This window comes from Halomarina pelagica (assembly GCF_024228315.1).
GTDB lineage: Archaea > Halobacteriota > Halobacteria > Halobacteriales > Haloarculaceae > Halomarina > Halomarina pelagica.
On record NZ_CP100454.1, the window covers coordinates 939,924 to 994,846 of the forward strand.

Here is a 54,923-nt window from a genome sequence, read left to right on the forward strand (position 1 = left end):
ACGACTTAGTGCCCGCGACCGTATCGTGTGCCATGGCAGACAGACCACAGTCCGGCGAACTGTTCGGCGTCCCGTACAACTTCGAACGACCGAGCCTCGGTCGGATGCTCTCCGCGTACTGGCGGCCCGACGAGGGGATGCTGGTCGAGAAGCCGTTCGGCATCGGCTACACGCTCAACCTCGCCAACTGGCGGTCGTGGGTCGTCCTCGCCATCGCGGGCGCGCTGCTCTACCAGGAGCGAAGCGGGACGGAGGGCGACGAGTTCGCGGAGGACGAACCCGTCGAGGTCATCGTCGACTGACGCGCCGATCGACGCCTCTTTTCGCCCTCCGGGCGCACCCCCGGTATGCTCAGCTACGTCACGACCAACGAGGGGAAGGTGCGCGAGGCGCGCGAGTACCTCGACGCGGTCGAACCGGTCGAGTTCGACTACACGGAGATCCAGGCCGACGAACTCGGCCCGATCGCGGCCCGCGGCGCGCGCGAGGCACACGCGCACGTCGGCGGTCCCGTCATCGTGGACGACGCCGGGCTGTTCGTCGAGGGGCTCGGCGGCTTCCCCGGGCCGTACTCCGCCTACGTCGAGGAGACGCTGGGGGTCGAGCGCGTCGGCGAACTCGCTCGACGGGCCGGGGCGACGCGGGCGTACTTCCGCTGCGTCATCGCCTACTGCGACGGGGAACCGTTCGAGGCGACCCCCGAGCCGATCGACTACGGCGACCGCCGCGGTCACGACCTCGCGGCCGACGAGCGCGCCACCGCGACGACCGACGACGCCGTCCTGACGGGCGACCTCCCCGTCCGCCTGTTCGAGGGGGCGGTCCCCGGCCGCATCGTCGAACCGCGCGGCGACGGCGGCTTCGGCTACGACCCCATCTTCGAGCACGACGGGAGAACCCTCGCCGAGATGACGACCGTCGAGAAGAACGCCGTCTCCCACCGCGGGCGGGCGTTGGCGAAGTTCGGGGAGTGGTACCGGGAACGGAGCGAAGCGGAGTGATCGGTATCTCGATGGACGAGCGTGAGCGAGTCCATCGGCGGTTCGCTGAGCGGTAGCGAAGCGAACGGCGTGAGCGAGCGGTATCAGACGAGTCACAGCCCACGGGGCGAGCGTTCAACGAAGCCGTGACTACAGCCACTCTATCGTCGTTATCCGCCTCTACCGACGATAGAGGATAATGATTTTAACGGTGGACGACGTACGACCCAGTGACACCCCCGCCTCAAGCGCTCGGGTGGTGCTCAAGAGAAATAGAGATTCGACGCGGTCAGGGCGTCCAACCCTACTGACCGCGTCCCGGGTCTTCTGTCGACCACACGACTCCGAGAGCAATCAGGAGGTACCCTCCTGGTTGTCCGGCAGCAGCGAGCGTCGCGCCCGCCATGATGAGTGCGGTTGACGTGTCTCTCTTCGACACGCGTTTTCGTCCTGGGTTTGCTCCCAGGACGGTCACGGATTCCGGACGTGGATACAAAAACACGAACGGTTCTGTTGGCCGTCGCCAGTACATCCCTCGATCCGCTCGGGGCGAACGGGGTGGATCCGACTCCCTCACCTGTCGGACCGACACGTCCTTTCCCCGCCTGCCCTTCCCCGCTCACGATGCGAGTCCGTCCCGCGACCCCCGACGACGCGCCCGCGATCCTCGACCTCCACGTCGCGTCCATCCGGGCGTTCGGCCCGGCGGCCTACGACGAGCGGCAGGTCGAGGCGTGGGCGACGACGGACGGCCCGCCCGACTACCCGATCGGCGAACCGGGACAGTACCTCGTCGTCGCGGAGCGCGAGGGGGAACTCGCCGGGTTCGGCCACCTGCACGTTCCCGAGGCGGAGGTGCGGGCCGTCTACGTGCACCCCGGACACGCCCGCCGGGGCGTCGGGTCGGCGCTCCTGGGCCGCCTGGAGGCCGAGGCGCGGGGGCGGGGGATCGACGAACTCTCGCTCTCGGCGTCGCGCAACGCCGTCCCCTTCTACGAGGCGCTGGGCTGGGAGCGCGTCCGCGAGGCGAGCCACGAGACGAGCGGCGGCGTCGTCCTCCCGGTGGTCGTCATGCGGCGGTCGCTCGACGGCGAGGTGTGAACGTGAGCGGCGAACCAGATCGGGGCTAGTCGCGCGGGTCGCGGTCCGGCCCCGGGTACGGCTCCTCGAACGCCACCTCGTACATCGTCTCGGGGTCGAACAGCAGCGCGAACGCCCGCGGGTGCTTGACGCTCGTCTCCACACGCGCCCGGATCGCGGTGCCCGCCTTCGCCCCGCCGAGTCGCTCGTCGAACGAGAGCACGTGCGCCGCCTCGCCGCGGTAGGCGGAGGCGAGCGCGGGGTGGTCCTCGGGGGGGTGTTCGACCGGGACGCGCAGCGCGTCGATCCGCTCGCGCCAGTCGCGCGCGAGGTCGGCGTCCGCGAGGCGGGCGATCACCGCCTCGGCGTCGTCGAGCAGGGGGTCGCTGGCGACGAGGTCGACCCACGAGTGCGCCCGGATCAGGTCGAGCGCGTCGCGCGCCGGCCCGCCGACGAGCAGGTCCGCCGCGAGCACGTCCGCGTCCGCGACGACGCGGACGGCGCGCTCACTCGCGTTCATCGTCGTTCCCCGGGGTCGGGGTCGCCCCGGCGGTCCCCGCTGTCCCGATCCCCCTCCCGCCGTCCTGACCGTCCCCCCTTTCGGCGCTCCGTGAGGACGCGCTGCACGTCGTCGAGCGACGCCTCGAGTGCGGCGGCGCGCTCGAACAGTCGATCCCAGGTGTCCATGTGCGGAGGTGGCCGGCGCGGGGAAAAGACCCTGCGGTGTCGGGGTGGGAGTGGGTCAGCCGGCGCGCTCCGCCGGGGCTACGAGGTCGAGGCGGCGGAGGGCGTGCCAGGCGAGCAGGCCGCCGACGAACGCCAGCCCGACGTTCGTCAGCGCGCCCGCGACGCCGACCGCGACGGCGAGCGCGGATCGGTCGGCGAGCGCGACCCGGCCGAGCTGGAGGGCGACGACGCCGAGCACCGCGCCGAGCAGCGCCAGCGGGAACGCCGTCCAGAGGCCGGCGACGAGCGCGGCGGCGAGGTAGAGCCCGCCGAGGACGACGTTCGCGCCGCCGGTGCGCGCGCCGAAGGCGTACTTCCCCGCGAGGCCGCCGCTCCCGTGGCACATCGGCAGGCCGCCGAACGGGACCGAGAGGAGCGTCATCGCGCCCATGTTCGTCGCGAGGTCGTCGGAGGGAACGTCCGCGTCGAAGAGGTCGGAGAACAGGAGCGAGGTGGCGACGGCGGCGTTCCCGACCGTCATGGCGAGCTGCGCGGCGGTCCCGCCCAGTGCGGCCGTCGTCAGGTTCGGGACGCCACCGGGGAAGAGCGCGAGCGCCGGGAGGGTCGGCTCGGGGACGCCGTCGACGCCGACGGCGAGCGCGACGCCCGCGCCGAGCAGCGCGAGTGCCGCCGCCCGCGGCGCGACGAGCGAGACGGCCGCCGCGAGGAGGACGCCCCCGAGCGCGAGCGTCGGCTCGGCGAGCGCGAGGTCGAACGCCCGCTCGATCAGGAGGAGCGCCACGGCGAGCTGGACGCCGCGGACGACCGGCTCGCCGACGAATCGCTCGACGCGGCCGAGCGCCCCGGTCGCCCCGGCGGCCAGGAGGAGGACGCCCGCGAGCAGGCCGGCGGCGAGGAACTCGCCGTACGTCAGCGCGCCCGCGATCGCCAGCCCTGCGAGCGCCTTCATCGGCTCGACGGACATCGGCAGGCCGTAACGAACGCCCCAGACGACCTGGAAGACGCCGAAGGCGACCAGCACGTGGGGGAGCGAGGCGGGCGTCAGCGCGCACAGCGTGACGACGATCGGGAGGACGGTAACCGAATCACCCAACGCGCCGGTGACCTCGTGAAGCGCCAACTCGACGCCGCGGTCCGATCCGTACTCGTCGAAAACGGCCATCAAGTGGCGGTATGGACCCTCGACGTATCACTGTTGTCGGTAATCACGGCCGCTATCGCGAGCGCGGGCGAGTAACCGATCGTCGTTACCCTCGCCGAACGGGACGCGGTGTTCCGCCGGGAAGGAGACGCCGACGGTGCTCCCCGTCGTCGGGGGGTCGGTCGCGTAGGCGGTGACCGGCGTCCCGTCGAGGTCGAGCGAGATTCGGGTCGAGCCGCCCTCGTCGACGGCGCGCGTGACCCGGGCGCGGCCGGCGTCCGCCGCGCCGTCGAGTCGGACGTGTTCGGGGCGGATGGCGAACTCGTCGCAGTCGAGGTCGGGCGCGAGCGCGCCGGGGAGGCAGTTCGCCCCCGTGAACCGGGCGACGAAGGGGTCACGCGGACGTTCGAACACCGCCTCGGGCGTGTCGACCTGGAGCACGTTCCCGTCCGCCATGACGGCTACGCGATCCGCGAGCGCCCGCGCCGTCGTCCGGTCGTGGGTCACGTGGAGGGCGGTGACGTCGGCGAGCACGTCGGCGAGGTCGTCGCGGAGGCGCTCGCGGGTCGGCGCGTCGAGCGCCGAGAGCGGTTCGTCGAGCAGGAGCACCTCGGGTCGGACGGCGAGCGCCCGGGCGAGCGCGACGCGCTGTGACTCCCCGCCCGAGAGCGTCTCCGGGGTTCGGTCGACGAGGTGCGACACGCCGAGGCGGGCGAGCAGTTCGTCGGGGTCGCGCGGGTCGTCGCGGTAGCGCGCGCCGAACGCGACGTTCTCGCGGACGGTCATGTGGGGGAACAGCGCGTAGTCCTGGAAGACGAAGCCGAACTCCCGTCGCTCGGGCGGCGCGTCGATCACGTCGCGGCCGTCGAGTTCGACGCGCCCCGTCGCCGGGTGGAAGCCGGCGACGAGTTCGAGCAGGAGCGTCTTTCCGCTCCCGCTCGGGCCGAGGACGACCAGCGTCTCGCCCGTCTCGACGGTGAGCGCCGCGTCGACGGCGAACGGTTCCGCGCCGGGAGCGGTGAAGGTCGCCGCCACGTCGAACGCGAGCGTCACCGTATCACCCCCGCGGTGGACGCGTCGTACGCGAGCCAGCGCACGAGCAGGAAGATGCCGAGGCTCATCGACAGCAGGACGAAGGCGACGGCGCTGCTCTCGGCGAGCGACCCCGCAGTGAACGTGTTGAAGATGAACACCGGAGCGTGCTGGCCGGTGACCACCTCGCCCGCGGGGGGGTAGAAGAACGAGACGTTGTAGGCGACGACGGCGACGGCCCCGAACTCGGAGACGGCGCGCGCCCAGGCCAGCACGCCGCCGGTGAGGACGCCGCGGGCGGCGAGCGGGAGGCTGACCCGTCGGAACGCCTCGAACTGGCTCGCCCCGTGGACGCGCGCGGCGCGCTCGACGTCGCGCTCGACGTCCTCGAACGCCTCGCGGGCGACGTTCACGGCGAACGGGGCGCTGACGAACGCCATCGCGAGCACCATCCCGACCGTCGTCCCGAGGACGCCCAGTTCGGGAAACGCCGCCCCCCGGCCGAAGCCGAACAGGATGAGGAGCCCCGCGACCGAGTGCGGGACGACCAGCGGCAGGTCGACCAGCCCCTCGACGAGCGGCCGACCGGGGAACCCCCGCGCCAGCAGGTAGGCGAGCGGGACGCCGAAGACGAGCGTGAACAGCGTCGCGAGCAGCGGTCCGTAGACCGTGAGGTAGAGCATCCGGTGGACCTCCGGCGAGCGGAGCGCCTCGGAGACGAGACCGGGGTCCTGCCGGGCGACGAACAGCGCCAGCGGGAGCGCGAGCGCGACGAGCAGGACCGACCCCATCGTCGCCGCGGCGACCCCGGCCCAGCGCCGTTCCGTGGTGCCGACCACGAGCGTGAAGATCACCGGCCCGACGACGAGGATCCAGTAGCTCTCGAGCGCCCACCCGATAGCGCCGACGACGCCGGTGGCGACCGCGGCCGCCGCGACCCCTCTGAGGCCACCGCCGGTCGCCCCGGCGATGGCGGCGGCGCTGCCCATCGCGAACAGGGCGTACAGCGTCGGCTGCTCCGCGACGTAGGCGGCGGCGAACGCGATCACCTGGACGGTCAGGACGGCGAGCACGGCGGACCCGCGACCGAGGTGGCCCGATCCGGTCGCGATCGACCGCCCGACGCGCGTGGAGGTACTCATCCGACGGTGGTATCGTTCATCTCGGTGGTGATAGTTCTCGCGTTACAGTTCGAGCGGGCCGAGCGACTCCTTCGCCTCGGCGTGGCTCATCACTCGCTCGGGGACGTTCGACTCGGCGCTCTTCGGGACGACCGCGGGCGACGTGGGGTCGAACCCGGAGTTCCTCAGGATCTCCTGTCCCGGTTCGGTGACCATGTACTCGACCCACTTCGCCCCGAGGTCGGGTGCCTGGGCCACGCTCGGGACGGTGATGCCGTAGGCGATCGGCGCGCCGGTGTAGGTCGTCCCGCCCGCCTCGACGGTCGCCTTCGCGTAGTGGTCGGCGTACGTCGCGGTCGCCTTCGAGAGGTCGACCGACGGCTGGAGGTCGACCGTGTTCAGGTCGTGGGTCGCCTCGACGGAGGTATACTCCCACGCGTAGTCGAGTTTCCCCGCCTCGAGCTGTCCGATCAGCTCCGTCTCCGTCCCGGCGGGGATCGCGGCCTTCTCGATCAGCTCCTTCGAAGTCGCCTCGTCGTACAGCGTCTCCCCCTGGAACGGGATCGCCCCGAGCTGCATCGCCATGACCGACCGGTAGCCGTTCGGGTCGACCGCGGGGTCGCTGTGCGCGAACCGGACGTCGTCGCGCAGGAGGACCTCCCACCAGTTCTCGCTCGACACCTCGTCGGCACCGACCGAGTCGTCGGTGTAGGCGATCGTCATCGAGTTGGTCGCGAAGACGGCGTACCAGTCGGCGAACTTCGGCAGCATCATGTCGCGGATAAGCCGGAAGTCGGAGACGCCGAGCACGTCGGCTTTCCGCCCCTGCTCGGTGATCTTCTTGGTCGAGCCGACCGATCCCTTCGCCTCGCGGTTGACCTGCACGCCGTACTTCTCCTCGAACTTCGGCTCGGCGGCCGAGAACGGCGGCGCGAGGCTCCCCGCGTGGAAGACCGTCAGCGAATCTGCCCCGGATCCGCCGCCGTCGCCGTCGCCGGCGTCGTTCGTCCCGTTCGTACCGTTCGACCCGTCGTCAGCCCCGTCCGAGGCGTTCCCGCCGGGGGACTCGCCGCCGAGACCGGTACAGCCGGCGAGACCGACCGCCGCGGCCGCGCCGACTCCCGCGAGCACCCGCCGCCGCGTCGTCGACCGCTTCCCTGCCGATGACCGTTCTTCCGCCATGGATACAACGGCGTTGTCTCGTATCCGATATAACGGTTTCCCCGTCGGCGCGCTTTTAATGGCAGCTCGCGCAGTCGGGGTATGGATCCGGGGTTCGACGCGCGCCTGCGCGAGGGGGATGTCGCCTTCGACGCGCGGGACGCGACGCTGTTGCGGGCCATCGACGAGGCGGGGTCGCTCAACGCCGCCGCGTCGACGCTGGGACGATCGTACGCGCGGGCCCACGCCCGACTGACGGACCTCGAGGCGGCATTCGGACCGCTCGTCGAGCGGCAGCGTGGCGGTTCCGGCGGCGGCGGGAGCCGCCTCACCGACGACGCGAAGCGGCTGCTCGCCCGCTTCGACCGCCTCCGGAGCGCCGTCTCCGGTACCGTCGAGGCCGAGGAGACCGTCGTCGCCGGACGGATCGTCGACCGCGAGGGGGAACTCGCGACGGTCGAGACCGCCGCCGGATCGCTCCGCGCGCTCGCGCCCGCCGACGCCGACGCCGTGCAGGTCGGCGTGCGCGCGGACGCCGTGACCCTCCACCCGTCGGAGGGCGCACCCCGGACCGGGGCGACGAGCGCCAGGAACCGCCTGCGGGGGACGGTCGAGGCGGTCGATCGCGGGGTGGCCGTCGCGCGGATCGCGGTCGACGTCGGGACGGACGCGCCGCTCGTCGCCCTCGTCACCGTCGACAGCGTGGAGCGCCTCGGTCTCGCGCCGGGAGCCACCGTGGTCGCGACGTTCAAGGCGACCGCCACCCGGGCCGTTCCCGCCCCGGATGCGTCGGGGGACTGACCGCCGCTCGTCGGCGGAACGTTCCCCTCGTCGAGCGCGCCGGTTCGTCCGAGCGGCGTCGCCAGCGGGACACCCGTGCCTTCCGGGGGCCGTACTGTGGACGGAGGCGATACGTGCTGTCGGTCGAGCCGTCGCGAGGCGTCTCGACCGCCGGGTCGACTCGCTCGAAACCGAGACGGTCGACGCGGTCGGCGTCAGCCCGTCACACGTCCGTCTGACGCGGATTTAAGTCACGATGGGAAGATGGATCCGATGGGCGCGCGCTGCGGTCTCGTCCCCATCCTCCCCACCGCGCGCCCGGCTTTTCACCGGCAACGAGCGGCGACCCTCGGCCTCCCGTCTTTCCGTCTTTCCGTCTCTCGTCTCTCGTCTTCCGTCTCTCGTCTTCCACCGATCGCTCGACGAGCCGTCGGCCTTCGACCGTCGGCTCGATCGTCGACCAGTCATAGGAAGTATCGTAGCCAGCCGGAGGCACGGTGAGCCCCGGCTAGCCGAGGGGATCGATGCTCACGGAGAGAATCGATGACGTACGACGATACTCCCTCTCAGTTCGTCGCGACGGCCTCGCCGGCGAGTCGGGCGCGGATCTCCCCGACCAGTTCCGGCTCGGCGATGAACGCGAGTTCGTCGCCCTCCCGGATCTCCGTCTGGGGGAGCGGGATCGTCATCGGCTCGTTCGAGCGGCCGTGGGCGTAGACGAGCGCCCCGCCGGGCAGGTCGACCTCGACGACGCGCTGGCCGACCACGTCGGAGTCGGGGCCGACGACGACGCTCACGGCGGACAGTCCGGCGGTGAGCGGGCCGAGCGCCTCGAAGTCGCCGCCGAGGAGCGCCGTCTTCGCGCCCGCCGCCCCGAGGCGCTCCGGGTAGATGACCTCGTCCACCTCCGCGGCGTACTTCTCGTAGATGTCGGCGTGGTAGTCGTCGTCGATGCGCATCACGGTTCGGCAGTCGAAGGCGTCGCCGATGACGCACGCGCCGAGGTTGACGCCCAGGTCGCCCGTGAGCCCCGCCAGCGCGTCGGCGTCCTCGACGCCCGCCTCCACCAGCACCGACTCCTCGTCGCCGTCGCCCTCGTAGGACTCGAACCCCGCCCGGCGCGCCCGCTCTACCTTCTCGGGATCGATGTCGACGACCGCGACCTCGTGGCCCTCGGATTGCAGGATGTCCGCGGTGCGAATGCCGACGCGGCCGTAACCCACGATAACGAACTTCATGGCTACTCAATGTCGCACCTGCGATAAAAATGATACCCCGCTCACCGGGTGGCGGGGCGGTTAGTCGTCCGAGTCGTCGCCATCGGAGTCGTCGCTATCGGAGTCGTCGTCTGAATCGTCGCCGTCGGTGTCGTCGCTATCGTCGTCGTCGGAGTCGTCCCCGTCGGAGTCGTCGCTGTCAGAATCGTCTGAATCAGTGTCGTCTCCGTCGCTATCGTCTCCGTCGCTATCGTCGCTGTCGGAGTCATCCGAATCGGAGTCGTCTCCGTCCGAGTCATCCGTGTCGGAGTCGCCGTCCGAATCGTCGTCGGAGTCGTAATCGTCGGCGTCGTCGCCGACGTAGTCGTTCACGTTCGCCGTGCTCGCGCCTGCCGTGGCGGTGACCGCTCCCGCGGTGAGCAGCACCAGCACCAGGCCGGCGGCGAGTAGCTTGGTCGCTCGCATGGTGCGGCTTCGACTGGGGGTGGCGGGGTAATCAAGCCGGGCGACGCTGACCCCGGATACGGCCGAATTCAGCCGAATTAGCCCGAATTAAGCCGAACCGTCCCCCTCGTAAGCACGCCTTGTGCTCGGCGAACGGCGATCGATAGGAGGAACTTTATTTCTCGTTAACACACGTATCGACAATGCGGGCGTGGAACCTGCTGCGAGTGGCGACGGTCGTCTGCCTCGTCGGGGCGATCGTGCCGGGCACCGTCGCGCTCGCCGAGCGACCGGGATCGGAGGAAGCGACCTTCGGGATCGCACAGCCGATCGAACCGGACGACGTCCTCCTCCGCGTCGACGTGGCGCGGAACGGGACCGCCTACTGGGTCCTCGAGTACCGGACGCGCCTCGACGAACCGAACGTGACCGAGGCGTTCGCCGGACTCCGCGAGGACGTTCGCGCCCACCCGGACCGCTACAGCGACCGGTTCGCGAGGCGAATGCGCGACACCGTCGCGACCGCCGAGGCGGCGACCGGCCGCGAGATGCGCCTCCGGAACGTGACGGTGTCCGCCGAGTCGAGGCCCCTCCCCCAGCGCTACGGCGTCATGGTCTACTCCTTCGAGTGGCGCGGGTTCGCCGCGCGCGAGGGCGAGCGCCTCCTCGTGGGCGACGCGCTGGCGGGACTGTTCCTCGACGAGCAGACGCAACTGGTCGTCGGCTGGCCCGAGGGATACGTCCCGGCGAGGGTCGATCCGCCGCCCGACGAGCGGGGCAACGCGACCGCGACGTGGAACGGGCCGGCGGAGTTCGGTGCGGGCGGTCCGACGCTCGCGCTCGCTCCGGCGAGCGGAGCGCCGCCGCTCGCGCCCGTCGCGCTCGCCGCCGGGGCCGTCGTCGCACTCGCCGCCGGCGGTCTCCTCTACCTCGCTCGCGGTCGCGCGCTTAGGCCCCTCGCCGACCCGAGCGGCGCGCCCGCCGGAGCGACGGCGAGCGACGCCACCGGTGGCGGGCCGGAGGCGGGGACCGACGCCCCCGCTACCGACGCCCCCGCTACCGACCCCCCCGTTACCGACGCCACCCCTTCGGACGCCGCCCCCGACGACGGCCCGAACGTCCCTCCCGAACTACTGAGCAACGAGGAGCGCGTGCTCCGGGCGCTCGAACGGAGCGGCGGTCGGATGCGCCAGCAGGAACTCGTCGCGGAACTCGACTGGACGGAGGCGAAGACCAGCCAAGTCGTCGGTCGCCTTCGTGACGCGGACGAGATCGAGAGCTTCCGTCTCGGTCGTGAGAACGTCCTGTCGCTCCCGGACGAGGTGGCCGGGGGTGAGCGCCGATGACGCGTCGCTCGGGGGCGATCGTCGCGCTCGCGGCGGTGCTCGTGCTCGCCGCGGTCGCCGCCGGCGCGTCGCTCACCGCCAACGGGCCGAACGCCGGGGCCGCCGACCCGTCTCTCGCCCCCGGACAGCAGTTCGCGGGCGTCGTCGGCGTGCAGGACGCCGAGGTCGACGGCGCGCTCGCCGCTCGGGCGCTCGAGGCGCGGCTCGCCGATGCGCCCGACGACCGCGCGCGGGCGGCGATCGTCGCGTCGGCGGTCGCCGAGATCGACGCGGCGTTGACGTCCCTCGAACGGCAGCGGACCTCGTTCCGGGCGGCGCGCGCGAACGGCACGCTCCCCCCCGGCGCGTACCGCGCGCGGCTGGCCCGGATCGCCGCCGTCGCGACGGTGCTCGACCGGCGGGCGGCGACGCTCGAGGGGGCGATCGCGTCGCTCCCGCGGGGCGCGCTCGACGGCGCGAACGTGACTGCGGACGACGTCGCGTCGCTCCGCGCTCGCGCCGACGCGCTCCTCGACGCCGAGGTCCGCAGCGCCGCTCGCGCCGTCGCGGGCGACGACGTGGGCGCGCCCTTCGTGCCGACCGAACCGGAGGACGGCGCGGTGGACGGCGTGGGGGACGGCGACCCCGCCAGCGACGACGGCGGTGGCGGGAGCGACGGCGAGCGCCGGGACGGTACCGACGGTGGCGGCGACGGGGGGGACGACGCAGGACTGACGGACGGCGGCGACGGGTCGACCGGGGGGACCGACGGAGACGGTGACGACTCGGACGACGGGACCGGAGCGGGTGGCACCGACGGGAGCGACGGGACCGACTCGGACGACGGCGGCGACGCCGACGGGGCGGCCGGTGGGACCGACGGGGACGCGGACGGTCCGAACGACGGCGACACGAGCGGCGGCACCGACGGGGACGGTGCCGTGGGCTCCGGCGACGCGGAGTCCGGTGACGGCGAGTGATGGCGACTCCCGACCGCTCGCGCCGACGGCTCGCCGGTCGTGGGCGGCGATACGCGCCCTCCGGGTCGAGCGTCAGCACGGCTCGGGATCGAGCGTCGGTCACGAGGGTACACTGCTCGCGGATCGGTGCGGGCGGTCGACGCGCGGCGCGGCGTGTGTGGTTCGGGCGGGTCGGTCAGCGACCCCGCCGGGCGACCGTGGCGACCCAGAGGAGGATCGTCGCGGCGATCACGACTCGTCCGAGGTCACCGTAGGCGTAGAACAGGAGCACCCCCACCAGGAGTCCCGTGAGGAGGGCCGTCGCCGTCCGAGTGCCGGTGTCGGGATCGAGTCGCGTTCTGAGTCGGGTGCGGAACGTCGACACGTCGCCCACTGTCCTCGCGAGGAGATAAACGCTTCTACGGGGGCAACCGTGGCCGTCCCACCTACCGTCCGGCGTACTGCTTGCCGGTGCCGTCGAGGTCGCGCCCGCCGACCGACGAGCGGAGGCTGTCCATCCCGTCGTCGCGGTCGACGCCGAAGTTCGTGCGGTAGAGTTCCTCGACGCGTTCGACCTCCGCCGGGCTGAGCGGCGGCGTGTCGCTCGCGGCCGCCCACTCGTCGATGTCCGCCGCGGAGTGGAACGTCGGCGTCACCGTCGCCACCTCGTCGTGGCTGAGCAGCCACTGGATGGCCGCCTGGGCCATCGTCCGCTCACGGTCGCTCCCGCCGGTCGCTCCCTGCCGTCCGTTCGCTTCGCTCGCGGAGACCCCCTCCCGCTCGAGGAAGCGCAGCGTCTCCAGTTTCTCCCACCCGGTCTCGTACCACGCGTCCGGCCGGAACCCGCGGTGGTCGCCCTCCTCGAGTTCGGTCTCGGGGCGCACCTGCTCGTTCAGCAGCCCCGAGGAGTGGGGGACGCGGGCGATGACGCTCGTGTCGGCGTTCCGCTCGCGGATCGCGTCGATGACGTGCCGGCCGGGGATCTGCTCGAAGACGTTGAAGACGGTCTGGACGGCGTCGAAGCCGAGTTCGACGGCCCGCTCGTGCTCGGCCAGCCAGCCGATGGAGGGTCCCATCGCCCAGCCGAGCGCATCCACGCGCCCCTCCTCGCGGAGGTCGTCGAGCAGGTCCAGCACCTCCGGGGTCACCTCGTCGACGTTCGCGTTGTGCAACTGGAGGAGGTCGACGTACTCGACGCCGAGGCGGTCGAGGGACCGCTCGAACGCCTCGCGGAGGTACTCGGGGTCGGTCTCCTTCGGGAGTTCGCCGTGGCCCGCCTGGGGGTTGTCGTAGAAGTCGTAGCCGATCTTCGTCCCGATCGTGACCTCGTCTCTGACCTCGGCGAGCGCGTCCCCGATCAGTTCCTCGCTCCTGCCGTGGCCGTACACGTCGCCCGTGTCGAAGTAGGTGATGCCGGCGTCGAGGGCGTGCTGGATCATCTCGGCCGCCTCCGCCTCGGACCGGTCGCCCCACCAGTCGGTGCCGACGACCCACGCGCCGAAGCCGACCTCGCTGACCTCGACTCCGCTGTCGCCGAGCGTACGGTAGTGCATACCGGAGGTAACGACCACTGGCACTTAGGGGGTGCGGTCCGTCCCACTCGCCGGGAGTCGGGCGAGCGTGGGCGAGTGTGACGACGCCTCCGAGCGCCGTGCTCACGGGGGTCGAGCGGTGAGGCGGTCCGGAAGACCCTTTTCCGTCCCCGAGTATCCGGGGTATGGACCAGTCGCTCCGGCTTCGAATCGACGTGCTCATCGCGCTCACCGTCGCGATCCTCGGCTTCGAGCTGACGGAGATGCTCTTCGACGGGAGCCTGGAGAGCCTGCTGGCGGTCGCGTTCTTCACGATCGTGGTCACGCTCGTCGTCGTCTACGCGCTCAGGACGCTCGACGGCTACCGGTGAGCCGCCGGGACGGCCTCGAGTGCCGTTCCGCCGGAACGGAAATCCCTATGGCCGAACAGGAGTAAGGGCGGGGCATGACGAAGCGCCACGTTTCGCTTCCGGCGGACGCCGAGGAGGGGTTGCAGGCGTTCCTCGACGAAGTAGACGATCGGCTGTCGGGCCCGGAGGACACCTGCGAGGTCGTCCGCGACGTGCTCGTGGACCTCTACGGGGACCGCGAGGCGTGGGAACGGTGGCGGGCGGGAGGGGACGTCTCGCCCGCCGAGCGCGTCCGCCTCCAGGGGTACGACCCGTGCAACTCGACGCTCGAGTCGGAGTACTACGCCGAGAAGGACGAGGAACGGTTCCGCCGCTCGAAGCACCTCCAGTGGCTCTGGCGACAGTTCGACGCCACGCCGATGGCGGACAACGTCGAGTTCGCGCTGCGCTTCCGGTCGATGCTCGCGAACCACCTCTTCGAGGAGGCCGGCGAGAACCTCCGCATCTTCAAGGGCGTCACCTTCTCCTACGGCCACAACATCTCCGTCGGGGACAACACCGTCATCCACGACGACGTCCACCTCGACGACCGCGGGAAGCTGACGATCGGCGACCGCGTCTCCATCTCCGACGACGCCCACGTCTACAGCCACGACCACGACGTGATCGACCAGACCGAGGTGCACAACTTCCACACGATCGTCGAGGACGACGCGCGCATCACCTACGACTCGATGATCCGCGCCGGGGTGCGCGTGGGCGAGAACAGCATCGTCGGGGCGAAGAGCATCGTCCAGCGGGACGTCCCCGCCCACCACGTCGTCGCCGGGACGCCCGCGAAGTCGATCGCCGTCAAACCGGGATACGAGAGCGTGGCGGAACCGATCGACGCGGAGGGCATCGACAACCGCGCCGGGCGCGAGATCCCCTACGAACTCCCGGACGACATCGACGTCTTCGACGAGTTCGGGCGGGATCTCGCGCCGCCGGACGCCGAATGAGCGCGAGCGCGGCCACCCGTCCGCGTCCGTCCCCCGAACGCCCATGAATCGGCGGCGCTACCTCGGCGCGACGGCGGGCGTCGTCGCCGGGTTCGCGGGGTGTCTCGACGCGCTCGACGGGCCGGGGGACGGCTCGGACGGCGGCGACGGGGGCGAGGAGGGACCGTCCGTCGCGGTCGGCGACCAGCGGGTGGTGGCCGACACCGTCGCCACCGGACTCGAGGTCCCCTGGGGCGTCGCGTACCGCGACGGCGTCCTCCACCTCACCGAGCGACCGGGGCGAGTCGTCCGGATCGCCGACGGGGGACGTGAGGTCGTCGCCGACCTCGCCGATAGCACCGCGGCCGAGGGCGAGGGCGGCCTGCTGGGACTCGTGTTCCGTTCCGACGATCCCGACGCCGCCGTCGCCTACCAGACGTACGACGACGGGGGGCTGAAGAACCGAATCCTCGCGCTCGACGCGGCAGACGGGTGGTCGTTCGAGTCGCTGTTCGACGGCATCCCCGGCGCGTTCGTCCACGACGGCGGGAGACTGCTCGTCCGCGACGGGAGCCTCTACGCCACGACAGGCGACGCCACCGACGAGGCGGCCGCCCAGGACCCAGAGGTCCTCAACGGGAAGGTGCTCCGTCTCACGCACGCGGGCGAGCCACACCCGGACAACCCCTTCGGCAACGCGGTGTTCACCTACGGGCACCGTAACCCGCAGGGGCTGGCGGTGCTGGACGGCGCGCTCTACTCGACGGAGCACGGGCCGGACACGGACGACGAGATCAACCGCCTCGAAGCGGGCGGCAACTACGGCTGGCCGGCGGTGATGGGGCCGAGCGACTCCCCCGAGTTCGTCGACCCGCTCGCGAGCTACACGCCGACGATCGCCCCGGGCGGAGCCACGGTCTACCCCGACGACGGCCCGATCGAGGCGTGGCGCGGCGACCTGCTCTTCGGCACGCTCGCGGGCCAGCACCTCCACCGGGCCCGGATCCGGGGCGGCGAGGTCGTCGGGAACGAGCGCCTCTTCGAGGGGACGTTCGGCCGCCTCCGCACCACCTTCGTCGGGACCGACGGCCACCTCCACGTCGTGACCAGCAACCGCGACGGCCGGGGCGACCCGCGGGAGGGCGACGACCGCGTCCTGCGCCTCCGACCCGCATGAGCCCGAGTTCCCGCGGAACGGGGCCGCGCGCCGTCGCGATCAACGTCGCGGCGAACACGAACCTGCCGGGCGTTCGCGGCCCCGTCCACCCCGACGGGAGGTTCGAGTACGTCCCCATCCCGGAGCGGAAGCCGACGCGCGAGCGCGTCCCGACGTACGCCGACCTCGACCTCGAGACCGAGATACCCGAGGCGGAGCGCGAGTCCCCCGTCCACTTCGATCCGGAGTTCCCGGAGGCCGGCGGCGAGCGCTACACCTACGGCGACGAGCACGGCGTGAAGGCGCGGCCGCTCTCGGAACTCGAGCGGGGCGACCACCTGCTGTTCTACGCGACGCTCTCGCAGGTGGGCGAGCCCGCGCCCTGGCAGGCCCCCGAGTGGGGCGCGTACCTGATCGGCGCGTTCCGCCTCGCGCGCGACGCCGTGACCGGCGAGGCGTACCGCGACCTCCCGCCGGAGGAGCGCGCGCCGTTCCGGAACAACGCGCACGTGAAGCGGGCGGACTTCGACGCGCGGGTGCTCGTCCTCGGGGACCCCGACGGGTCGCGCCTGCTCGACCGGGCGGTCCCGCTCTCCGGGCGCGAGGGGGGCACGGCCGCGAATCGGATCGTCACCGACCTCTCTGCGGACTCGGGGCGCGGACCGTGGTGGCGACGGCCGCTGCGGTTCGACGCCGAGGCGACCGAGGAGCTACTGGCCGTCATCGACGGACACGCCGTCGAGCGGTGCTTCTGACGCCGCCGGGGCCCACTCACCGGACGCGGTACGCCCCCGCGCCGGTTTTGTCCGCCGGGCGCGTACCCCGGACATGGACGTCGTCTCGCTGGCCGAGAAGTTCGACCGCATCGAGGAGTACTGGTCGCCCGCGATCGTGGGCGAACTGAACGGCCAGCACGTGAAGCTGGCGAAGCTGCGCGGCGAGTTCGACTGGCACCACCACGCCGTCGACGAACTCTTCCTCGTGATCGACGGCGACCTGACGATCAAGTTCCGCGACGAACCGGACGCCGCGCTCTCCGCGGGTGAGTTCCTCGTCGTCCCCGCCGGCGTCGATCACCGACCGGTCGCGGAGGACGAGGTCCGCGTCCTGCTGTTCGAGCCGGCCGGGACGCGAAACACGGGCAACGTCGAGTCCGAGCGGACGGTCGAGTCGCCCGACCGGCTGTAGCCGATGGCCCGATCGCTCCGCGTCGCGCTCGCCCAGCTGAACGTCACCGTCGGCGACGTCGCGGGGAACGCCGACCTCGTCGAGGCCGCCCACGAGCGCGCGCGGGCGGCCGACGCCGACCTCGTCGTCTGCTCCGAGCTGGCGCTCCTCGGGTATCCGCCGCGCGACCTCCTGTCGCGCGAGGCCGCCGTCGAGCGCCAGCTCGACGCGCTCGATCGGGTCGCCGCGGCGACCGCCGACGGCCCGGCGCTCGTGGTGGGGATCGCCGACCCGGTGTCGCCGCCGGGGCGCGCGCTGGCGAACGCCGCGGCCGTCTGTCGCGACGGCGAGGTGGTCGCCCGCGTCGCCAAGCGCCTCCTCCCGACCTACGACGTGTTCGACGAGGACCGCTACTTCGAACCGGGCGCGGGGGCCGAACCGGTCGAGGTGGCGGGCGTCGACGTCGGCGCGAGCGTCTGCGAGGACGCGTGGAACCTCCCCGACCTCTGGTCGCACCCGCGGTACGACGCGGACCCGCTCGGGGACCTCGCGTCGGCGGGCGCGGACCTCCTCGTGAACGTCTCCGGCAGCCCGTTCCACCTCGGCAAGGGGCGATTTCGGGAGGAGTTGATGGGCCGACACGCCGCCGAACACGGCCGCTGGCTGGCGTTCGTGAACCAGGTCGGCGGGAACGACGAACTCGTCTTCGACGGCGGATCGTTCGTGGTCGGTCCCGACGGCGGGGTGGCCTGCCGCTGCGCGGCGTTCGAGGAGGACCTGCGCGTCTGCGACGTGCCGGTCGGGGGCGGCCCGTTCGAGGGCGAGCGCGACTGCGCGCCCCGGATCTCGGACCGCGCCGAGCAGGCCCGTCGGGCAATCGCCCTCGGCGTCCGTGACTACGTCCGGAAGTCGGGCTTCGAGGACGTCGTGCTCGGTCTCTCCGGTGGGATCGACTCGTCGGTCGCGGCCTGTCTCGCCGCCGAGGCGCTGGGGGCGGAGCACGTCCTCGGGGTCGCCATGCCCGCGCGGTACACGAGCGACGCGAGCACCGAGGACGCCCGCGCCGTCGCCGACGCGCTCGGCATCGACTTCCAGGTGCTCCCCATCGACGACACGTTCGGCGCGTTCCTCGATCACCTCGCGCCCCCGTTCGAGGGGGAGGAGTCGACGGAGCCGATGCCGGGGACGGTCGAGGAGAACGTTCAGGCGCGCATCCGCGGCACGACGCTGATGGCGCTCGCGAACGCGTTCGACCGCCTCGTGCTCACGCCGGACAACAAGAGCGAGGCCGCCGTCGGCTACTGCACCCTCTACGGCGACACGGTCGGAGCGCTCGCCCCCCTGGGTGACTGCCGGAAGGGCCTCGTCTACGACCTCGCCGATCGCATCAACGCCGACGTCGAACCCCCCGGTGCGGCGAGCGCGCCCATCCCCCGCCGCGTCGTCGAGCGGCCCCCCAGCGCCGAACTGCGCCCCGACCAGCGCGACGAGGACGATCTGCCGCCGTACGCCGCGCTCGACCCGATCGTGGAGGGGTACGTCGAGGAGGGGGCCTCGGCCCGCGACCTCGTCGACGAGGGTCACGATCCGGCGACCGTCGAGCGCGTCCTCCGGATGCTCCACCGCGCCGAGTACAAGCGCTGGCAGGTGCCGCCGATCGTTCGCCTGACGCCGCAGGCGTTCGGCATCGGGTGGCGCTACCCGCTGGCCGCGCGGTACGAGGCGCTGTGGGACGTGGGCGATGAACGATCGACGGGGTGACCGAAAAAGGGGGATCGTAGCCGTTCGAGTTCGTTCGATCGCGTCGGTTCGGATCCGTCGGACCCACTATCTCTCGCGGCGAACGAACGTGAGCCGCGTGTATCGTGGACCGCGGCGGATTCGAATCGGAGAGCGGTGCGAGCGTGGTTCGAATCCGTTCGGACCCGTCCGGACCGCTCGGACTGGGCCGTCCCACCGAGGTCAGTTCACGCCCGGATTGGCGCTGGCGGACGTGCTCGAGGCGGCGCGCTCGTTCTCCGCCGTCACGGTGAAGGACGTCGTCGAGACGCTGACGGCCGGGTTGTTCGGCGCGACGTCGCGGAGGCGCTCGTAGGTGTAGCCCGCCTCGCCGCTGTATGCGGGGTACTCCGCCTGCATGACGGTCTCCGAGTCCGCGTTCAGGAGCGCCGTCGTCAGGCGGAGGTAGATCTTCGTCGCGTTGCTGCCGCCGTCGGTCGGCGCGTCGAGCGCCGACGTGTCGCCGATGACGCCGTAGTTACCGTTGGCGTAGCTCCCGGCGTCGCCGCCGAGGCTCGCGCCCGTGTAGTGCGCCTCGTCCGGGTAGTCCGACGCCGCGTCGTAGTACGTACTCAGTCCGTCCCTGTACAGCACGATCTTCGGCGGGACCGTCCGACTCCCGTCGCTCGGATCGACGACGTCGCCGTTCGCGTTGATCTCGTAGAAGTCCGAGTTCGCCGTGAGGAGGTGGGTCCGTCCGCGCTTCGGATAGCGGTCGGTCGTTCCGTGGGTGGCCGTCCCCTCGGGGTCGCTCGCGTCGGTGAACAGCCAGGGAGTCTCGCGGTAGACGGGGGTGTAGCCCCGCCCCTCAATACCGGCTTCGAGGACGTACCGGATCTTGAGCGGCGGTTCGTCGAAGTTCTTCCACCTCGTGAAGACGCGCGGGGCGACGTACACTTCGGAGACGTCGCCGTCGTCGCTCTTCACGACGCCCGGGTTGGCGGCGCTGAAGTCGCTCGACATGGCGGTCGCGTTGTCAGCGGTCAGTGCGATGCCTGCGGCACCCGCGGCGGTCGCGGAGCCGAGGCCGACTAGCATCCTGCGTCGATTGATGTCCATTGGTGTACCTGTCGTGTCGCTCGGACGCCGGACCTGCGCTCGGTACGCGCGGAACGCGCGGGTCGAATCGGCCGATCTCGGGACGACTCGGAGCGATCCCGACGCGTTCGACGTCGGGCGTCGAGAGACACGTCTCGACCTCTCGGAGACACCGGTTAGTTAGGAACTATTTCTTTTTCGTCCACTCGGGCGGAAAATTCACAACAGGACGTAATACTCGATTTCGTTTCCGTATGGCGGTCATATTCGGCCGAAGACGGCCCATCGTTCCGGGGGACGCTATCACGAAACGCGCCGACCGGCGGTCCCCCGCGCTCGTCGACGAGCGCGACGAGTTGCGGCCGACGGGCGGGTCGTCACCCGAGGCTGTCCCAGTGCAGGGGCTCGAAGTCCTCGCCACCGCAGCGACACCGCCGGTTCCTCGTCATGGGAGCGAGCGTTCCGTCCACGCGCCTCCGGACCACCCGGGGACGCTCACACCGCGTGCAACGCGCCAGCGTCGTCTGATCGGTGAAGCGCATCGTCGGGACGTGAGGGATCCGTCGGGGTAAACTCTCGGCATCGATACGTGCCTCATCCCTCCCTAGGATACTGATTCCGCTCTCCGAGACGATCTACACCCGTACTCTACGCATCGGGTCACCGGACGCACAGACCCCCGTCGGCTCCCCGTCGGCCGCGCTCCGGAGGGGTCGCGAGTCGAGTCGAGAAGCGCGCCGTCCGGGAATCGACCCGATGGCGACTCCTCGCTGCTGCTCGGACTCGCGTGGTTCCATTTCCATCGTGGCGATGGCGTCTCTCACTGACGTTCGAGACAGTCATGCGCCGTCCGGGAATTGACCCGGAGTGAGACGTTCCTGCTCGCTCCCTCGGGTCGCTGCGCGGGCTGCGACTCACAGGGTTCAGTTCCCTCTGTTTCGCATTTACGGCTCACGATTTGTTCGCCAAAAATGCGCCGTCCGGGAATTGAACCCGGGCTATTGGCTTGGGAAGCCAATGTCCTACCACTGGACCAACGGCGCTCCCTTCGGTCGCGCCGAGATTCGCAGTTCCTTCGAAACTGCTCACCAACGGCGCTCGCTCGTTTCACTCGCTCGCCCCGAGCCTTACCTCGCTTCGCTCGGTAAGACAACGGCGCTCGTTCGCGTTCCATCCTTTTCCACGCCACCACTTGAACTAATCGGTAGCGAGGAACCGCTTCGGGGGCGGGCGAGCGATCACGCCCGGCGTAGGTCCGGATCACGAACGCGGACGAACGTCCAGAAATTCCCCGACGGAGGGCAGGTATTTGTCATCGGGGGCCCAGTGTCACCGCATGAGCGACGCTCAGTCGTACGTGATCGAGGACCTCCCCATCGAACTGCGGCTGTCGGACGACGAACTGGCGGCCCACCGCGCACACATCACGACGTTCATCGCCGACCTCGTGGAGCGAGCGGGTGCGAACGGCGCGGTGCTCGGCCTCTCGGGCGGGATCGACAGCACGCTCACGGCGTACCTGGCGGTCGAGGCGCTGGGCGAGGGGGGCGTCTACGGTCTCGTCCTCCCGAGCGACGTCAACACCGACGAGAACATGAGCGACGCCGAGCGCGTCGCCGAGACGCTGGGCATCGAGTACGACGTCGTCGAGATCGACCCCATCGTCGAGGCGTTCTTCGAGGCCTACCCGGAGGAGGGGATCGACCGCCGCATCGAGACCGATCCCCTCCGCACCGCGGCGGGGAACGTCCGCGTCCGCACGCGGGGGGTGCTCAACTACTTCGTCGCCAACGTGAAGGGACGGCTCGTCCTCGGGACGGGCAACCGTAGCGAGGCGCTGACGGGCTACTTCACCAAGTACGGCGATCAGGCGGTCGACTGTAACCCGATCGGAAACCTCTACAAGCTACAGATACGCCAGCTCGCAGCCCACGTCGGCGTCCCCGAGGACCTCGTCGAGAAGCCGCCGAGCGCGGAGATGTGGGAGGGACAGACCGACGAGGCGGAGATGGGCCTCACCTACGATCTGCTCGACGCGGTCCTCGCGCTCCACGTCGACGGGCCGCTCTCGAAGCGCGCCACCGCGGAGACGCTCGGGGTGGCCGAGTCGGCGGTCGAGCGCGTCGAGGGGCTGTACGCGGGAAGCGAGCACAAGCGCCACATGCCGCCCGCACCCGCACCGCTCGACCTGTAGTGGCGATTGCGGGTCTCGACGGAACCAGGCGTCCGCCGTACCCCCGTCCTATCCCGTTGCCCCCCGTCCCACCGCTCGTTCGTCCCGGCTTCTGCTCGTTCACCCCTGCTTCTCGCTCACCTGCCGCCCGTCCCGCGCCCGAGTGCCTCCGCGTGGTCGGCGACCAGCCGCGCGAAGGCCTCGGCCTCGCGTGCCTCCTGCGCGTTCCGTGCTTCGCGTGCCTCCTCCCCGCGTCCGCTTCCCCCGTCGAGGGTCTCCGATCCCCCGCGCATCAGGGCTTTGAGTTCGCGCAGGGCGGCGGGGTCGTTGTCGGCGACCTCGCGCGCGACGGCGAAGGGGTCATCGCGGACGCGGGAGACGAGCCCCGTCCGGAGCGCCTCCTCGGCGTCGAGCGTGCGACCTGAGAGAGCGACGTCGAGGGCGTCTCCCTCCCCGAGGACGCGCCGGAGGCGGTGCGTACCGCCCCACGCGCCGAACAGCCCGAAGGTGACGCCCGTCTCGGCGAAGGTCGCGTCGGGTGTGGCGACCCGGAGGTCGCAGGCGAGCGCGAGTTCGACGCCCCCGCCGCGGGCCGCGCCGTCGATCCCGGCGACGACGACCGCCGGTGAGTCCTCGATGGCGCGGGCGACGCGCTGGCCCCGGCGGGCGAAATCGGCGGCCGCGTCCGAGTTCGCGTTTGTGTTCTCGTTCGCGTTCGCGTCCGTCGTGTCCGCCGCGTCAGTCGCGCTCTCGCGTGCGACCGCCGCGACGACGTCGAGATCCGCGCCGGCGCAGAACGCCGCCCCCGCCCCGTGGAGGTAGACGACGGGCGTGGGGGGGTCGGCGACCGCCTCGGCGAGCGCGTCGAGGCCGTCGACGGTGAGGGCGTTTCGCCGCTCGGGGCGGTCGAGCGTCACCGTCCGAATCCGGTCCGAGTCGCGTGTCCGTATCACGGTCGTGGCAGGTGTGACGTTTCCAAAGGTCTTTGCCCGTCCCAGGGCTAGCCGCTTTCAATGGAGGAAGCCGACGCCGTCCGGCGGGCCGCCCGGGCGTCCGTTGACGACATCGAGCCCCCCGCACTCCACGACGAACTGCGGTCGTTCATCGACGAGGGATCGATGGTCCCGGGCGTCCTCGCCGTACTCACGGCGCGGGCCTGCGCGGCCGATCCCGCCGAGGGCGTCCTCGAGCGCGCCGCGGGCGTGCAGCTCATCTACGACGGCCTCCGGCTCACGCGGCGGCTCACCCGCGAGGAGCCGTGGCGGACGGGCGACGCCGACGCGGACGCCGGCGACATGCACGTCCTCGCGGCGGACGTGCTCGTCGCCCGCGGGTTCTACCTCCTCGCCCGCACCGAGGCCGCCGGGGCGGCGGTCGAGGTGGTCCGGGCGTTCGGCCGCGATCAGACCGACGGCGGGACGGCCGACGCGCTCGAAGCCGACGTACTCGACCTCGCCGTCGTCGCCGGGGCGACCGCCGGCGGCGTCGATCCCACCGGGGAACTCCGCGCCGTCGCCTCCGACTTCGTTCGGGGGCACGGCCCGGGGTTCCCCCCGGCCGACTCGCTCGCGTCGGCGGACGCCTACGACACCCTCGTCCGATCCGTCGACGGCGCAGTCGCCGACCACTGAATCGAAACGCCTAAAGTCGATTCGCGGCTGGTACAGAATGCGCACCCTGCCTGGGTAGCTTAGAGGTAAAGCGCGTCCTTGGTAAGGACGAGAGCCCGGGTTCAAATCCCGGCCTAGGCTTCGTTTTCCACCGCCGTTTTACTCGTTCTCAAACGAGCGTTTCCCGTTCTATCCATCCCGTCCGAGAGCCACGCTAGCATCCTCGTCTCTCGCTCTCCACCCCACAAACCACAGCGACAAGCACGCTCACCAATCAAACCGACCCCTATGCAACCGATCCCCGTGCTACCCTCTCTCACTTATACGCGTGGGGGTGGACTAATGCGCCGGAAGGGGACTAAAGAATATTATCATTATAAATCATAACAGTTTTTATCCGACATGTGCCAGAGACGGGTGCGAAGTGCGCGGGGGTCACCCCCGCCGACCCGGACGGGTCGAAAATCAAACCCCAACAATGACAAACGACAACGGCACGGACAAGGTTGCGAGTCGCGTTCGGAGTACCGAGACGGGGATCCGCGAGATCGACAACGAGGCGGGCCGGGAGTTCCGCGAGCTACTCGACTCCCAGCAGTACGTCTTCGCGCCCGGACTGTATCACGCCCTCGACGCCCGACTGTCGGAGATGGCCGGTCACGACGCGGTCTACATGAGCGGCTACTCGACGGTCCTCGGGCAGTTCGGCTTCCCGGACCTCGAGATGGTGACGATGACGGAGATGGTCGAGAACGCGAAGCGGATCGTGGAGGCGACCAACCTCCCGGTCGTCGCCGACTGCGACACCGGGTACGGCGGCATCCACAACGTGCGACGCGCCGTCCGCGAGTACGAGAAGGCGGGCGTCGCGGCCGTCCACATCGAGGACCAGACCTCGCCGAAGCGCTGCGGCCACATCGCGGGCAAGCAGATCGTCCCCCGCGAGGAGGCCCGCGCCCGCTTCGAGGCCGCGGTGGACGCGAAGCAGAGCGAGGACACGGTCATCATCGCCCGCACGGACGCCTACGGCTCCGCCAACGGCGACTGGGAGGAGCACCTGGAGCGCGGGCGCATCTACGCGGACGCCGGCGTCGACCTCGTCTGGCCGGAGATGCCCGACCCCTCCCGGGAGGACGCGGTCGAGTACGCCGAGACCATCCACGAGACCCACCCCGACCTGAAGCTGGCGTTCAACTACTCCTCCTCGTTCGCGTGGTCCGAGGAGGAGGACCCGCTCACGTTCGCGGAGCTGGGTGACCTCGGCTACAAGTACGTCTTCATCACCCTGTTCGCGCTCCACTCGGGCGCGCACGCGGTCTACGAGGACCTCAAGAACCTCTCGGAGAACGCGGAGGAGGGGCAGTTCGACCTCGAAGGCCGGTACCTCGGCCACGAGACCGAGAGCCACCACCAGCTCTCGTTCGTCCCGCGTTACCAGGACATCGAGGCGCAGTTCGACCCCGAGGCCCAGGAGCGCATGCAGCGGTCCGCCGGGTTCAAGGAGGAGGAGTCGGACCCCATCTCCTCGTCGACGGACGACGACTGAGCGCGCTCGCGGAACGACTGACTCGAGAAACGAGTCAGCGATCCTACATAGAATTTAATCGAGTACCCTACATAGCAGACCATCATGGCTGAACGCAAACACGACAGGAAGTTCGTCCGGACGTTCTTCACCACGCCGACGGCGGTCGAAGGCGAGGAGGACTCCGCCAAGATGCTCCGGGGAGCCATCGGGCTCCGCGGGATGAAAGCACCGGACGTCTGGGTCCCGGACAACGAGGACGCGACGGCCCCCTCGATGCGCGATGAGGGCGCGGAGAACATCGTCGAGGTCGTCGCCGAGAACGGCGCGGACTTCCCCGGCGAGATCCACCCGCGCGTCGTCTGGCACCGGGACAGCCCCGCGACCCGCTACCAGGGCTTCCAGCACATACTGCAGATCGCCGACCCCGAGCGGGGCGCGATCGAGCACATCGACGGCTTCGTCATCCCCGAGGTCGGCGACATCGACGACTGGAAGAAGGCCGACGAGTTCATCACCATCGTCGAGAACGAACACGGCCTCGAGGAGGGGAGCATCGCCATGTCCGTCATCATCGAGAGCGGGCAGGCCGAGCTAGCGATGGGCCAACTCCGCGAGGAGATGGGCAAGCCCACGAACAACCTCGAACGCCTGTTCCTCCTCGTGGACGGCGAGGTGGACTACACGAAGGACATGCGCGCGATCACGCCCACGGGCGAGTTGCCCCCGTGGCCCGAACTCCGCCACAACACCTCCCGGGGGGCGAGCGCCGCCGGACTCATCGCGGTCGACGGCCCGTACGACGACATCCGCGACGTCGAGGGCTACCACGAGCGCATGACCGAGAACCAGGCGAAGGGGATGCTCGGCATCTGGTCGCTGACGCCCGGGCAGGTCGTCGAGGCCAACCAGTCGCCGCTCCCGCCGGAGACCGGCAGCTGGCTCCTCGACGCCGGCGGTCGCAAGGTCGAACTCGACTCGGAGGACGGCGTCGAAATCTACGACGGCGACCGCCTGTCGCTGGAGGAGACCGGCGACGGGTACGTCCTCCGCGTCGGCGGCGACGAACTGGAACTGGACGAGGACGAACTCCGCGAGGAGTTGCTCGACATGACGGAGTACGTCCCGAGCATGGACGACATCGTCGACTCCATGGAGGAGTTCGAGGCGGCCAAGGAGGCCGGCAGGGGTGCCATCGCGATCACCCAGTCGGCGACGCTTCGGATCGACGGCGTCGAGATCGACGTCAGCAAGGATCGGATGTGGGACGAGGCCACCTACCAGGCGGCGATGACCCCCATCGCCCTGTTCAAGGACGTCTACCGGAACCGTCCAGACCAGCACGACGAACTGGCGGAGATGTACAGCGAGGACGTCGTGGAGCGCGCGATGGACGTCGGGGCCTGATCGACGGCAGGAGAGCCGTCGTCGCCCGACCGGAGCGCGGCGATCGCCGTCCCGCCACCCGTCTCCTCTCCGACGAACCTTTTTGTGCGAGAACGGGACCAGCGTCGGCATGCCCTGAGAGTCGCCGCGAGGTGCGCGCCGGTCGATCCCCGACCGGGCTGCGGTTGCGCGACGCGCCGCCTCGCGTACTCGTGGACGCGTTCGCACCGACGCGTCCGCCCCCGTCGCCTGTTCGCAAAGAACGAGTCCGCACCGCGGGACCGAGAGATAGCGTACGCTTCGCCGCTCAGCGGTCGTTCTCGCGCTCCTGGGCGTCCACCACCGCCACCCCCGCCAGGTTGACGATGTCCTTGACCTCGTCACCGCGCTGGAGGACGTGGACGGGCCGGTCCATCCCCACCAGCATCGGCCCGATCGCCTCCGCCCCGCCCAGCCGCTGGAGGAGCTTGTAGGCGATGTTGCCGGCCTCCAGATTCGGGAAGACGAGGACGTTGGCGGGTTCGTCGAGGTCGGAGAAGCTGTAGGTGCCGGTGAGCATCTCCTCGACGACCGCCGTGTCCGCCTGCATCTCCCCGTCCACCGGAAAGTCGACGTCGGGATCGGAGCGGAGCATCCGCGCCGCCTGGCGCGGCTTGGCGGTGCCCTCGTTTCTGACGGAGCCGAAGTCGGAGTACGAGAGGAACGCCACCCGGGGATCGACGTTGAACCGGCGGGCGAGTTCCGCGGTGTGGCTCGCGATCTCCGCCAGCACCTCCTCGTCCGGCGCGAGGTTCACCGTCGCGTCGGCGCAGAAGACGACGCGGTTCTTGAAGGTGAGCATGTAGACGCCGGCGGCGTAGTTCGCGTCCGCCGCCGTCCCGATCACCTGTAGCGGCGGGCGCAGCGCCGACGGGTAGTGGTGCATCAGGCCGGTGAGCATCGCGTCGGCGTCGCCCATCTCCACCATCACGCTCCCCAGGTAGTTGCCGTCCTCGATGAGTTCCCCGGCCTCGCGGCGGGTGACGCCCTTGCGCCGGCGCAGTTCGTGGAGCCGGTCGGCGTACGCCTCGAGACCGTCCTCCTCCGGATCGACGATCTCCGGCTCGAAGTCCAGCCCGAGCGAGTCGGCGGTCCGACGGATCGTCTCGCGACTGCCGATGAGCACCGGGTGGGCGACGCCCTGTTCGACGATCTGGTAGGCCGCGCGGATCATCTTCTCGTCGTCGCCCTCCGCGAGCACGAGCCGTTTGGGGTCGCTCTTGGCCTTGTTGAGGACGACGCGCATCATCTCGCGGGACTTCCCGAGGCGCGCCTCCAGACGTTCCACGTAGGCGTCCGTCTCGAGTTCGCCGCGCGCCGCGCCGCTGTCCATCGCGGCTCGCGCGACCGCGGGCGCGACCTCGAAGAGGACGCGGGGGTCGAGGGGTTTGGGGATGATGTACTCGGGGCCGTACTGCAGGGGCTGGTCGCCGTAGGCCTTCACCACCGCGTCCGGCACGTCCTGTCGTGCGAGCCGTGCGAGTGCCTCCGCCGCGGCGACTTTCATGGCTTCGTTGATTTCGGTGGCGCGGACGTCGAGCGCGCCGCGGAAGATGAAGGGGAACCCGAGGACGTTGTTGACCTGGTTCGGGTAGTCAGAGCGCCCCGTCGCCATGATCACCGTGTCATCGCGCGCCTCCTTGGCGTCGTGGTAGCTGATCTCGGGGTCCGGGTTCGCCATGGCGAAGATGATGGGATCGTCGGCCATCGAGCGGACCATCCCCTGATCGACGATCCCGCCGGCCGACAGGCCGACGAACACGTCCGCGCCCGCCATCGCGTCCGCCAGGTCACCCTCCGGCACGTCCCGCGCGAACTCCTGTTTGAACTCGTTGACGTCGCCCGCCTCGGCGCGTCCGGTCGTGATGATGCCCGAGGAGTCGCACATGGTGATGCGCTCCCGGTCGGCACCGAGCGAGACGTAGAAGCGGGCGGTGGCGATGGCGCTCGCGCCCGCCCCGGAGAAGACGATGTCGAGGTCGTCGAGGGGTTTGCCGGCGATGTCGGCGGCGTTGAGCAGCGCCGCCCCGGAGATGATGGCGGTGCCGTGCTGATCGTCGTGGAAGACCGGAATGGACATCTCCTCGCGGAGGCGCTCTTCGATCTCGAAGCACTCCGGCGCCTTGATGTCCTCCAGGTTGATCCCCCCGAACGTCGGCTCCATCGCCGTCACCGTCTGGATGATGTCTTCGGGGTCCGTCCGGTCCAGTTCGATATCGAAGACGTCGATGTCGGCGAAGCGCTTGAACAGCACGCCCTTGCCCTCCATCACCGGCTTCGACGCCTGCGCCCCGATGTCACCCAGACCAAGGACGGCAGAGCCGTTCGAGACGACGCCCACCAGATTGCCCTTGGCGGTGTAGGCGTACGCCTCGTCGGGATCGTCGGCAATTTCGAGACAGGGGGCGGCGACGCCCGGCGAGTACGCAAGCGAGAGGTCGCGTTGCGTGTTCGTCGGCTTCGTCGTCGAAATCTCGATCTTTCCCGGCGGCTCGCGTCGGTGGTAGTCGAGTGAGTCCTCCTCGATGCCCATAGGGAGTACCCCGTACAGCGTCGGTAAAAAGATACCCACGAATTCGACGGGCGTGAGGGGTCATGACGTCGGACCGAGAGCTTCGCCGACGCGCAGTCGGGTGCCGGGTATCGACCGCGGACGTATAGCCGACAGTATAAGTCCTCCCGGCCCCGAGTCGGCGTATGGGTCACCGCTTTCGCACCCTCGTCGGGGCTTCGGCGGGGCTGACGTTCCTGCTCGTCCTGCTCGGGGTCTACACGGCGGCGGCCGGCGCGGGGTTGACCTGCAACGCCCGCTGGCCGCTGTGTGACGGCGCGGTCTTCGGACTGTTCCCCGCCAACTGGGCCAGTTTCGTCGAGTGGTTCCACCGCCTCGTCGCCATGGTCACCGGCTTCGTCATCCTCGGGACGACGATCTCGGCGTGGCGGTCGGGCGTCGAGCGGCGCGTTCGGTACGCGCTGGCGCTCGCGACGCTCGTCCTCCCGTCGCAGATCGTCCTCGGCGCGCTCACCGTCACGCGATACGAACTGCTCATCCTCACGGCGCACTTCGTCACCGCGATGGCCATCTTCACGGGCGTCGTCCTCGCGGCGCTGTGGACGTTCGACGGGGGCCGGGATCGCGCCGGGAGGGCCGCGCTCGCCGCCGTCGTCGCGCTTCCCGTGGTCGCGGCGCTGACGCCGCGACTCCTCGTCGACTACGTCCCGGCGGCGCAGGTCGCGTACTACGCCGTCGGTCTCGCGGGCTACGCCGCGCTCCTCGGAACGACCACGTGGGCCGACGACGCGACGCCGGCGCTCGCCCGCGGCGCGACGACGCTCGCGGCGGCCATCCTCTTCGTGCTCCTCGTCGTCGGGCGGCAGGTGTTCGGGGATCGAGGGCAACTGCTGGTCCTCGCCGGCACCGTCTTCGCGTTCACCCTCGCCGGCGTGGCGCTCTGGCTGACCTCGCGGGCCGCGAGCGTCGACGCGCCCTCCGGCGGACTCCCCGGCGGCGACTGAGGGACGCACCGTCGATTCGTCGATCGAAAAGTTCGGTTTCGAAACCTGTTTCCACGACTGAACGGGGCGGACGAGCGTGGATTCAAGTGAGTAGCTTTATTTTCGCCAATCCCCTCCTCCGCTAACATGAGTGACGGAAGATCTCTCGGGCGGAGAGCATATCTGAAAGCGGTCGGTGCCGGGTCGGCAGTCGCGCTCGCGGGCTGTCTCACCGGCGGCGGTGGCGGCGACGGCGGCGGTGGAAACGGAACCGGAAACGGATCGGGTAACGACACCGGTAACGCGACGGACGGCGGCGGTGGCGGCGGGGAGATCGTCGCCGGTACGGCCCCGGGCTTCCCCCCGTTCGAGATCATGAAGGGCGGCGAGCTGACCGGGTTCGACATCGAACTGCTGGAGGCCGTCGTCGCGGAGACGAACTACGAACTCACCGGGTGGAAGACGTTCGACTTCAAGTCGCTCATCCCGGCGCTCAACGACGGTGCCATCGACGTCATCGCGGCCGCGATGACGATCAACGAGGAGCGAAAGCAGTCCATCGCGTTCACGAACCCCTACTACGAGGCCGACCAGTCGATCCTCGTGGCGAAGGGCAGTGACTTCTCGCCCTCGAAGCTCGGCGACCTCTCGGGCCACCCGATCGGGGCGCAGAAGGGGACCACCGGTGAGCAGATCATCAAGGATCAGCTCATTAAGCCGGGGAAGCTCGACCCGTCGAACTACAAGGCGTACGATAACTACGTCCTCGCGGTGACGGACCTGGAGAACGGCAACATCGACGCCGTCGTCCTCGACAAGCCCGTCGCCCAGACGTTCCAGCAGCAGCGCGACGTGAAGATCGCGTTCACGTACAAGACGGGCGAGGTGTACGGCTTCGGCGCGCGCAAGGACGCCGACCCGCTCGTTCAGGCGCTCAACCAGGGGCTGAAGGCGGTCAAGGAGAACGGGACCTACGAGGAACTGCGGAACAAGTGGTTCAGCGAGGCGTAAGCGATGGATCCGTCGCCCTGGCTGGTACCGCTGCAGGGACCGTGGGCCGACCTGCTCCCGACGCAGGCCGAGGACTGGGAGTTCATCCTCGCTAACGTCTGGTACCTCTTTGCGGGCCTCGTCGTGACGATCATGCTCACGGTCACGAGCCTCCTGCTCGGCTTCCTCGCCGGCTTCCCCGCCGGAGCCATCGAGGTGTACGGTCGCGGACCGCTCCGGAGCGCGATCCGCGCTGCGGGCGTCGCGCTCCGGGGGACGCCGATCCTCGTCATCCTCGTCATCGTGTTCTTCGTGGTACCGATCCCGTTTCCGAAGTCCGACGTCACGATCCCGACGCCGTGGATGCCGGTGACGTTCAACCAGGGGGCGTTCGCCGCCGCGACGCTCGGTCTCGGTCTGCGGAGCGCGGCCTACCAGTCGCAGACCTTCCGCGGGGCGCTCCAGAGCGTCAGCGAGGGCCAGATGGAGGCCGCCCGGTCGATCGGGCTGTCGAAACTGGAGGCGATCCGGTTCGTCATCACGCCGCAGGCCCTCAGGCGATCGATCCCGGGCTTCCAGAACGAGTTCACCATCGTGCTGAAGGACACGAGCATCGCCATCGTCATCGGGGTGGCGGACCTGTTCTTCCGCGGAAACGCCATCTTCATCCAGCAGACCACGGCGACGCTCGAACTGTTCCTGTTCATCAGCCTCATCTACTTCGTGTTGACGTTCGTCACGAACCGCTCGCTCGACTACCTCGGACGGTACTACGCGATCCCCGGAGGAAACTCGTGAGTCAGAACCCACTACTGCGCGTCGAGAACCTGCAGAAGTCGTACGGAGCGGAGGAGGTACTCAAGGACGTCAGCTTCGACATCGAGCGGCGCGACGTCGAGGTCATCATCGGCCCCAGCGGGAGCGGAAAGAGCACGCTCTTGCGCTGCGTGAACCGCCTCACCGAGTTCCAGGGCGGCGACGTCTACCTGGACGGGCAGTCGATCCTCGACATGGACGTGAACGACCTCCGCCGGCGCGTCGGGATGGTCTTCCAGGACATCAACCTCTTCGCGCACCTCACCGCCCGCGAGAACGTCTCGCTCGGCCCGCGTCGCGTCCTCGGCGTGGGTCGCGAGGAGGCGAACGCAACGGCTGACCGCTACCTCGCGCAGGTCGGGCTCTCGGACCAGGCCGACTCGTACCCGGCGGAACTCTCCGGCGGGCAGAAACAGCGCGTCGGCATCGCCCGCGCGCTGGCGATGGATCCCGAACTCCTCCTGTTCGACGAGCCGACGAGCGCGCTCGACCCCGAACTCGTCGGCGAGGTGCTCGAGGTGATGCGCGACCTCGCCGAGGAGGGGATGACGATGCTCGTGGTCACCCACGAGATGGGGTTCGCCCGCCGGGCGGCCACGAACCTCATGTTCCTCGACGACGGGTACGTCGTCGAGCGCGGCCCGCCCGCCCAGTTGTTCGAGGCCCCCGAGCGCGACCGGACCGCCGAGTTCCTCCGGCGGTTGACGGCCCTCGAAGAGGGACCCGCATGAGCGGCGTGGGCGGGGAGACCGTCACGCGGACGCGGGTCGGTCTCCCCTCCTGGCAGCGGATCGGCACGGCCGTCGGCGCGCTGTTCTGGGGGTGGCTGATCGTCCGCTGGATCGCGCTGTGGGCTGGCTACAGCCGGCCGTTCCTCCCGAGCGCGCCGTTCGTGCGCGCCGAGGAGGGGTTACACATCGACGCCGAGGTCATCGGATCGACGGGCGGACCGCTCGCGATCCCCGCGGACGTCGTCGCTGGCCTCCTGTCGTGGCTCGGCGACGTCGCCGGGTTCGTCGCCATCGCGGCCACGAGCCTGCCGGACCTGGCGGCCGGGGCGTGGCTGACCGTCGTCCTCACCGTCGCGAGCATCCTGCTCGGACTCCCCATCGCCGTCGCGCTGAGCGTCGCACGCATCTACGGCGGACCGGTCTCGCGCTCCCTGTCGCTCGGCTACATCGAACTCATCCGGGGGACGCCGCTGCTCGCTCAGCTGTTCGTCATCTACTACGGGCTGAATCTCTCGGCGTACTTCCAGACGTTCACCGCCGGTCCGCTCCCCGCCGCCGCCGTGTGGGTGGCCGTCGTCGGCTTCACGATCAACAGCGCGGCGTACCAGGCGGAGTACATCCGCGCGGCCGTCGAGTCCGTCGACGCCGGGCAGTTGACCGCCGCACGCGCCGTCGGCCTGTCGAAGCTGGACGGCATCCGCTACGTCGTCCTGCCCCAGGGCCTGCGCTACGCCATCCCGGGGTGGACGAACGAACTCGTCTACCTCATCAAGTACTCCTCGCTGGCGACGTTCATCGTCGTCCCCGAGCTGTTCACCAGGGCCGACGACATCGCCAGCGAGACGTTCCAGTACCAGGACGTCTTCCTGCTCGTCGCGCTGTTCTATCTCGCGCTGGTGCTCTCGGCGACGGTGTTCATGGACCGCGTCGAGCAGGCGGTGGCGATCCCCGGCGTGGGCGTTCGCGGCGGCCGCTGAGCGGCTCCGACGCCGAACGGTTTTTATCCACCCCCTCCGACGACGGTCCATGGCACTCGAGAGCATCGACGCCGGCGTCTGGTCGCTCGTCCCGGCGCTGGTCGCCATCAGTCTGGCGTGGTACACCCGCGATGCCCTCATCGGGCTGTTCCTGGGCGTGGCGAGCGCCGGCGTCGTCTACGGCGCGTTCGTCCCGAAGACGGTGGGCGTTCCCGCGGGGGTCCAGACGGGGCCGGTCGGGATCGCGCTGGGGGCGCTCTTCGGACTGAAGACCGTTCCCCAGCTCGTGGCGACGGCCCCGCTGTTCAGCGACGCGTGGTACGTCGAGAACGTCCTGATCGCGATCTTCGCCATCGGCGGCCTGATCGGATTGATGATCCGCGCGGGGGCGATCCAGGGGGTGCTGGAGGCGCTCGCCGCGCGGGCCGACTCGCCCGCCGACGCCGAGAAGGCCGCCTTCCTCGCCGGGATCGCCGTCCACATCGACGACTACTTCAACTGCCTCGTGGTCGGCTCGATGATGCGCCCGCTGACCGATCGCTACGACGTCTCGCGGGCAAAACTCGCCTACTACGTCGACTCGGCGGGGAGCCCCGCCGCCCGCCTCGCGTTCTACTCGACGTGGGGGGCGGCGATGATCGGCTTCATCGGCGCGGGACTGGTCGAGGCGCAGAAACAGGGCACCCTCCCCGGATCGATGGGGAGCTACGTCGAGGGGACCGGTGAATCCGCTTCGGCGGTCACCCGGGAGATCTGGCCGCTCTTCTTCAACACGCTCTTCACGGGTTTCTACTCGTGGATCGCGCTCGCCATCGCGGCACTGGTCGCCTGGCAGGTGTTCCCGAACCTGCGGGAGATGCACAGCGAGGAGCGACGCGCCCGGAACGGCGGGGGCGTCGTCGGCGAGGACCACGACCCGATGATCAGCGAGGAGATGGCCGCCTACGACATGTACGAGGGTGCGACGCCCGACTGGCGCAACTTCGCGTTCCCGATCCTCGTGATGATCGCCGTCGGGCTCGGGGCGATGTTCTGGCGGGCGAATCCCGTGATCAGCGCCCCCCAGATGACACTCGCCGCCTCGCTCGCCGGGTACGAACTGTGGCTCCCGGCCGGCGGGAAGTGGTCGTTCGACATCGGCGGCGTCCACCTCGGCCTCGCCGCCACGGCCGCGATGATCGTCGCGTTCGTCGCGTACCGCCTCCAGGGGAACATCCCCTCTAACGACGACGCGACCGACGCGCTCATGCGGGGCTTCAAGGGGATCTTCCTCGCGGCGGTCATCCTCATGCTCGCGAGTTCGATCCAGAACGCCGTCACCACGCTCGGCATCTCGAACTTCGTCACCGACTGGTTCCGCGGCGTCCCGGCGTGGATCGTCCCCGTGAGCGTCTTCCTCGTCACCAGCTTCGTCAGCTTCTCCGACGGCAGTTCGTGGTCGACCTACGGCATCATGTTCCCCATCGCCATCCCCATCGCGTTCGCGAGCGGCGCGAACCTGCCGCTCGTGCTCGGGGCGGTCTTCTCGGGGGGCATCTTCGGCGACCACTCCTCGCCTATCTCCGACACCACGGTGCTCGCCTCCTCGACCAGCGGCAGCGACCACATGGTCCACGTCCGCACGCAGATCCCCTACGCGCTCGTCTCCGCGGGGATCGCCGCCCTCCTGTTTCTCCTGTTCGGGCTGCTGTTGCCCGAGGGGTTCCGGGTCATTCCCTACTAGACCACCTTTTGCCGCGCGGGCGGCCGAAGGCCGCCCGCTGGCAAAATCTGGACCAAAACCCTTCCTCACCCCCTCAGTCGCTGCGCTCCTTCGGGGGTTCGTCGGTCCGCTCGCTCGGCTTCGCCTCACTCGCGGGTGCCGCGCTGGTGCCAGCGGTGACCCTCTAAGTGCGTTCGGATCGCTCGGGCTGTCCGCCCGCGCCGTAGCTTTATATCCGAGAACGGGACCAGACCCCGTATGATGTGAGAGTCGTCGCGGGGCGCTCTGCGGTTGCGCGACGCCACGCCCCGCGAACCCGATCTCGCCCGCGGCGTCGCCTGCACGCCCACGGTTTACTGCGCTCACTCGTCGCTGCGCGCCTCGTTCGCTGGTAAAACCTGGATCAAAACCGCGCCTCACCCCCTCAGTCGCTTCGCTCCTTCGAGGGTTCGGCGCGTCCGCTCGCTCGCCAGCGTCGCTGGCTCGCTCGCGGTACGACGCACCAGCAACCGGTACAGAGCGTCCGGATGCGGATACGCCGGTCGTCGGACTGCGGTCGAACGATCGGGGGCGGTCGTCGCTCGTGCGCAGCGCGACTCCGGCGTCGCTACCCGGACCCGGAGTCAGAAGAAGTCGTTCAGGCCGGACTGCTGGTCGCCCGCGTCGGCGTCAGCGTCGTCCTCCGACTCGTCCCCTCCGCCGCCGGACGGCGCTTGCCCGTCCCCGTCGGCCTCGACCGGTTCGTCCTCGTCGGCCTCGCTCTCGTCCCCCCCTTCCTCGCTCTCGCCTTCTCCCTCGTCGGGGGCGCTCGCCCGTCCGCCCTCGAACGCGCCGCCGGAGTGCTCCACGGCGGCGCGCTCGCGACGCTCCTCGGCCTCCTCGACGATCGACTTGACCTTCTTCGTGTCCTTGCCGCTGCCGGTGATGAACGCGACGTGTTCGGGTTCGAGGTCGTAGTGGGCGACCATCTCGACGGTGAGTTCGCGGTTCTTGCAGTGGTGGGTCATCGCCGCGAGGTAGGGCAGGACCTCGCGGCGGGCCGTCGAGATGCTCATGCCGCCCGCCTCGGCGACGTGTCGGGCGACGTAGTCGCGCTTGTCGCGGTTGGCCCGCGAGCGCCCGAGCTTCGACCAGTAGCTCGGCGGGCCGTAGCGCGTCCAGCCGCCCTTCGGCTCGGCGCGGGCGGCGGCGACGCCGGCGGTCATGTTGTCGCTCGCGTAGCGCCAGAACGAGTAGTTCTGCGTGGCGCGCACCCGGCCGAGCCAGCGGTCCGCCGCCGCGAGCGCGCCGTAGGCGTCCGCGAGTTCCGCCCCGTGATAGTCCTTCGGGACGTTGTCCTCGATCCAGTTGATCGCGTCGTCGGGCGTCTCGTCCACGTCGTAGGAGAACTTCAACGCCCCCTCGGCGTCCTCCTCCTTGAACACGGCGTCGAGCAGGTCGAAGATGCCCTCCGTGCGGTCGCGCGAGCCGGTCACCACGTCCTCGCGGGTGAGCCGCTCGGCGGACTCGGCGAGCGCCTGCAGGTCGTTGATCGCCCCGCGGAGGTCGCCGCTGTTGGCCTCGGCGATGGCATCGAGCGCGTCCTCGTCGTACTCGACGCCCTCGCGGCGACAGACGTCGCGCAGCACGGGGACGATCGACCGCGCGGAGACGTCGCGGAACTCGATCGTCTCGCACGCGCGCCGGAGCGCCTGGGACATGTCGTAGAACTCGTTGGCGATGAGCACGACCGGTTGCTCGGCCTCCTTGACGAGCGTCGTGACGGCGCGCGCGCCGCCCCGGTCCGCGTTCCCGTGGATGTTGTCCGCCTCGTCGAGAACGACCAGCTGGCGGCCGCTTCCGGTGAGCGACTGGTTCATCGCCGCGCCGCCCGCGTAGCGCTCGATGGCGTCCCTCGTGCGCTGGTCCGAGGCGTTGAGTTCGATGGTCGCCCAGCCCATGTCGTTCGCCAGCGCGTGCGCCGCCGAGGTCTTCCCGACGCCCGGCGACCCGTGGACGATGACCGCCTCCCGGTGGTCGTCCCACGTCTCCGCCCACTCCCGCAGCGCGTCGCGGGCCTTGTTGTTCCCGCGCACCTCCGCGAGCGTCGAAGGGCGGTACTTCTCCGTCCAATCCATTACTCGAACAGAGGCGAGTGCCGCGTTTAGTGGTTGCGGACCGTTATTCCTCGGCCACAGTCGTCAGGTCGAGGCGGGGAGTGAACCCCTCGTACGCGCCGTCGCTGGAGACGATGGTGTCGCCGTCCGACTCGACGAGGTGGAGCGCGTCGAAGGGCGTGACCCCGCGGTCCTCAACGTACGTTGCCGCCGCAACGACCGTATCAACGTCGCCGCGAACCTCCACGAGATGGGCAGCGTTGGTGACGACCCGTTCGGTGTCCCTGTCCTCCCGATACGCGACCAAGAGCAGTTCGATGAGCGTGAACTGCGATGTCCACAGCTCGTCACGATAGTTTCGATACACCGTCTCAGCAGCCTCGCCGAGCCAGTCTTCGTCTTTGATGAGGGCGAGGAGGAAATCGGTTTCCGCGTACATTCAGCGTCCGGCCTCGTCCAGCGCCGCCTCTCGTGCCCCCTCACGGAGTTCCTCGGCCGTCTTCTCCACGTCCGCGAACTCGTCTCGGAGCGCGTCGAGCGGGTTTTCCGCGACCGGGATTAGCTTGATTCCGTCGTGAATCTGGACGATGTGGTAGCGGTCCCCGTACCGCTCTCGCACCTCCTTCGGTAGCGTCAGGCGGCCCCGATCGTCGAGCGTCGCATCGGACATACGCGAACGTACGGTGGGTAGAAATAAGAACGTTCCCCGCTTCCACGCACGTACCCATCAAGTAGTTTCCTCAGGCGCAGTTGGTCCATCGCGTCGTGAGTGAACCAGTTATTGAACAGTGCATTTGGGTCGTTACACACGATGTACACACGATTTTGCTAACGTCTCGGTCCAGTCTACCATTACCGGAGGGAGGTGCGAGGCGCGTTTAGTGGTCGCGGAGCGTCACCCCTCGAACGCCGTCTTCGAGTCGAATCGGAGCGCGGACGTCCGCCGTCCCGTCGCTAAATGCGACGGTCTCTCCGTCCGACCCACGAGACGTACACGTCGAGCGGAAGCGCCGGACCGTTTCGCGCGTGGCCCCATCACCCATTCGAAAAATTACCATTCAGCGGGAATAAGTAATCATACCCTATACGTTCTGGGTTGAGACAATCGAGAATATGACGGGTTATTCAAACAACTATAATACGGATGACTGCCTGGCTGACATCACGCACGTGATAGCCATTATCACGCACTGAACGGGGCATGAGTAATTCACCGCACTCTCCAGGTACCGGACGCACGACGACGCCGTCGCCCATGCCGCGGGCGATGATACACCAGCAGATTCTGGACGCCGCCCGATCGCGTCCGGACGCGTCGATGGAGGAACTCGCGGCCGACGTGAGCGGTGCGTCGACGACCCTCGTCGAGCACGTCCTCGAGGAGTACGGCGATCCGGCGGAGCCACTCGCGGACGGCGAGAGCGACGACGAACTCGACGATGTGACGGACGACAGATACGATCCAGAGACAGATCACCCAGACGTTACCATGAGCAAGCCCGACGTTCGATCCACCGCTGACCCGGTGTCCGACCTCACACGCTTGAGCGAGAAACAGCGGGCGACCCTTCGCGCGATCTACGAGCACCCCGACGCGACCCAGCGAGACCTCGCGGAGATGCTCGACGTGAGTCGAACGACGGTCAACCAGCGCGTCAACTCGATCGACGGGTTCGAGTGGGACAGCCGACGGACGTTCGTCGGGAGGATATTCGACAACGGAGCGACGACCACCGAATCCGACGACCGCGCCGAGTCCGCTGAACCCACCGAATCCGACGAGTCCGTTGGATCCGACGAGCCCGACGAATCGGACGGATCACCCGACTCCGTAACCGCCGGAACCACGCGAGGGGACGGACCGACCGACTCCACCGACGCCGAGGCACTCGACGCGTCGCCCCTCGCGGAAGAACTCAGCGAGCAGGTCGAGGAACTCTCCCAGCGGGTGGCGGCACTCGAGGATCGACTCGCGGAACTGTCCGCCCCGCCTCGGTCCGCGTTCGCCGATCCGGCGCTCGTTCACAAGGTCGTACACGCCTGTATGACTTCCGAGCACGTCTCCGAGGACGAGGAGCTACGGATCATAGAGGAGGTGCTCGCCCCCCGCGGCGCTTCCGATTGACGAACCGCTTCCCGGATTCGCCGATTCTCCGATTCTGGGAACGTACTCCGGAAGCTATACCCCCACAGTCGCTACTCCCGTTCGTACAGTTACTATGACGTCCGACACACCACTTCGCCGCCGTCGGTTCCTCGCGCTCGCGGGGATCGCGGCGGCTACCGGACTCGCCGGATGCACGACCTCGAACGCGGACGACCAGCCCGGCGGAAACGAGTCGGGGTCGAACGCGTCCGGCGACGGAAACGACAGTCACGCGGGGAACGAGAGTCACGACGACGACCACGCGGGGAACGACAGCCACGACGGCAGCCACGAGGAGAACGAGAGTCACGACGACGGCCACGAACACGGGCACGGGGGAGCGGTCGGCGAGCCGGTCGACCTCGCCGAGGTCGGCATGGCGTCGACGAGCGACGGCCAGCACTTCGAACCGCACGTCGTCTGGGTGAACAGGGGAGGAACGGTCCGCTGGACCAACGAGAGCGGCGCGCACTCGACGACCGCGTACCACCCGGACAACGACAAGCCCCGCCTCGTCCCCGAGGGGGCGCAGTCCTGGGACAGCGGCGTCCTGACGGAGGCCGGCGCGGAGTTCGAACACACCTTCGCGACCGAGGGCGTCTACCACTACTACTGCACGCCCCACGAGTCGCTGGGGATGATCGGGAGCGTCATCGTCGGCAAGCCCGACCCGCACGACCAGCCGGCGCTCGGGGAGCCGCCGGCGGAGCTGTCCGCGACGGCCCGAAAGAAGATCAAGGAGCTGAATGCGACGTGTAACGAGGCGCTCGGCCACACGCACTGACCGACGCCGGGAACGGATCCGATCTGGATCGGTCCGGCCGTTCCGAACTAGTTCAATTCTCTGTACGGGTGCCTTTGCACGAGATGACTGTCTCGGCGTCTGTAACGGCGGATCAGGTTTATTCGCTCGGAGGGCGTCAGTACGCAACAGGTGTAATAATGGCTACTACGCGCACGACTGACGGGTTGCTTCGGATCGTCGTGATCGTCCTGGCCGTCGTCGTCCTGTTCCCGTTGCTGACGATGGCGTTCGCCATGCCGATGATGGGGATGATGGGGTGGTGGTGGGGCGGTCGCACGTTCGGCGGCCTCTCCCCGATGTGGGGTATCGGCATGATGTTGATCTGGTTGTTGCTCCTGCTGGGCATCGGCTACGTCGTCTACCGCGGCCTCGCCGGCGGCGTCGACACCGACGCCGACCCCGCCCTGGCGGAACTCCGGTTGGCGTACGCCCGCGGCGACCTCACCGAGGAGGAGTTCGAACAGCGCCGCGCGAGACTCGAACGTGGAGAGTGACCGGACGGTACCGTCGTCCCGTCGCGCGTTCCTGACGACGCTCGGGACCGTCGGGTTGGCGGGGTGTCTGGGGGGACTCCCCGGAGGCGGTGCGAGCGGCGTCACGCTCTACGTCGGCGCGTATCACTGGGGGTTCGTCGTGCTCGACGAGTCCGGCGAGGAACTCGACCGGTCGGTCGTCGACTGGGGGACGCCCCTGTCGCTCGCGGCGTTCAACGCCGGCGCTGAACGGGCGGTGCGAGCGCTCCCGCGAGCCGTCCGCGAGGCGCTCCCCGACCACGAGGCCCTCGAAGGGAGAAACGAGGGGCGCGTTCCGCCGCCGCGGGACGGGACGTTGCACGAGCGACTCGAGGCGGCGAACGAGCGGTACCCCGACCACAGCCTGGCGGTGATGCCGTCCGGGGGAAACCACATGGGCGGGATGGGTGGCGGAATGATGATGCATCCCGTCGCGTTGCCCCGCGACGCCTCCTCCCCCACGGTCGTCCGCCTCTCGGCGTCACGGCGCGGCGACTTCACGCTCAGCTGTCGGACGTACTGCGGCTACGGCCACCCCTACATGGACCTCGACGGGGCGATCGTCGTCCGGTGACTCGGCGCGGCGTCCTTGCGACTCTGACTCACCCCCGAACAACGCTTTTCGTCCTCTCCGGTGACTCCCGGGTATGTTCCCCGAGACGATCGAGACCGACCGCCTGCGCCTCGAACGGCTCACGATGGACCACCTCTTCGAGGTGTACGAGCACTCGAAGGTCGGCGCACCCCACGTCGACGAGATCACCCGGTACGTCACGTGGGACCCCCACCGATCGCCCGGCGAGACGCGAGCGTTCGTCCGGCGGATGACCGACGGGTGGGAGGACGGCGAGGACGCCACGTACGTCGTCCGGACGGCGGCGGACGAGCCGCTGGCCGGCGAGTTCGGCGGGGTAACAGGGCTCCACGTCGACTGGGAGCGCCGCCGGGCCGGGCTCGGTCTCTGGCTCCGCAAGCCGCTCTGGGGTCGGGGGTACTCGGGCGAGCGCGCCGCCGCGCTGCTCGCCCTCGCGTTCGACCGGTTCGACCTCGAACTCGTGTTCGTCGCGCACGCCGTCGAGAACGAGCGATCGCGCCGGGCGATCGAGCGGTACGTCGACCGTTTCGGCGGGCGAGGGGACGGTCAGAAACGCCCTCCGGTACGCCTCGGGCGAGGTGGTCGACGAGGCCCGGTACAGCGTCTCGCGCGGCGAGTACCGGAACGCCGTCGAGTGAGCCGGCCGGATCCCCGATTCCGCGCCGCGCCGTGCGCCCGTCAGCGCCTTACTTCCGGGGGCCCTCGGTCCGGTACGATGTCGAACCGCTCCGACGCGCGCGGCGGGGCGACCGTCACGCTCCGCTTCCGGTCCTCACGGGCGCGCTCGGCGGACTGCTCGGCGCTCAGCTGTCGGGTTCGCCGAGGTCGTAGGCGACCATCTCCGCCCACGGCTCGAAGCCGTAGCCCTCGTAGAAGGCGTACGCGCGTTCGTTGTCGGGATCCACGTCGAGGACGACGCGCGACAGCGGCAGGTCCTGCGCGCTCGCGTGTGCGAGCGCCGCGTCCATCAGCGCCCCGGCGAGGTCCGATCCGCGGTACGCCGGGGCGAGGTAGAGTTCGTTGACGACCGCCGCGTCCCAGACGAGCGCGAGGTCCTCGGGCAGGAGAAAGAGGTAGCCGACGGGACCGCCGTCGTCGGCGACGAGGACGCAGCCGGGGTCGCGCGCGGCGCAGTCCGCCACCCAGTCGCGGTACCGCTCGCGGTAGGCGTCGGTGAGCTTCCCCTCGTACCGCGCCGCTTTCCCCTCGTCTTTCCCGCCGAGTTCGCGCTCGAAGGCCGCCTTCAGCTCCCAGAGCCCGGGCCAGTCCGCGTCCGGGTCGTACGGGCGCACGGTCACGTCCGCGTGTCGCTCCATGGCGGGACGAGGGACGCCCCCGGTATAGCGCGTGCGGTCACTCCCCGGGCCGGTCGATCGAAGCGCGGTCCGCGTCGTACCGCCGCAGGAGCCGTCGGCCGACGGCGACGGCGGCGACGGCGACGAGCAGGAGGAGTCGCCCCCCGGTCTTCACGAGGGTGAACACCCGCTCTGCGTCCGGGGGCTCCGGACCGGGAGTCGGATCGACGGGGCTCCCGACGTGGACCTGCTCCGACGAGCCGAACTGCCCCGCGTCGACGGCCCCTCCCTGCTCGCCGCCCGTCACGTAGATGGTTCCCCCGCCGAGGTCGACCCCGGGGTCGGCTCCGGCGACCCGGACGTACGTCTGGCCGAAGCCGTCCTCCGTGGAGTAGACGAGTGCGCCGTCGAGGTCGTAGAACTGGTCGTGAATCGGGTAGAGGACGTTCGCGCCGCCGTTCGCGAGGTCGGGGGCGATCCCGGCGACGGCGTACGCGAACAGGCACGCCCACGCGACCTGCACGCCGTGGCCGCCGAAGCGCGAGACGACGTACCCGTCCTCCCGGAGGTGGGTGTCGACGACGAGCGCCGCCGCGAGCCCGAGCGGGATCACCAGCGTGTGCAACAGCGCGCGGTGTCCCCCGCGGCCGGGCAGGTAGAGGCTCGCGAACGCGTCGAGGTCGGGAAACGCCGTCGCGGCGGCCACGAGGAGCGCCGCTCGCCGCGTGAAGCGATCCCCCAGCAGGGCCGCCCCGAGCAGGAGTCCCAGCGCGACGTGCACGAGGAGCGAGGGCATCGGTACCCCGCGTTCGACCGACGGTCGCTATTGCTATTTGTCGGTTATCCGTGAGTGACCGGGTTTCAGAACCGTTTACCGTCGAACCGTTTACCGTCGGCTACACGCCCTCGAAGGACCGCGGGCCGGGTGACGAGAACCGTGAGACGGGGGCGGCCGACGGCGTAACGGTCCCCCTAGAGTTCGTTCAGTTTGCGGAGCAACTGGCCGCGGTACTGCTCGTCGCGCTGCATCCCCTTCATCTCGATGACGTTGCGCTCGAGGCGGTCGAGCGCGACGCGGAAGGCCGACTCCGCGCCGTACCCCTCGCCCGATCCGGCGACCTGCCCGTGACTGGTCCGCAACCGGATCTGACACTGGATGAGGGGCGTCCCGCGGAGCTTCTCCTTGTGCTTGTGGAGTCGGACGTGCGCGTGCTGGACGGACATCCGCTGGTACTTCTCGACGACCTGCTCGATGCTCCGGCGGATGTCGTCGCGCGTGATCGTATCCAGCAGGTCGATGTTCGTGATCTGCACGTCCATGTGCTCCTCCTCGGTGTAGGTGAGCGCCCGCAGGACGTCCGTCTTCGTGACGATGCCCGCGGGGAGGCTGTCGTCGTACTCGGGCGTCACGACGAGCCCCGAGTAGTCCATCTCGAACATCAGCTCGACCGCCTCGCGGACCGTGTCCTCGAGGTCGACGGTCGTGACGGGGTTCGCCATCACGTCGTAGACGGGGAGGTCGAGCACGCGCTCGATGTCGCCCGCGCGGTCGCCCTGCGTGGGCTTGTCCATGTTGCGGACGACCACGTCGACGATGTCGTGCGTGGTGAGCATCCCCGTCAGGCGGCCGTTCTCGTTGACGACCGGGAGTCGCGAGATACCGTTCTCCCGGAGGAGGTTGATCGCCCGACCGACGTGGGTGTCCTCGGTCACCGTGACGATGTCCTCGGTGAAGATCTGCTCGACCGTGAGGACATCGAGGTTCTCGATGACGGCCTCGAGGATCGCGTCCGCCGTGATGATGCCCCAGAGGTCGTCGCCCTCGAACACCGGGGCGATCTTCGTGTCCCCTTCTATGAGCATACGCGCGACGTCGCGGAGATCCGCCGTCCGCTCCACCTTCGGCGCGGACTTCACCATCGCGGCGGCCTTCATGCCGTCTTCGATGTGCGACTGGAGCAGTTGCTGCTGGGTGATCACTCCCTGATAATCCCCGTCGTCGGTGACGATGACGCCCTTCGGGTTCTCGCGCTCGAATATCGAGCGAACCTTGGCGAGGCGCTTCTGCCCATCGACCTCGACGAACTCCTGGGTCGCGATGTCTGCGATGTCCATTGTTCTCTCCGTGTCGTACTTCCGCACCGGGCGTTATCAAGCTTGGCGCAGTTCTCGCCCGATGGTTCGCCGGGAGTAGAGATTTCTCTCCGGAGACCGTATCCCGACTATGGTCGACCTCGCCGTCTTCGGGTCCTATACCTATCTCGTGACGGAACTCCTGTGGGGCGTCGTCGCGCTCGCGCTGGTGCGCTACGCCGGCGCGTGGCGCGCGGCCGCGCGGACGACCCTCGTCCTCTACCCCTTCGCCTACCTCTGGGACTGGTACACCCTGCGCGTGGGCGTGTTCGCCATCCCGCTCCGGACAGGCGTGGAGGTGCTCGGCATCCCCGTCGAGGAACACGTCTTCATGCTGCTCGTGCCGACGATGGTCGTGGGGACCCACGAGAGCCTGCGGAAGGCGTTCGACGGCGACGCGGCCGACGAGCGGCCGAGCGCGGACGGGTGACCGACCGGCTCGAGCGGATTCGGAGGGGTACACGGCACCGTCGCGTGCGGCGAGACGGGACGCGAGCGACCGACGCGAGACGGATCGCTCCAGAGGAATGGCCCCGACGACCGGGGGAGTGTGAACGATCCTCGTGGCACGCACCAGTCGACCCCCGGCCGCCGGAACGACGGATGCATCGGCTCGGGGCTCTCACCCCGCGTTCGTTTCCCACTCGACACGGTCGGGAAAACCGTCCGGCTAGCCACCTAACCGCTGTACCGGTCGGTCAGCCGTCACCGCCCTCGAACGGGTCCCCGCGGGCGTCGAGCCGTCGAGCCGTCGAGCCGGCCGCGAGAGACGCCCGCCGACACCGCCCCCTCCCGGCCGGCGAGGTCGCCGGGAGTTCAGCGCTGTTCGGCACGACCCGCTCCTCGGCACCGCGCGGCGCTACTCGGGTCTCACGAGCCGTCCATGGAGCGGAGTTCCTCGGGGGTGACGGGCTCTCCGTCGAGTTCGATCGTGGCGGGGCCGTCGATCTCGAAGTCAGTGACGACGCCCGTGAACCGGTAGGCGTCCCCGCCGCCCGCGAGGACGCCGCGCGCGCTGCCGCCCTCGATCGCGTCCTCGGTCCCCCAGCGCGAGTCGAAGGTGAGGTGACCGCTGACGGTGAAGTGATACGGCGATACCTCGCCCGACTCGACGAGGAGGTAGTGCTTCTCGGCCGAATCCGAACCGTCGGACCCGTCGGAGGGGGGATCGTCGGATGCGGGCTCGTCGGGGGTGGAACCGTCGGAAGCAGAGCCGTCAGAGCCCTCGGAACCACCCATCGAGCGGAGTTCCTCGGGAGTGACGGGCTCTCCGTCGAGTTCGATCGTGGCGGGGCCGTCGATCTCGAAGTCAGTGACGACGCCCGTGAACCGGTAGGCGTCCGCACCCCCCGCGAGGACGCTACTGACGCTGTCGCCCTCGATCCCGTCCTCGGTCCCCCAGCGCGAGTCGAAGGTGAGGTCGCCGCTCACGGCGAACCTGTAGGGGGAGGTCTCCTTCGATTCGATGAGCAAGTGATGCTCCTCCGCCGTGCCGGGGTCCTCCGGGGTCTCCGGAGCGTCCGACGATCCGATCGCGAAGAGGTTACCGTGAGAGAGGGTCGTCCAGCCGAGGAGGCGCTCGTCGCGGACGGGTCGACCCTTCGAGTTGATGGCGTCCTGGTGCTGCTGGACGTACGTCGGCTCGTTCTTGATCTCGCTACCGCGCGACGTGATCACGTCGAGATACTCGGCCTCCTGCCAGCGCGAGTAGGCGAGTTCGTACGCCGACGTCCCCTCCTCGCGCTCGCGGGCAGTGAACCCGTTTCCAGCGCCGTACTTCTCGTCGAAGCGGTCGGGGTTGAGGACGTACTCGACGTACCCGTCGAACATGCACTTGATCGCAGGCGTGCCGTACTTCTCGTAGCTGTAGAGGTCCTGGCCGTAGTGGCGACCCAGCTCCGCCATCGTGACGTACGCCTTCAGCGCGAACATCGAGTAGCCGAGGCCGTCGTAGCGCTCGATCTCGTTCGCGAGGAGGCCGTCCTCGCGGAGCTGTACGAAGCCGTCCGCGCGCACGTGCTCGAACGCCCGCTCGAGCGTGTGCGTGTCGCCGATGTACGCCGCGCCGGCGGCGCGACAGACCTCCCGCCAGATGAAGATGTTCTGGATCCACTCCGGCACGCCCGTCGGGAGCGTCTCGAGGAACGTCGCGGTCCACTGTTCGAGGTCGGCCTGTGAGCCGACGTCGGAGCCACTCCACGCCGGGTGGTCGCGGACGAGTTCCGCGCCGTACCACATCTTCGGGATGGTGATGTAGAGTTCGATGCCGTCGGTCACCTTCGGGCGCATCTTGGTCGCGGGGTCGAGAAACCAGTGGTCCAGAAGCTCGACGGCACGCGCGGCGTACCGATCTTCGCCGGTGAACTGGTAGGCGAGTCCGAGGTCGCGGATCCGGTCGCCCATCTCGATGGCGGCCGTGTAGTCCCCCCGCGTCCCCGACCCCGGCCCGCCGGTGTCGAAGGTGTGGCTGTTGTCGTTGTCGGTGACGCTGCGGGGCTCGGCCTCGAGCGAGGCGTTCACGTCCGCGATGAACTCCTCGTACGCGCTCGCCCACGGTTCCGCGCCGGCGTCGACCTGCCGTTTCACCCCGGCCAGTTCGTCCAGGTGCGCGAACAGCGCCGGCCGACTCTCGCCCGTCGGAAGGCCCGCCGTCGAGGCGGGCCGACCGACCGTGCCCGAGGTGGCCGCCGTGCCGACCGTCGCGCTCGCGGCGGCGGCAGCGACCAGTTTCAGATACCCTCGGCGACTCTGGGACCCATAGACTTCGTCGATGTTATCCATCTACGAGTGTCACCTACGAGAAGGCCACTGTATTTCTTTCGGAGTATTAGAAATAGAATTTTCTATGGAAGAAGATGGATTAACTGTACGAAAGTGGATGGATCGGTTTTCTTAAATGGACGATCCAACGCCGAACCCGGAACTGTAATGGATTTCTCTCCGCCTGTCACTCTATTTTGATGCTTTTTCAACACGTGGTGGGGGTCGTCGGCTCGGGGATCCGACTCGTGGGAGCCCGGGCAGACCGCTCGGCCGAGAACCGAAGCGACGCCGGACGGTTCGTCTCCCCTCTCTCCGGTGCTCTCGACGGTTCGCTCCGCTCACCCTCGTTGCGTCACAGAGGAATGGGTCGGGGCAGATTTGAACCTCACTCGGACGTGCTCGCTTCGGTGCGCGCGCTCTCCCTGGTTCAGATCCGCCCGCAACGTCCCGATCCTCCGCGATACGGGCTCCTCGCTCCGTTCGTCGCGTTGTACCGCGGAGGAATAGTGGGTTGGGGCAGATTTGAACTGCCGACCTCCTCCATGTCAAGGAGGTGTCATAACCAGCCTAGACCACCAACCCGCGCTTGCTCGCACTCTCCGATACCCGATAAGGATACTTGAACCTTTCCGAACAGCGCCGGGCGTGCCCGTCGTTCACACGTTCGGACTGGTCGGTTCGCCGCCCTCCCGTCCGACACGTTCATTACGATGCACACATTTGTACGTCATAGTCCAATACCGATCATCGATACTCACCCATGATAGATTACATCGAGCGCGTCACCGACGGCGCGGACCTGACGCAGGCGGAGGCACGGGAGGCGGCGAGCGCGATCTTCGAGGGGGCGACGGAGGCGCAGATCGGCGCGCTCCTCGCCGCGCTCCGGGCGAAGGGCGAGACGGAGGCCGAGATCGCGGGCTTCGCCCAGGGGATGCGCGACGCGGCGCGGACCATCGACCCCGACCGCTCGCCGCTCGTCGACACCTGCGGCACCGGCGGCGACGACTACGACACGATCAACGTCTCGACGACCAGCGCCATCGTCGCCAGCGGGGCGGGCGTCCCGGTCGCGAAGCACGGCAACTACTCGGTCTCCTCCTCCTCGGGGAGCGCCGACGTGCTCACCGAGGTGGGCGTGCGGGTCGACGCTGAACCCGACGCCGTCGAGGCGGCCATCGAGGCCGACGGCATCGGGTTCATGCTCGCGCCCGTGTTCCACCCCGCGATGAAGGCCGTCATCGGTCCGCGGAAGGAACTCGGGATGCGCACCGTCTTCAACGTCCTCGGGCCGCTGACCAACCCCGCGGGGGCGGACGCGCAGGTCGTCGGCGTCTACGATCCGGATCTCGTGCCCGTGCTCGCCCGCGCGCTCGCGAACCTCCCGGTCGAGCGCGCGCTCGTCGTCCACGGCGACGGCATGGACGAACTCTGCCTCCACGCTGCGTCGACGGTCGCCGAGGTGCGCGGCGACGGGATCGAGGAGTACGTGCTCGAACCCGCCGACGCGGGGCTGGATCGCGCGCCCGTCGAGGCGGTCGCCGGCGGGTCGCCCGCCGAGAACGCCGCCGACCTCCGGGGCATCGTCGGCGGGGAGGTCGAGGGTCCGAAGCGCGACGTCGTCCTCCTCAACGCGGGGGCGGCCGTCTACGTCGCGGGCGAGGCCGAGAGCGTCGCGGCGGGCGTCGAGCGCGCCCGCGAGGCCGTCGACTCGGGGGCGGCGGCCGAGAAACTCGCCGACCTCTGCGAGGGCGTCCCCGCCTCGCCCTCGCAATGACGCGCGTGAAACTCTGCGGGCTCACGACCCGCCGCGACCGCGACGCCGCCGTCGACGCCGGTGCCGACGCCGTCGGCGTCATCTCCGGCGTGTCCGTCGACACCCACCGCGAGGTCGACCCCGGGACGGCCGCCGATCTCGTCGCCGGGACGCCCGAGGGGGTGACGACGACGCTCGTGACGATGCCCGACTCCCCCGGGGCGGCCGCCGATCTCGTCGAGCGCGTCCGCCCGGACGAGGTGCAGGTCCACGGGCTGTCCCCCGAGGACGTGGCCGCCATCGCCCGCGCGGTCGACGCGCCCGTCGTCGCCGCGGTCGGGGCCGACGATCCGGACGCGGCGGCCTACGCGCGCGCCGCGAGCGCGCTCCTGGTGGACACACCGTCCGCGGACGGGGGCGGCGGAACCGGCGAGACGCACGACTGGACGCGGACGCGGGCCGTCGTTGAGTCCGCCGACGTGCCCGTCGTCCTCGCGGGGGGACTCACCCCCGAGAACGTCGCGGGGGCGGTCGAGACCGTCCGGCCGTTCGGGGTGGACGCGGCGAGCGGCGTCGAGCGCCCGAACGGCGAGAAGGACCACGGGGCGATGCGGGCATTCGTCGCCGCCGTGCGGGGGGCCTGACGTGGTCGAACTCGACCGCTCGCGGGCGGCGTTCGCGGCTCTCGCAGAGGGGGACGAACCGGTCGTCGTCCACGCGACCGCGACGCTCGACGTCGACCTCGACCCGCTGACCGCCTACGCGACGCTCCGCGAGGCGTCGACGCGGCCGTACTCGTTCCTGCTCGAGAGCGGCGAGAAGGTCGCCTCCCACGACCCCGACGGCGCGTTCGCGCCCGGCGGGACCGACCGCCACGCGCGCTACTCCTACGTCGGCGTCGACCCCGCCGCCGTCGTCACCCTCGGTCCCGCCGGCGCGTCCGTCGAGACCTTCGATCCGCGATACGAGGGCGCGATCCGCCCCGCCGACGCCGAGGGCGACGTGCTGGACGAACTCCGCGCCTCGCTCCCGGCCGTCGAGCGCCGGGGATTCGACGACGCGGACCGCTTCGCGGGCGGGCTCGTCGGCTTCCTCGCCTACGACGCCGTCTACGACCTCTGGCTGGACGAGGTGGGCGTCGAGCGCCCTGACTCGCCCGTCCCGGACGCGCAGTTCGTCCTGAGCGAGCGGACGCTCGCGTTCGATCACCGCGAGGGGACGTGCCGGCTCGTGTTCGCGCCGCTACTCCGACCCGACGACGACCCCGGGGCGGTGTACGACGACCTCGCCGCGTTCGCGGAACGGACGCGCGCGGCGCTCGCGTCCGCCTCGCCGCCCGAACACGGTGGCTTCCGCCGCGCGGGGGAGCGTGCGGGTCCCCGCGAGGAGTACGAGGCGGCCGTCCGACGCGCGAAGGAGCACGTCCTCGACGGCGACATCTACCAGGGCGTCGTCTCCCGGTCGCGGGAGCTACGGGGCGAGGTCGACCCGCTCGGCCTCTACGCCTCGCTGCGCGAGATCAACCCCTCGCCGTACATGTACGTCCTCGACTACGACGAGCGGACCCTCGTGGGCGCGAGCCCCGAGACGCTCGTCTCGGTCCGCGACGGGACCGTCACCGCCAACCCCATCGCCGGCACCTGCGCTCGCGGGGCGAGCCCCGTCGAGGACCGCCGCCTCGCGGGCGAACTGCTCGCAGACGGGAAGGAGCGCGCCGAGCACACGATGCTCGTCGACCTCGCGCGCAACGACGTGCGCCGGGTGAGCGAACCGGGGAGCGTGCGCGTCGAGGAGTTCATGAACGTCCTCAAGTACAGCCACGTCCAGCACATCGAGTCGACCGTCACCGGACGACTCGCGGCGGACGCGGACGCGTTCGACGCGATGCGCGCGTCGTTCCCGGCCGGGACGCTCTCGGGCGCGCCGAAGGTGCGCGCGATGGAACTCATCGACGACCTCGAACGCACCCCCCGGGGCGTCTACGGCGGCGGCGTCGGCTACTTCTCGTGGGACGGGAACGCCGACGCGGCCATCGTCATCCGGTCGGCGCTGATCGAGCGCGACGGACCGCACGACCGCGTGGTCGTCCGCGCGGGCGCGGGGATCGTCGCCGACAGCGACCCCGCCGCCGAGTTCGAGGAGACCGAGCGGAAGATGCGCGGCGTGATCGCCGCGCTGGAGGCCATCGAGCGACCGCCGGAGGTGGAGGGGGTCCGATGACGCGCGTTCTCTTCGTCGACAACTTCGACTCGTTCACGTACAACCTCGTCGAGTACGTCAGCCAGCACGCGGAGACGCGGGTGGTGCGAAACACCGCCACGCTGGAGGAGGTCCGCGCGGCCGACCCCGACGCGATCGTCGTCAGCCCCGGCCCGGGTCACCCGGGCAACGAGCGCGACGTGGGCGTCACGCTCGACGTGCTGCGCGAGGTCAGCCCCGACGTGCCGACGCTCGGCGTCTGTCTCGGCCTGGAGGCGGCGGTCTACGCCTACGGCGGGACCGTCGGCCGCGCGCCGGAACCCGTCCACGGCAAGGCCTTCCCGGTGGATCACGACGGCGAGGGCGTCTTTACGGGGCTCCCGTCGCCGCTCCGCGGCGGGCGCTATCACTCGCTGGTCGCCACGGCGGTCCCCGACTGCTTCGCGGTGAGCGCGACGACGCGCGTCGGCGACGAGCGCCTCGTGATGGGCGTCCGCCACCGCGAGCACCCCATCGAGTGCGTCCAGTTCCACCCCGAGAGCGTCCTCACCGAGTCGGGCCACGCCCTCGTGCGGAACTTCGTCGAGGGCGCGACGTAGTAGGAGCGACGTAGTGGGTGCGGAGGATGCGACGGCGGCGAGGATGCGACGGCGACGAGGATGCGGCGGGGGTGGTGACGCGACGGGGACGGCGACGATTGGCGACGGCGGCGACGGTAGCTACGGTACGATCGCCGGGACGACCAGGGGCGACGCGAACGCTTCGACGAGCCACAGACCGACGACGATCAGCGTCGCGACGACGGCGAGCTTCCACGCGACGCGCAGGAGTCGCCGGGCGATGAGAACGACCAGCCCCAGGCCGACGAGGGCCACGAGCGCGTCGACGGGGGCCGCCTGCAGGGGACTTCCGTCCATGCACCGGTTCACCACGTCGAGGGAGTAAGTCGTGTCGATCGGCGTCGGTTTCGGGCGTCGTTCGTCGTCGCTCGCCCCCGTCGAACCCCCGATCGCTTCGAGTCGAACCCGATCTCTATCGCGCGGTTTTTCTGCGCAAGGCTCACTTTCACTGCGGTCCAAGTATCGTTATGACTTCGGCGGTCGTCGGGTAGGGACGTCAAACGAGTACCGAGGTACGGCGCTCGCGAGTCGACCGCCGAAACGTGACAGAAGTGAGACGGATCTCGACTCGAAGAATTAAACCCGCTCGGACAGAATCACAACTTCGCTATCAATGACCGGACACCACACACGAACCACGACGTCAGCGGTGACCCCTCGGAGGTACCATGAGTAAGGTAGACCTCTCCGCGGACGAACTGACGCTCCCGATCAAGCGCACGACGGGCGCGACGCTCGAGGAGCGCATGACGGGCAACGCGTACGACAACATCCTCCCCGCGCGCTACCTGCGCAAGGACGCGGAGGGCAACCTCACGGAGACCCAGGAGGAACTCTTCGAGCGCGTCGCGAAGAACATCGCCCTCGCGGAGGCCGTCTTCGAGGCCGAGAAGCGCGACGTCGAGGTCACCGTCACGCCCGAGCAGCTCAAGCCCGGACACCCCCGCCGCGACGAACTCGCCGCGGAAGTGTTCGGCGCGGGCACGACCGCGGACGACGACGCCGAGACCGCACTCTCGGTGTACAACGTCAACAAGTTCGCCTACGACACCGTCGTCCCCGAACTCCCCGACGAGATCCGCGAGCACGTCGAGGGGAAAGCGGCGGAGTTCGAGGAACTCATGTCGATGCTCTCGTTCGTCCCGAACTCGCCGACGCTGATGAACGCCGGCGACGAACTCCAGCAGCTCTCGGCGTGTTTTGTCAACTCCCCGGAGGATGACCTCACTGATATCCACGAAACTGCGAAGGAGGCCGCAGAGGTGTTTCAGAGCGGCGGCGGCCAAGGCTATGCCTTCTGGCGATTGCGCCCCTACGGCGACCCGGTCGGATCCACTGGGGGAATCGCCTCCGGGCCGATCACGTTCATGCGGACCTTCGATCAGATGTGCGAGACGATCGCACAGGGCGGCACCCGCCGCGGCGCGCAGATGGGCGTCATGCGCGTCAGCCACCCCGACGTGATCGAGTTCATCCACGCGAAGAACAAGGACGTCTCGCTGGCCCACTGCCTCCGGCTCAACGACCCCGACGACTACACCTACACCAGCTTCTCGGAGGCGCTCGAGGAGGCCCGCTCGCTCATCGACGAGGACGGGCGCGTCCCCAAGCACCTCCGGAACGCCGTCGAGGGCCACCTCTCCAACTTCAACATCTCCGTCGGCGTCACCGACGGCTTCATGGAGGCGCTCTACGCCGGCGAGGAGTTCACGTTCACAAACCCCCGCACGGAGGAACCCCACGTCGCCACCCCCGAGACGAAGGAGATGTACGAGCGCTACGGGCTGGGCGAGTACGTCGAACCCGGCGAGGTCTTCTCCATCCCCGCCGAGGTGCTCTGGGACCGCATCGTGAGCGGCGCACACGAGAACGGCGAGCCGGGCGTCATCTACCTCGAACGGGTGAACAAGGAACACTCGTTCGACGTGGACAAACATCCAGAACATAGGATTCTTGCAACAAATCCTTGCGTCACTGGTGACACGCTCATTAGCACTGGCAACGGACTGATCCCCGCCGAGGAACTGTACGAGCAGGGCGTTGCGACCGACGTCGTCGTGGACGATCGGTTGAGCGAGGAGCCGATCAAAGAGGCGAGTAGCGTCTACAAAACCGGAGAGAAGGACGTTTACCGGCTGACAACGACGGAGGGCTACGAACTACGCCTCACCGCCGACCACCGCGTCATGACCGACGACGGCTGGGTCGAGACGTGGGACCTCGATACCGGCGACACGGTTCACATCGTCAACCGGAAGGGCGGTTTCGGCCAGTACGGCTCCGCCGAGGAGGGTAGGGTCCTGGGCTGGCTCGTCGGCGACGGCCACCTCAAACACGGCGAGGAGCGGGCGGTGCTCAACTTCTACGACGAGGACACCGCGATCTCCGGGGAGTTCGCGGAATACGTCAACGACGTCGTGCGGGAGCCGACGGGTAACGCGAACTACGAGGTCGGCGTCAGCCAGATCCAGCGCACCGCCGACTACCGTGGCCCTGAGGCCCGCGAAGAGCGTATCCGGTCCTCGCGTCTCTACGAACTCTCGGCGGACGCCGGCTTGGTGGAGCGGAAACACCAGGTTCCTGACGCCGTGTTCCGCGGTTCCGAGGACATGGCCCGCGGATTCCTGCAG

54 protein-coding genes, 3 tRNA genes and 1 pseudogene (1 of these 58 only partly in view) are annotated in these 54,923 nt (G+C 69.5%); 34 read left to right on the forward strand and 24 right to left on the reverse strand.

Annotation, left to right across the window (positions count from 1 at the left end; all coding sequences use genetic code 11):
- Window positions 1-32: 32 nt before the first annotated feature.
- From NKI68_RS04990 to NKI68_RS05000, 3 genes are all read left to right on the forward strand, one after another.
- Window positions 33-302 (forward strand): DUF5808 domain-containing protein, encoded by a 270-nt coding sequence (locus tag NKI68_RS04990; protein ID WP_254545605.1) that lies wholly within the window; start codon window positions 33-35, stop codon window positions 300-302.
- 45 nt (window positions 303-347) lie between these two features.
- Window positions 348-1,001, forward strand: coding sequence for a non-canonical purine NTP pyrophosphatase (locus tag NKI68_RS04995; protein WP_254545607.1), 654 nt, complete (start codon window positions 348-350; stop codon window positions 999-1,001).
- Between the two features lie 603 nt (window positions 1,002-1,604).
- Window positions 1,605-2,081, forward strand: coding sequence for a GNAT family N-acetyltransferase (locus tag NKI68_RS05000; RefSeq protein ID WP_254545608.1), 477 nt, complete (start codon window positions 1,605-1,607; stop codon window positions 2,079-2,081).
- Window positions 2,082-2,106: 25 nt separating this feature from the next.
- Here the strand turns inward: NKI68_RS05000 and NKI68_RS05005 are convergent, their stop codons facing one another.
- From NKI68_RS05005 to NKI68_RS05030, 6 genes are read right to left on the reverse strand one after another with little or no spacing between them, the layout of a single operon-like run.
- Window positions 2,107-2,580: a DUF7384 family protein gene (locus NKI68_RS05005; RefSeq protein ID WP_254545610.1), complete on the reverse strand. Its 474-nt coding sequence runs from the start codon at window positions 2,578-2,580 to the stop codon at window positions 2,107-2,109.
- Window positions 2,577-2,747, reverse strand: coding sequence for a hypothetical protein (locus tag NKI68_RS05010; RefSeq protein WP_254545612.1), 171 nt, complete (start codon window positions 2,745-2,747; stop codon window positions 2,577-2,579). The genes NKI68_RS05005 and NKI68_RS05010 overlap by 4 nt, the downstream gene beginning before the upstream one ends.
- A 55-nt stretch (window positions 2,748-2,802) precedes the next feature.
- On the reverse strand, window positions 2,803-3,909 hold the full coding sequence (locus NKI68_RS05015) for a putative sulfate/molybdate transporter (protein ID WP_254545614.1): 1,107 nt from the start codon (window positions 3,907-3,909) through the stop codon (window positions 2,803-2,805).
- 27 nt (window positions 3,910-3,936) lie between these two features.
- On the reverse strand, window positions 3,937-4,941 hold the full coding sequence (locus NKI68_RS05020) for an ABC transporter ATP-binding protein (RefSeq protein WP_254545615.1): 1,005 nt from the start codon (window positions 4,939-4,941) through the stop codon (window positions 3,937-3,939).
- Window positions 4,938-6,062 (reverse strand): ABC transporter permease, encoded by a 1,125-nt coding sequence (locus NKI68_RS05025; RefSeq protein WP_254545617.1) that lies wholly within the window; start codon window positions 6,060-6,062, stop codon window positions 4,938-4,940. Before NKI68_RS05025 ends, NKI68_RS05020 begins: the two co-directional genes overlap by 4 nt.
- A gap of 42 nt (window positions 6,063-6,104) precedes the next feature.
- Window positions 6,105-7,223 (reverse strand): extracellular solute-binding protein, encoded by a 1,119-nt coding sequence (locus NKI68_RS05030; RefSeq protein WP_254545618.1) that lies wholly within the window; start codon window positions 7,221-7,223, stop codon window positions 6,105-6,107.
- 81 nt (window positions 7,224-7,304) lie between these two features.
- Between NKI68_RS05030 and NKI68_RS05035 the strand changes: the two genes are divergently transcribed.
- Window positions 7,305-8,003: a TOBE domain-containing protein gene (locus NKI68_RS05035; protein WP_254545619.1), complete on the forward strand. Its 699-nt coding sequence runs from the start codon at window positions 7,305-7,307 to the stop codon at window positions 8,001-8,003.
- A gap of 545 nt (window positions 8,004-8,548) precedes the next feature.
- Here NKI68_RS05035 and NKI68_RS05040 read toward each other — a convergent pair.
- Window positions 8,549-9,220 (reverse strand): potassium channel family protein, encoded by a 672-nt coding sequence (locus NKI68_RS05040; protein WP_254545620.1) that lies wholly within the window; start codon window positions 9,218-9,220, stop codon window positions 8,549-8,551.
- Window positions 9,221-9,280: 60 nt separating this feature from the next.
- Window positions 9,281-9,664, reverse strand: coding sequence for a hypothetical protein (locus NKI68_RS05045; RefSeq protein ID WP_254545621.1), 384 nt, complete (start codon window positions 9,662-9,664; stop codon window positions 9,281-9,283).
- Window positions 9,665-9,846: 182 nt separating this feature from the next.
- Between NKI68_RS05045 and NKI68_RS05050 the strand changes: the two genes are divergently transcribed.
- Both NKI68_RS05050 and NKI68_RS05055 read left to right on the forward strand, forming a co-directional pair.
- Window positions 9,847-10,989 (forward strand): helix-turn-helix transcriptional regulator, encoded by a 1,143-nt coding sequence (locus NKI68_RS05050; RefSeq protein WP_254545622.1) that lies wholly within the window; start codon window positions 9,847-9,849, stop codon window positions 10,987-10,989.
- Entirely contained in the window at window positions 10,986-11,948 is a 963-nt protein-coding gene (locus NKI68_RS05055) for a hypothetical protein (RefSeq protein ID WP_254545623.1), read from the forward strand. Before NKI68_RS05050 ends, NKI68_RS05055 begins: the two co-directional genes overlap by 4 nt.
- Before the next feature lie 175 nt (window positions 11,949-12,123).
- Here the strand turns inward: NKI68_RS05055 and NKI68_RS05060 are convergent, their stop codons facing one another.
- Both NKI68_RS05060 and NKI68_RS05065 read right to left on the reverse strand, forming a co-directional pair.
- The gene (locus tag NKI68_RS05060; protein WP_254545624.1) at window positions 12,124-12,312 is read right to left on the reverse strand and encodes a hypothetical protein; all 189 of its coding nucleotides are present in this window, start codon (window positions 12,310-12,312) and stop codon (window positions 12,124-12,126) included.
- A gap of 61 nt (window positions 12,313-12,373) precedes the next feature.
- Window positions 12,374-13,480, reverse strand: a complete 1,107-nt coding sequence (locus tag NKI68_RS05065; RefSeq protein WP_254545625.1) for an aldo/keto reductase — start codon at window positions 13,478-13,480, stop codon at window positions 12,374-12,376.
- Between the two features lie 164 nt (window positions 13,481-13,644).
- Between NKI68_RS05065 and NKI68_RS05070 the strand changes: the two genes are divergently transcribed.
- From NKI68_RS05070 to NKI68_RS05095, 6 genes are all read left to right on the forward strand, one after another.
- Window positions 13,645-13,830 (forward strand): hypothetical protein, encoded by a 186-nt coding sequence (locus NKI68_RS05070; RefSeq protein WP_254545626.1) that lies wholly within the window; start codon window positions 13,645-13,647, stop codon window positions 13,828-13,830.
- A gap of 74 nt (window positions 13,831-13,904) precedes the next feature.
- Entirely contained in the window at window positions 13,905-14,810 is a 906-nt protein-coding gene (locus NKI68_RS05075) for an acyltransferase (protein WP_254545627.1), read from the forward strand.
- Window positions 14,811-14,853: 43 nt separating this feature from the next.
- Window positions 14,854-15,966: a PQQ-dependent sugar dehydrogenase gene (locus tag NKI68_RS05080; RefSeq protein ID WP_254545628.1), complete on the forward strand. Its 1,113-nt coding sequence runs from the start codon at window positions 14,854-14,856 to the stop codon at window positions 15,964-15,966.
- Complete coding sequence (locus NKI68_RS05085) at window positions 15,963-16,700, forward strand: Nmad3 family putative nucleotide modification protein (RefSeq protein ID WP_254545629.1); 738 nt, start codon at window positions 15,963-15,965, stop codon at window positions 16,698-16,700. The genes NKI68_RS05080 and NKI68_RS05085 overlap by 4 nt, the downstream gene beginning before the upstream one ends.
- A 73-nt stretch (window positions 16,701-16,773) precedes the next feature.
- Entirely contained in the window at window positions 16,774-17,133 is a 360-nt protein-coding gene (locus tag NKI68_RS05090) for a cupin domain-containing protein (RefSeq protein WP_254545630.1), read from the forward strand.
- A gap of 3 nt (window positions 17,134-17,136) precedes the next feature.
- Entirely contained in the window at window positions 17,137-18,873 is a 1,737-nt protein-coding gene (locus NKI68_RS05095) for an NAD+ synthase (RefSeq protein ID WP_254545631.1), read from the forward strand.
- Window positions 18,874-19,074: 201 nt separating this feature from the next.
- Here the strand turns inward: NKI68_RS05095 and NKI68_RS05100 are convergent, their stop codons facing one another.
- Together NKI68_RS05100 and NKI68_RS05105 are read right to left on the reverse strand one after the other, a co-directional pair.
- On the reverse strand, window positions 19,075-19,950 hold the full coding sequence (locus tag NKI68_RS05100; protein WP_254545632.1) for a hypothetical protein: 876 nt from the start codon (window positions 19,948-19,950) through the stop codon (window positions 19,075-19,077).
- Window positions 19,951-20,901: 951 nt separating this feature from the next.
- Window positions 20,902-20,972, reverse strand: a tRNA-Gly gene (locus NKI68_RS05105).
- 293 nt (window positions 20,973-21,265) lie between these two features.
- On the opposite strand from NKI68_RS05105, the gene NKI68_RS05110 reads away from it, so the two are divergent.
- Window positions 21,266-22,123 carry an NAD+ synthase gene (locus NKI68_RS05110; RefSeq protein ID WP_254545633.1) on the forward strand — a complete coding sequence of 286 codons (858 nt, stop codon included), beginning with the start codon at window positions 21,266-21,268 and terminating at the stop codon, window positions 22,121-22,123.
- Window positions 22,124-22,239: 116 nt separating this feature from the next.
- Here the strand turns inward: NKI68_RS05110 and NKI68_RS05115 are convergent, their stop codons facing one another.
- Complete coding sequence (locus tag NKI68_RS05115) at window positions 22,240-23,055, reverse strand: enoyl-CoA hydratase/isomerase family protein (protein ID WP_254545634.1); 816 nt, start codon at window positions 23,053-23,055, stop codon at window positions 22,240-22,242.
- Between the two features lie 60 nt (window positions 23,056-23,115).
- On the opposite strand from NKI68_RS05115, the gene NKI68_RS05120 reads away from it, so the two are divergent.
- The 4 genes from NKI68_RS05120 to aceB all read left to right on the forward strand — a co-directional run bounded on the left by NKI68_RS05120 (window position 23,116) and on the right by aceB (window position 26,644).
- Window positions 23,116-23,733, forward strand: coding sequence for a DUF7114 family protein (locus NKI68_RS05120; RefSeq protein ID WP_254545635.1), 618 nt, complete (start codon window positions 23,116-23,118; stop codon window positions 23,731-23,733).
- Window positions 23,734-23,781: 48 nt separating this feature from the next.
- Window positions 23,782-23,853 (forward strand) — tRNA-Thr (locus NKI68_RS05125).
- A gap of 337 nt (window positions 23,854-24,190) precedes the next feature.
- Window positions 24,191-25,258: an isocitrate lyase gene (gene aceA, locus NKI68_RS05130; protein WP_254545636.1), complete on the forward strand. Its 1,068-nt coding sequence runs from the start codon at window positions 24,191-24,193 to the stop codon at window positions 25,256-25,258.
- Window positions 25,259-25,342: 84 nt separating this feature from the next.
- Complete coding sequence (gene aceB / locus NKI68_RS05135; RefSeq protein ID WP_254545637.1) at window positions 25,343-26,644, forward strand: malate synthase AceB; 1,302 nt, start codon at window positions 25,343-25,345, stop codon at window positions 26,642-26,644.
- 286 nt (window positions 26,645-26,930) lie between these two features.
- On the opposite strand, the gene NKI68_RS05140 is transcribed toward aceB, so the two are convergent.
- Window positions 26,931-29,195, reverse strand: coding sequence for an NADP-dependent malic enzyme (locus tag NKI68_RS05140; RefSeq protein WP_254545638.1), 2,265 nt, complete (start codon window positions 29,193-29,195; stop codon window positions 26,931-26,933).
- A 164-nt stretch (window positions 29,196-29,359) separates the two neighbouring features.
- Here NKI68_RS05140 and NKI68_RS05145 point away from each other — a divergent pair, with 164 nt between their 5' ends.
- The 6 genes from NKI68_RS05145 to NKI68_RS05170 all read left to right on the forward strand — a co-directional run bounded on the left by NKI68_RS05145 (window position 29,360) and on the right by NKI68_RS05170 (window position 35,394).
- Window positions 29,360-30,178 carry a COX15/CtaA family protein gene (locus tag NKI68_RS05145; RefSeq protein ID WP_254545639.1) on the forward strand — a complete coding sequence of 273 codons (819 nt, stop codon included), beginning with the start codon at window positions 29,360-29,362 and terminating at the stop codon, window positions 30,176-30,178.
- 126 nt (window positions 30,179-30,304) lie between these two features.
- On the forward strand, window positions 30,305-31,168 hold the full coding sequence (locus NKI68_RS05150) for a basic amino acid ABC transporter substrate-binding protein (RefSeq protein ID WP_254545640.1): 864 nt from the start codon (window positions 30,305-30,307) through the stop codon (window positions 31,166-31,168).
- A gap of 3 nt (window positions 31,169-31,171) precedes the next feature.
- Window positions 31,172-31,945 carry an amino acid ABC transporter permease gene (locus NKI68_RS05155; RefSeq protein ID WP_254545641.1) on the forward strand — a complete coding sequence of 258 codons (774 nt, stop codon included), beginning with the start codon at window positions 31,172-31,174 and terminating at the stop codon, window positions 31,943-31,945.
- Window positions 31,942-32,694 carry an amino acid ABC transporter ATP-binding protein gene (locus tag NKI68_RS05160; RefSeq protein ID WP_254545642.1) on the forward strand — a complete coding sequence of 251 codons (753 nt, stop codon included), beginning with the start codon at window positions 31,942-31,944 and terminating at the stop codon, window positions 32,692-32,694. The genes NKI68_RS05155 and NKI68_RS05160 overlap by 4 nt, the downstream gene beginning before the upstream one ends.
- Complete coding sequence (locus NKI68_RS05165) at window positions 32,691-33,671, forward strand: amino acid ABC transporter permease (protein ID WP_254545643.1); 981 nt, start codon at window positions 32,691-32,693, stop codon at window positions 33,669-33,671. The genes NKI68_RS05160 and NKI68_RS05165 overlap by 4 nt, the downstream gene beginning before the upstream one ends.
- A 49-nt stretch (window positions 33,672-33,720) precedes the next feature.
- Entirely contained in the window at window positions 33,721-35,394 is a 1,674-nt protein-coding gene (locus tag NKI68_RS05170) for a Na+/H+ antiporter NhaC family protein (RefSeq protein ID WP_254545644.1), read from the forward strand.
- Window positions 35,395-35,996: 602 nt separating this feature from the next.
- Here NKI68_RS05170 and NKI68_RS05175 read toward each other — a convergent pair.
- From NKI68_RS05175 to NKI68_RS05185, 3 genes are read right to left on the reverse strand one after another with little or no spacing between them, the layout of a single operon-like run.
- Window positions 35,997-37,490, reverse strand: a complete 1,494-nt coding sequence (locus NKI68_RS05175; protein WP_254545645.1) for a replication factor C large subunit — start codon at window positions 37,488-37,490, stop codon at window positions 35,997-35,999.
- A 43-nt stretch (window positions 37,491-37,533) separates the two neighbouring features.
- Window positions 37,534-37,908, reverse strand: coding sequence for a PIN domain-containing protein (locus NKI68_RS05180; RefSeq protein ID WP_254545646.1), 375 nt, complete (start codon window positions 37,906-37,908; stop codon window positions 37,534-37,536).
- On the reverse strand, window positions 37,909-38,139 hold the full coding sequence (locus tag NKI68_RS05185; RefSeq protein WP_254545647.1) for an AbrB/MazE/SpoVT family DNA-binding domain-containing protein: 231 nt from the start codon (window positions 38,137-38,139) through the stop codon (window positions 37,909-37,911). It abuts the gene before it with no gap.
- Between the two features lie 585 nt (window positions 38,140-38,724).
- Between NKI68_RS05185 and NKI68_RS05190 the strand changes: the two genes are divergently transcribed.
- The 5 genes and pseudogenes from NKI68_RS05190 to NKI68_RS05210 all read left to right on the forward strand — a co-directional run.
- Window positions 38,725-39,594: a winged helix-turn-helix domain-containing protein gene (locus tag NKI68_RS05190; RefSeq protein ID WP_254545648.1), complete on the forward strand. Its 870-nt coding sequence runs from the start codon at window positions 38,725-38,727 to the stop codon at window positions 39,592-39,594.
- A 94-nt stretch (window positions 39,595-39,688) separates the two neighbouring features.
- The gene (locus tag NKI68_RS05195; RefSeq protein WP_254545649.1) at window positions 39,689-40,399 is read left to right on the forward strand and encodes a cupredoxin domain-containing protein; all 711 of its coding nucleotides are present in this window, start codon (window positions 39,689-39,691) and stop codon (window positions 40,397-40,399) included.
- A 158-nt stretch (window positions 40,400-40,557) separates the two neighbouring features.
- Window positions 40,558-40,914 (forward strand): SHOCT domain-containing protein, encoded by a 357-nt coding sequence (locus NKI68_RS05200; RefSeq protein WP_254545650.1) that lies wholly within the window; start codon window positions 40,558-40,560, stop codon window positions 40,912-40,914.
- The gene (locus NKI68_RS05205; protein ID WP_254545651.1) at window positions 40,904-41,506 is read left to right on the forward strand and encodes a cupredoxin domain-containing protein; all 603 of its coding nucleotides are present in this window, start codon (window positions 40,904-40,906) and stop codon (window positions 41,504-41,506) included. Before NKI68_RS05200 ends, NKI68_RS05205 begins: the two co-directional genes overlap by 11 nt.
- Before the next feature lie 124 nt (window positions 41,507-41,630).
- Window positions 41,631-41,981: pseudogene (locus tag NKI68_RS05210) on the forward strand (GNAT family N-acetyltransferase); the annotation flags it as partial.
- A gap of 349 nt (window positions 41,982-42,330) precedes the next feature.
- Here NKI68_RS05210 and NKI68_RS05215 read toward each other — a convergent pair.
- The 3 genes from NKI68_RS05215 to NKI68_RS05225 form a co-directional block, all read right to left on the reverse strand.
- Window positions 42,331-42,843: a GNAT family N-acetyltransferase gene (locus tag NKI68_RS05215; RefSeq protein WP_368410931.1), complete on the reverse strand. Its 513-nt coding sequence runs from the start codon at window positions 42,841-42,843 to the stop codon at window positions 42,331-42,333.
- A gap of 37 nt (window positions 42,844-42,880) precedes the next feature.
- Window positions 42,881-43,618: a metal-dependent hydrolase gene (locus tag NKI68_RS05220; RefSeq protein WP_254545652.1), complete on the reverse strand. Its 738-nt coding sequence runs from the start codon at window positions 43,616-43,618 to the stop codon at window positions 42,881-42,883.
- Window positions 43,619-43,794: 176 nt separating this feature from the next.
- The gene (locus tag NKI68_RS05225; RefSeq protein ID WP_254545653.1) at window positions 43,795-44,937 is read right to left on the reverse strand and encodes a CBS domain-containing protein; all 1,143 of its coding nucleotides are present in this window, start codon (window positions 44,935-44,937) and stop codon (window positions 43,795-43,797) included.
- A gap of 109 nt (window positions 44,938-45,046) precedes the next feature.
- Between NKI68_RS05225 and NKI68_RS05230 the strand changes: the two genes are divergently transcribed.
- Entirely contained in the window at window positions 45,047-45,385 is a 339-nt protein-coding gene (locus tag NKI68_RS05230) for a lycopene cyclase domain-containing protein (protein WP_254545654.1), read from the forward strand.
- A gap of 268 nt (window positions 45,386-45,653) precedes the next feature.
- On the opposite strand, the gene NKI68_RS23525 is transcribed toward NKI68_RS05230, so the two are convergent.
- The 3 genes from NKI68_RS23525 to NKI68_RS05240 all read right to left on the reverse strand — a co-directional run bounded on the left by NKI68_RS23525 (window position 45,654) and on the right by NKI68_RS05240 (window position 48,300).
- The gene (locus NKI68_RS23525) at window positions 45,654-45,788 is read right to left on the reverse strand and encodes a hypothetical protein (protein ID WP_256562673.1); all 135 of its coding nucleotides are present in this window, start codon (window positions 45,786-45,788) and stop codon (window positions 45,654-45,656) included.
- Between the two features lie 37 nt (window positions 45,789-45,825).
- The gene (locus tag NKI68_RS05235) at window positions 45,826-47,736 is read right to left on the reverse strand and encodes an alginate lyase family protein (RefSeq protein WP_254545655.1); all 1,911 of its coding nucleotides are present in this window, start codon (window positions 47,734-47,736) and stop codon (window positions 45,826-45,828) included.
- A 489-nt stretch (window positions 47,737-48,225) separates the two neighbouring features.
- Window positions 48,226-48,300, reverse strand: a tRNA-Val gene (locus NKI68_RS05240).
- A 178-nt stretch (window positions 48,301-48,478) separates the two neighbouring features.
- Here NKI68_RS05240 and trpD point away from each other — a divergent pair.
- From trpD to trpG, 4 genes are read left to right on the forward strand one after another with little or no spacing between them, the layout of a single operon-like run.
- Window positions 48,479-49,495: an anthranilate phosphoribosyltransferase gene (gene trpD / locus NKI68_RS05245; RefSeq protein ID WP_254545656.1), complete on the forward strand. Its 1,017-nt coding sequence runs from the start codon at window positions 48,479-48,481 to the stop codon at window positions 49,493-49,495.
- Window positions 49,492-50,118, forward strand: a complete 627-nt coding sequence (locus NKI68_RS05250; RefSeq protein ID WP_254545657.1) for a phosphoribosylanthranilate isomerase — start codon at window positions 49,492-49,494, stop codon at window positions 50,116-50,118. The genes trpD and NKI68_RS05250 overlap by 4 nt, the downstream gene beginning before the upstream one ends.
- A gap of 1 nt (window position 50,119) precedes the next feature.
- Entirely contained in the window at window positions 50,120-51,694 is a 1,575-nt protein-coding gene (gene trpE / locus NKI68_RS05255; RefSeq protein WP_254545658.1) for an anthranilate synthase component I, read from the forward strand.
- On the forward strand, window positions 51,691-52,272 hold the full coding sequence (gene trpG, locus NKI68_RS05260) for an anthranilate synthase component II (RefSeq protein ID WP_254545659.1): 582 nt from the start codon (window positions 51,691-51,693) through the stop codon (window positions 52,270-52,272). Before trpE ends, trpG begins: the two co-directional genes overlap by 4 nt.
- 120 nt (window positions 52,273-52,392) lie before the next feature.
- On the opposite strand, the gene NKI68_RS05265 is transcribed toward trpG, so the two are convergent.
- On the reverse strand, window positions 52,393-52,590 hold the full coding sequence (locus NKI68_RS05265) for a DUF8029 family protein (protein WP_254545660.1): 198 nt from the start codon (window positions 52,588-52,590) through the stop codon (window positions 52,393-52,395).
- A gap of 371 nt (window positions 52,591-52,961) precedes the next feature.
- On the opposite strand from NKI68_RS05265, the gene NKI68_RS05270 reads away from it, so the two are divergent.
- Window positions 52,962-54,923: the start of a ribonucleotide reductase barrel domain-containing protein gene (locus NKI68_RS05270; RefSeq protein WP_254545661.1), read on the forward strand. It continues 2,313 nt past the right edge of the window; only the first 1,962 of its 4,275 coding nucleotides appear in the window; its start codon is at window positions 52,962-52,964; the stop codon falls past the right edge of the window.

Excerpts from the sequence above, each read along its gene's own strand:
- NKI68_RS05100 (WP_254545632.1), bottom strand. The coding sequence starts at position 19,950 with ATGGACATCAATCGACGCAGGATGCTAGTCGGCCTCGGCTCCGCGACC.
- NKI68_RS05085 (WP_254545629.1), top strand. The coding sequence starts at position 15,963 with ATGAGCCCGAGTTCCCGCGGAACGGGGCCGCGCGCCGTCGCGATCAAC.
- NKI68_RS05095 (WP_254545631.1), top strand. The coding sequence starts at position 17,137 with ATGGCCCGATCGCTCCGCGTCGCGCTCGCCCAGCTGAACGTCACCGTC.
- NKI68_RS05140 (WP_254545638.1), bottom strand. The coding sequence starts at position 29,195 with ATGGGCATCGAGGAGGACTCACTCGACTACCACCGACGCGAGCCGCCG.
- NKI68_RS05220 (WP_254545652.1), bottom strand. The coding sequence starts at position 43,618 with ATGCCCTCGCTCCTCGTGCACGTCGCGCTGGGACTCCTGCTCGGGGCG.
- aceA (WP_254545636.1), top strand. The coding sequence starts at position 24,191 with ATGACAAACGACAACGGCACGGACAAGGTTGCGAGTCGCGTTCGGAGT.
- NKI68_RS05015 (WP_254545614.1), bottom strand. The coding sequence starts at position 3,909 with ATGGCCGTTTTCGACGAGTACGGATCGGACCGCGGCGTCGAGTTGGCG.
- NKI68_RS05200 (WP_254545650.1), top strand. The coding sequence starts at position 40,558 with ATGGCTACTACGCGCACGACTGACGGGTTGCTTCGGATCGTCGTGATC.
- trpD (WP_254545656.1), top strand. The coding sequence starts at position 48,479 with ATGATAGATTACATCGAGCGCGTCACCGACGGCGCGGACCTGACGCAG.
- NKI68_RS05050 (WP_254545622.1), top strand. The coding sequence starts at position 9,847 with ATGCGGGCGTGGAACCTGCTGCGAGTGGCGACGGTCGTCTGCCTCGTC.
- aceB (WP_254545637.1), top strand. The coding sequence starts at position 25,343 with ATGGCTGAACGCAAACACGACAGGAAGTTCGTCCGGACGTTCTTCACC.
- NKI68_RS05230 (WP_254545654.1), top strand. The coding sequence starts at position 45,047 with ATGGTCGACCTCGCCGTCTTCGGGTCCTATACCTATCTCGTGACGGAA.
- NKI68_RS05030 (WP_254545618.1), bottom strand. The coding sequence starts at position 7,223 with ATGGCGGAAGAACGGTCATCGGCAGGGAAGCGGTCGACGACGCGGCGG.
- NKI68_RS05055 (WP_254545623.1), top strand. The coding sequence starts at position 10,986 with ATGACGCGTCGCTCGGGGGCGATCGTCGCGCTCGCGGCGGTGCTCGTG.
- NKI68_RS05120 (WP_254545635.1), top strand. The coding sequence starts at position 23,116 with ATGGAGGAAGCCGACGCCGTCCGGCGGGCCGCCCGGGCGTCCGTTGAC.
- NKI68_RS05235 (WP_254545655.1), bottom strand. The coding sequence starts at position 47,736 with ATGGATAACATCGACGAAGTCTATGGGTCCCAGAGTCGCCGAGGGTAT.
- NKI68_RS05185 (WP_254545647.1), bottom strand. The coding sequence starts at position 38,139 with ATGTCCGATGCGACGCTCGACGATCGGGGCCGCCTGACGCTACCGAAG.
- NKI68_RS05180 (WP_254545646.1), bottom strand. The coding sequence starts at position 37,908 with ATGTACGCGGAAACCGATTTCCTCCTCGCCCTCATCAAAGACGAAGAC.
- NKI68_RS05080 (WP_254545628.1), top strand. The coding sequence starts at position 14,854 with ATGAATCGGCGGCGCTACCTCGGCGCGACGGCGGGCGTCGTCGCCGGG.
- NKI68_RS05225 (WP_254545653.1), bottom strand. The coding sequence starts at position 44,937 with ATGGACATCGCAGACATCGCGACCCAGGAGTTCGTCGAGGTCGATGGG.
- NKI68_RS05010 (WP_254545612.1), bottom strand. The coding sequence starts at position 2,747 with ATGGACACCTGGGATCGACTGTTCGAGCGCGCCGCCGCACTCGAGGCG.
- NKI68_RS05190 (WP_254545648.1), top strand. The coding sequence starts at position 38,725 with ATGCCGCGGGCGATGATACACCAGCAGATTCTGGACGCCGCCCGATCG.
- NKI68_RS05110 (WP_254545633.1), top strand. The coding sequence starts at position 21,266 with ATGAGCGACGCTCAGTCGTACGTGATCGAGGACCTCCCCATCGAACTG.
- NKI68_RS05070 (WP_254545626.1), top strand. The coding sequence starts at position 13,645 with ATGGACCAGTCGCTCCGGCTTCGAATCGACGTGCTCATCGCGCTCACC.
- NKI68_RS05040 (WP_254545620.1), bottom strand. The coding sequence starts at position 9,220 with ATGAAGTTCGTTATCGTGGGTTACGGCCGCGTCGGCATTCGCACCGCG.
- NKI68_RS05035 (WP_254545619.1), top strand. The coding sequence starts at position 7,305 with ATGGATCCGGGGTTCGACGCGCGCCTGCGCGAGGGGGATGTCGCCTTC.
- NKI68_RS05250 (WP_254545657.1), top strand. The coding sequence starts at position 49,492 with ATGACGCGCGTGAAACTCTGCGGGCTCACGACCCGCCGCGACCGCGAC.
- trpG (WP_254545659.1), top strand. The coding sequence starts at position 51,691 with ATGACGCGCGTTCTCTTCGTCGACAACTTCGACTCGTTCACGTACAAC.
- NKI68_RS05025 (WP_254545617.1), bottom strand. The coding sequence starts at position 6,062 with ATGAGTACCTCCACGCGCGTCGGGCGGTCGATCGCGACCGGATCGGGC.
- NKI68_RS05265 (WP_254545660.1), bottom strand. The coding sequence starts at position 52,590 with ATGGACGGAAGTCCCCTGCAGGCGGCCCCCGTCGACGCGCTCGTGGCC.
- NKI68_RS05145 (WP_254545639.1), top strand. The coding sequence starts at position 29,360 with ATGGGTCACCGCTTTCGCACCCTCGTCGGGGCTTCGGCGGGGCTGACG.
- NKI68_RS05090 (WP_254545630.1), top strand. The coding sequence starts at position 16,774 with ATGGACGTCGTCTCGCTGGCCGAGAAGTTCGACCGCATCGAGGAGTAC.
- NKI68_RS05075 (WP_254545627.1), top strand. The coding sequence starts at position 13,905 with ATGACGAAGCGCCACGTTTCGCTTCCGGCGGACGCCGAGGAGGGGTTG.
- NKI68_RS05150 (WP_254545640.1), top strand. The coding sequence starts at position 30,305 with ATGAGTGACGGAAGATCTCTCGGGCGGAGAGCATATCTGAAAGCGGTC.
- NKI68_RS05155 (WP_254545641.1), top strand. The coding sequence starts at position 31,172 with ATGGATCCGTCGCCCTGGCTGGTACCGCTGCAGGGACCGTGGGCCGAC.
- NKI68_RS05000 (WP_254545608.1), top strand. The coding sequence starts at position 1,605 with ATGCGAGTCCGTCCCGCGACCCCCGACGACGCGCCCGCGATCCTCGAC.
- NKI68_RS05165 (WP_254545643.1), top strand. The coding sequence starts at position 32,691 with ATGAGCGGCGTGGGCGGGGAGACCGTCACGCGGACGCGGGTCGGTCTC.
- NKI68_RS05065 (WP_254545625.1), bottom strand. The coding sequence starts at position 13,480 with ATGCACTACCGTACGCTCGGCGACAGCGGAGTCGAGGTCAGCGAGGTC.
- NKI68_RS05170 (WP_254545644.1), top strand. The coding sequence starts at position 33,721 with ATGGCACTCGAGAGCATCGACGCCGGCGTCTGGTCGCTCGTCCCGGCG.
- NKI68_RS04995 (WP_254545607.1), top strand. The coding sequence starts at position 348 with ATGCTCAGCTACGTCACGACCAACGAGGGGAAGGTGCGCGAGGCGCGC.
- NKI68_RS05215 (WP_368410931.1), bottom strand. The coding sequence starts at position 42,843 with ATGGAGCGACACGCGGACGTGACCGTGCGCCCGTACGACCCGGACGCG.
- NKI68_RS04990 (WP_254545605.1), top strand. The coding sequence starts at position 33 with ATGGCAGACAGACCACAGTCCGGCGAACTGTTCGGCGTCCCGTACAAC.
- NKI68_RS05175 (WP_254545645.1), bottom strand. The coding sequence starts at position 37,490 with ATGGATTGGACGGAGAAGTACCGCCCTTCGACGCTCGCGGAGGTGCGC.
- NKI68_RS05195 (WP_254545649.1), top strand. The coding sequence starts at position 39,689 with ATGACGTCCGACACACCACTTCGCCGCCGTCGGTTCCTCGCGCTCGCG.
- NKI68_RS05045 (WP_254545621.1), bottom strand. The coding sequence starts at position 9,664 with ATGCGAGCGACCAAGCTACTCGCCGCCGGCCTGGTGCTGGTGCTGCTC.
- NKI68_RS05005 (WP_254545610.1), bottom strand. The coding sequence starts at position 2,580 with ATGAACGCGAGTGAGCGCGCCGTCCGCGTCGTCGCGGACGCGGACGTG.